Source organism: Streptomyces sp. NPDC005811 (assembly GCF_040630405.1).
Lineage (GTDB): Bacteria > Actinomycetota > Actinomycetes > Streptomycetales > Streptomycetaceae > Streptomyces.
Window position 1 is genome coordinate 1 of the sequence record NZ_JBEXXK010000051.1, and the last position, 55,100, is coordinate 55,100.

General features: G+C 73.4%; 52 protein-coding genes and 1 pseudogene (1 of these 53 running past the window's edge). 27 read left to right on the forward strand and 26 right to left on the reverse strand.

What is annotated here, in order from left to right; all coding sequences use genetic code 11:
• Together ABZ490_RS39760 and ABZ490_RS39765 are read left to right on the forward strand one after the other, a co-directional pair.
• Nucleotides 1–379: formyltetrahydrofolate deformylase (locus ABZ490_RS39760; RefSeq protein ID WP_359002009.1), on the forward strand; the 379-nt coding region annotated here is incomplete at its 5' end.
• Nucleotides 380–396: 17 nt separating this feature from the next.
• Nucleotides 397–1,260 carry a bifunctional methylenetetrahydrofolate dehydrogenase/methenyltetrahydrofolate cyclohydrolase gene (locus ABZ490_RS39765; RefSeq protein ID WP_359002011.1) on the forward strand — a complete coding sequence of 288 codons (864 nt, stop codon included), beginning with the start codon at nt 397–399 and terminating at the stop codon, nt 1,258–1,260.
• 347 nt (nt 1,261–1,607) lie between these two features.
• On the opposite strand, the gene ABZ490_RS39770 is transcribed toward ABZ490_RS39765, so the two are convergent.
• Nucleotides 1,608–2,246, reverse strand: coding sequence for a helix-turn-helix domain-containing protein (locus tag ABZ490_RS39770; RefSeq protein WP_359002013.1), 639 nt, complete (start codon nt 2,244–2,246; stop codon nt 1,608–1,610).
• A gap of 103 nt (nt 2,247–2,349) precedes the next feature.
• Here ABZ490_RS39770 and ABZ490_RS39775 point away from each other — a divergent pair, with 103 nt between their 5' ends.
• On the forward strand, nt 2,350–4,677 hold the full coding sequence (locus tag ABZ490_RS39775; protein ID WP_359002015.1) for an MMPL family transporter: 2,328 nt from the start codon (nt 2,350–2,352) through the stop codon (nt 4,675–4,677).
• A gap of 45 nt (nt 4,678–4,722) precedes the next feature.
• On the opposite strand, the gene ABZ490_RS39780 is transcribed toward ABZ490_RS39775, so the two are convergent.
• Nucleotides 4,723–5,586 carry a pirin family protein gene (locus ABZ490_RS39780; RefSeq protein WP_359002180.1) on the reverse strand — a complete coding sequence of 288 codons (864 nt, stop codon included), beginning with the start codon at nt 5,584–5,586 and terminating at the stop codon, nt 4,723–4,725.
• Between the two features lie 103 nt (nt 5,587–5,689).
• On the opposite strand from ABZ490_RS39780, the gene ABZ490_RS39785 reads away from it, so the two are divergent.
• Nucleotides 5,690–6,139 carry a carboxymuconolactone decarboxylase family protein gene (locus ABZ490_RS39785; RefSeq protein WP_359002017.1) on the forward strand — a complete coding sequence of 150 codons (450 nt, stop codon included), beginning with the start codon at nt 5,690–5,692 and terminating at the stop codon, nt 6,137–6,139.
• Between the two features lie 24 nt (nt 6,140–6,163).
• Here the strand turns inward: ABZ490_RS39785 and ABZ490_RS39790 are convergent, their stop codons facing one another.
• Nucleotides 6,164–7,519: an NAD(P)/FAD-dependent oxidoreductase gene (locus ABZ490_RS39790; protein ID WP_359002019.1), complete on the reverse strand. Its 1,356-nt coding sequence runs from the start codon at nt 7,517–7,519 to the stop codon at nt 6,164–6,166.
• Between the two features lie 208 nt (nt 7,520–7,727).
• Between ABZ490_RS39790 and ABZ490_RS39795 the strand changes: the two genes are divergently transcribed.
• Nucleotides 7,728–8,930, forward strand: a complete 1,203-nt coding sequence (locus ABZ490_RS39795) for an NUDIX domain-containing protein (protein ID WP_359002021.1) — start codon at nt 7,728–7,730, stop codon at nt 8,928–8,930.
• Here the strand turns inward: ABZ490_RS39795 and ABZ490_RS39800 are convergent.
• Nucleotides 8,905–9,594: a response regulator transcription factor gene (locus tag ABZ490_RS39800; protein WP_359002023.1), complete on the reverse strand. Its 690-nt coding sequence runs from the start codon at nt 9,592–9,594 to the stop codon at nt 8,905–8,907. The two genes, ABZ490_RS39795 and ABZ490_RS39800, sit on opposite strands and share 26 nt — an antisense overlap.
• Entirely contained in the window at nt 9,591–10,874 is a 1,284-nt protein-coding gene (locus ABZ490_RS39805) for a histidine kinase (RefSeq protein WP_359002182.1), read from the reverse strand. The genes ABZ490_RS39800 and ABZ490_RS39805 overlap by 4 nt, the downstream gene beginning before the upstream one ends.
• Nucleotides 10,875–11,177: 303 nt before the next feature.
• Here ABZ490_RS39805 and ABZ490_RS39810 point away from each other — a divergent pair, with 303 nt between their 5' ends.
• The 3 genes from ABZ490_RS39810 to ABZ490_RS39820 all read left to right on the forward strand — a co-directional run bounded on the left by ABZ490_RS39810 (nt 11,178) and on the right by ABZ490_RS39820 (nt 15,614).
• Nucleotides 11,178–11,894, forward strand: a complete 717-nt coding sequence (locus tag ABZ490_RS39810) for an ABC transporter ATP-binding protein (RefSeq protein WP_359002025.1) — start codon at nt 11,178–11,180, stop codon at nt 11,892–11,894.
• Complete coding sequence (locus tag ABZ490_RS39815) at nt 11,891–14,233, forward strand: FtsX-like permease family protein (RefSeq protein WP_359002027.1); 2,343 nt, start codon at nt 11,891–11,893, stop codon at nt 14,231–14,233. Before ABZ490_RS39810 ends, ABZ490_RS39815 begins: the two co-directional genes overlap by 4 nt.
• Before the next feature lie 151 nt (nt 14,234–14,384).
• Entirely contained in the window at nt 14,385–15,614 is a 1,230-nt protein-coding gene (locus ABZ490_RS39820; RefSeq protein WP_359002029.1) for a phosphodiester glycosidase family protein, read from the forward strand.
• Nucleotides 15,615–15,644: 30 nt separating this feature from the next.
• On the opposite strand, the gene ABZ490_RS39825 is transcribed toward ABZ490_RS39820, so the two are convergent.
• From ABZ490_RS39825 to ABZ490_RS39850, 6 genes are all read right to left on the reverse strand, one after another.
• A complete protein-coding gene (locus ABZ490_RS39825; protein ID WP_055632977.1) occupies nt 15,645–15,839 on the reverse strand; it encodes a hypothetical protein in 195 nt (64 codons plus the stop codon).
• Nucleotides 15,840–15,955: 116 nt separating this feature from the next.
• Nucleotides 15,956–16,810 carry a phosphatidylinositol-specific phospholipase C/glycerophosphodiester phosphodiesterase family protein gene (locus ABZ490_RS39830; RefSeq protein WP_359002032.1) on the reverse strand — a complete coding sequence of 285 codons (855 nt, stop codon included), beginning with the start codon at nt 16,808–16,810 and terminating at the stop codon, nt 15,956–15,958.
• Nucleotides 16,811–16,991: 181 nt separating this feature from the next.
• Nucleotides 16,992–18,083 carry an acyl-CoA dehydrogenase family protein gene (locus ABZ490_RS39835; protein WP_359002034.1) on the reverse strand — a complete coding sequence of 364 codons (1,092 nt, stop codon included), beginning with the start codon at nt 18,081–18,083 and terminating at the stop codon, nt 16,992–16,994.
• Nucleotides 18,080–19,264 (reverse strand): acyl-CoA dehydrogenase family protein, encoded by a 1,185-nt coding sequence (locus ABZ490_RS39840; protein ID WP_359002036.1) that lies wholly within the window; start codon nt 19,262–19,264, stop codon nt 18,080–18,082. The genes ABZ490_RS39835 and ABZ490_RS39840 overlap by 4 nt, the downstream gene beginning before the upstream one ends.
• On the reverse strand, nt 19,261–20,238 hold the full coding sequence (locus ABZ490_RS39845) for an NADPH:quinone oxidoreductase family protein (RefSeq protein ID WP_359002038.1): 978 nt from the start codon (nt 20,236–20,238) through the stop codon (nt 19,261–19,263). Before ABZ490_RS39845 ends, ABZ490_RS39840 begins: the two co-directional genes overlap by 4 nt.
• A gap of 94 nt (nt 20,239–20,332) precedes the next feature.
• Nucleotides 20,333–20,908, reverse strand: coding sequence for an XRE family transcriptional regulator (locus ABZ490_RS39850; RefSeq protein ID WP_359002040.1), 576 nt, complete (start codon nt 20,906–20,908; stop codon nt 20,333–20,335).
• A 78-nt stretch (nt 20,909–20,986) separates the two neighbouring features.
• On the opposite strand from ABZ490_RS39850, the gene ABZ490_RS39855 reads away from it, so the two are divergent.
• From ABZ490_RS39855 to ABZ490_RS39875, 5 genes are all read left to right on the forward strand, one after another.
• Entirely contained in the window at nt 20,987–21,937 is a 951-nt protein-coding gene (locus tag ABZ490_RS39855) for an NAD(P)/FAD-dependent oxidoreductase (protein WP_359002042.1), read from the forward strand.
• A gap of 29 nt (nt 21,938–21,966) precedes the next feature.
• The gene (locus ABZ490_RS39860; RefSeq protein ID WP_359002044.1) at nt 21,967–23,505 is read left to right on the forward strand and encodes an ATP-dependent DNA ligase; all 1,539 of its coding nucleotides are present in this window, start codon (nt 21,967–21,969) and stop codon (nt 23,503–23,505) included.
• A complete protein-coding gene (locus tag ABZ490_RS39865; protein WP_359002046.1) occupies nt 23,502–23,966 on the forward strand; it encodes an NUDIX domain-containing protein in 465 nt (154 codons plus the stop codon). Before ABZ490_RS39860 ends, ABZ490_RS39865 begins: the two co-directional genes overlap by 4 nt.
• A gap of 69 nt (nt 23,967–24,035) precedes the next feature.
• Nucleotides 24,036–25,421, forward strand: a complete 1,386-nt coding sequence (locus ABZ490_RS39870) for an NADP-dependent succinic semialdehyde dehydrogenase (RefSeq protein ID WP_359002048.1) — start codon at nt 24,036–24,038, stop codon at nt 25,419–25,421.
• A gap of 25 nt (nt 25,422–25,446) precedes the next feature.
• Nucleotides 25,447–25,683: a DUF6213 family protein gene (locus ABZ490_RS39875; protein WP_359002050.1), complete on the forward strand. Its 237-nt coding sequence runs from the start codon at nt 25,447–25,449 to the stop codon at nt 25,681–25,683.
• 144 nt (nt 25,684–25,827) lie between these two features.
• Here the strand turns inward: ABZ490_RS39875 and ABZ490_RS39880 are convergent, their stop codons facing one another.
• A complete protein-coding gene (locus ABZ490_RS39880) occupies nt 25,828–27,054 on the reverse strand; it encodes an acyl-CoA dehydrogenase family protein (protein WP_359002052.1) in 1,227 nt (408 codons plus the stop codon).
• Nucleotides 27,055–27,232: 178 nt separating this feature from the next.
• On the opposite strand from ABZ490_RS39880, the gene ABZ490_RS39885 reads away from it, so the two are divergent.
• Nucleotides 27,233–27,877 (forward strand): TetR family transcriptional regulator, encoded by a 645-nt coding sequence (locus tag ABZ490_RS39885; RefSeq protein ID WP_359002054.1) that lies wholly within the window; start codon nt 27,233–27,235, stop codon nt 27,875–27,877.
• Between the two features lie 69 nt (nt 27,878–27,946).
• Here ABZ490_RS39885 and def read toward each other — a convergent pair whose 3' ends face one another.
• On the reverse strand, nt 27,947–28,486 hold the full coding sequence (gene def / locus ABZ490_RS39890; protein WP_359002056.1) for a peptide deformylase: 540 nt from the start codon (nt 28,484–28,486) through the stop codon (nt 27,947–27,949).
• Between the two features lie 156 nt (nt 28,487–28,642).
• Here def and ABZ490_RS39895 point away from each other — a divergent pair, with 156 nt between their 5' ends.
• The 5 genes from ABZ490_RS39895 to ABZ490_RS39915 all read left to right on the forward strand — a co-directional run bounded on the left by ABZ490_RS39895 (nt 28,643) and on the right by ABZ490_RS39915 (nt 33,233).
• The gene (locus tag ABZ490_RS39895) at nt 28,643–29,881 is read left to right on the forward strand and encodes a MurT ligase domain-containing protein (protein ID WP_067255988.1); all 1,239 of its coding nucleotides are present in this window, start codon (nt 28,643–28,645) and stop codon (nt 29,879–29,881) included.
• Between the two features lie 20 nt (nt 29,882–29,901).
• The gene (locus ABZ490_RS39900) at nt 29,902–30,630 is read left to right on the forward strand and encodes a glutamine amidotransferase (RefSeq protein WP_359002058.1); all 729 of its coding nucleotides are present in this window, start codon (nt 29,902–29,904) and stop codon (nt 30,628–30,630) included.
• A 189-nt stretch (nt 30,631–30,819) separates the two neighbouring features.
• Complete coding sequence (locus tag ABZ490_RS39905; RefSeq protein WP_359002060.1) at nt 30,820–31,845, forward strand: 6-phosphofructokinase; 1,026 nt, start codon at nt 30,820–30,822, stop codon at nt 31,843–31,845.
• 184 nt (nt 31,846–32,029) lie between these two features.
• A complete protein-coding gene (locus ABZ490_RS39910; RefSeq protein WP_359002062.1) occupies nt 32,030–32,980 on the forward strand; it encodes a cytochrome c oxidase assembly protein in 951 nt (316 codons plus the stop codon).
• Nucleotides 32,981–33,062: 82 nt separating this feature from the next.
• Nucleotides 33,063–33,233 (forward strand): hypothetical protein, encoded by a 171-nt coding sequence (locus ABZ490_RS39915; RefSeq protein WP_359002064.1) that lies wholly within the window; start codon nt 33,063–33,065, stop codon nt 33,231–33,233.
• Here the strand turns inward: ABZ490_RS39915 and ABZ490_RS39920 are convergent, their stop codons facing one another.
• The 4 genes and pseudogenes from ABZ490_RS39920 to ABZ490_RS39935 form a co-directional block, all read right to left on the reverse strand.
• Nucleotides 33,234–34,439: a histidine kinase gene (locus ABZ490_RS39920; protein WP_359002066.1), complete on the reverse strand. Its 1,206-nt coding sequence runs from the start codon at nt 34,437–34,439 to the stop codon at nt 33,234–33,236.
• Between the two features lie 1,145 nt (nt 34,440–35,584).
• Nucleotides 35,585–37,276 (reverse strand): annotated as a pseudogene (locus ABZ490_RS39925) (cation acetate symporter); the annotation flags it as partial.
• Between the two features lie 11 nt (nt 37,277–37,287).
• The gene (locus tag ABZ490_RS39930) at nt 37,288–37,683 is read right to left on the reverse strand and encodes a hypothetical protein (RefSeq protein WP_359002068.1); all 396 of its coding nucleotides are present in this window, start codon (nt 37,681–37,683) and stop codon (nt 37,288–37,290) included.
• 2 nt (nt 37,684–37,685) lie between these two features.
• Nucleotides 37,686–38,435: a LytTR family DNA-binding domain-containing protein gene (locus ABZ490_RS39935; protein ID WP_359002070.1), complete on the reverse strand. Its 750-nt coding sequence runs from the start codon at nt 38,433–38,435 to the stop codon at nt 37,686–37,688.
• 78 nt (nt 38,436–38,513) lie between these two features.
• Between ABZ490_RS39935 and ABZ490_RS39940 the strand changes: the two genes are divergently transcribed.
• The 6 genes from ABZ490_RS39940 (at nt 38,514) to ABZ490_RS39965 (ending at nt 45,902) form a co-directional block, all read left to right on the forward strand.
• Nucleotides 38,514–39,026, forward strand: coding sequence for an Lrp/AsnC family transcriptional regulator (locus ABZ490_RS39940; RefSeq protein WP_359002072.1), 513 nt, complete (start codon nt 38,514–38,516; stop codon nt 39,024–39,026).
• A 75-nt stretch (nt 39,027–39,101) separates the two neighbouring features.
• On the forward strand, nt 39,102–39,926 hold the full coding sequence (ddaH, locus tag ABZ490_RS39945; protein ID WP_359002074.1) for a dimethylargininase: 825 nt from the start codon (nt 39,102–39,104) through the stop codon (nt 39,924–39,926).
• On the forward strand, nt 39,923–41,200 hold the full coding sequence (rocD, locus tag ABZ490_RS39950; RefSeq protein ID WP_359002076.1) for an ornithine--oxo-acid transaminase: 1,278 nt from the start codon (nt 39,923–39,925) through the stop codon (nt 41,198–41,200). Before ddaH ends, rocD begins: the two co-directional genes overlap by 4 nt.
• Before the next feature lie 99 nt (nt 41,201–41,299).
• Nucleotides 41,300–43,750 carry a SpoIIE family protein phosphatase gene (locus tag ABZ490_RS39955; protein WP_359002079.1) on the forward strand — a complete coding sequence of 817 codons (2,451 nt, stop codon included), beginning with the start codon at nt 41,300–41,302 and terminating at the stop codon, nt 43,748–43,750.
• Between the two features lie 66 nt (nt 43,751–43,816).
• Nucleotides 43,817–45,076, forward strand: coding sequence for a SpoIIE family protein phosphatase (locus ABZ490_RS39960; protein WP_359002080.1), 1,260 nt, complete (start codon nt 43,817–43,819; stop codon nt 45,074–45,076).
• Nucleotides 45,077–45,182: 106 nt separating this feature from the next.
• The gene (locus ABZ490_RS39965) at nt 45,183–45,902 is read left to right on the forward strand and encodes a lysophospholipid acyltransferase family protein (RefSeq protein ID WP_359002082.1); all 720 of its coding nucleotides are present in this window, start codon (nt 45,183–45,185) and stop codon (nt 45,900–45,902) included.
• 78 nt (nt 45,903–45,980) lie between these two features.
• On the opposite strand, the gene ABZ490_RS39970 is transcribed toward ABZ490_RS39965, so the two are convergent.
• The 8 genes from ABZ490_RS39970 to ABZ490_RS40005 form a co-directional block, all read right to left on the reverse strand.
• Complete coding sequence (locus ABZ490_RS39970; RefSeq protein WP_359002084.1) at nt 45,981–47,579, reverse strand: alpha/beta hydrolase; 1,599 nt, start codon at nt 47,577–47,579, stop codon at nt 45,981–45,983.
• Between the two features lie 134 nt (nt 47,580–47,713).
• Nucleotides 47,714–48,472, reverse strand: coding sequence for an urease accessory protein UreD (locus ABZ490_RS39975; RefSeq protein WP_359002086.1), 759 nt, complete (start codon nt 48,470–48,472; stop codon nt 47,714–47,716).
• Nucleotide 48,473: 1 nt separating this feature from the next.
• Entirely contained in the window at nt 48,474–49,151 is a 678-nt protein-coding gene (gene ureG / locus ABZ490_RS39980; RefSeq protein ID WP_359002088.1) for an urease accessory protein UreG, read from the reverse strand.
• Between the two features lie 51 nt (nt 49,152–49,202).
• A complete protein-coding gene (locus ABZ490_RS39985; RefSeq protein WP_359002090.1) occupies nt 49,203–49,877 on the reverse strand; it encodes an urease accessory UreF family protein in 675 nt (224 codons plus the stop codon).
• A 27-nt stretch (nt 49,878–49,904) separates the two neighbouring features.
• Nucleotides 49,905–51,626: an urease subunit alpha gene (locus tag ABZ490_RS39990; RefSeq protein ID WP_359002091.1), complete on the reverse strand. Its 1,722-nt coding sequence runs from the start codon at nt 51,624–51,626 to the stop codon at nt 49,905–49,907.
• Nucleotides 51,619–51,930: an urease subunit beta gene (locus tag ABZ490_RS39995; protein ID WP_067256017.1), complete on the reverse strand. Its 312-nt coding sequence runs from the start codon at nt 51,928–51,930 to the stop codon at nt 51,619–51,621. The genes ABZ490_RS39990 and ABZ490_RS39995 overlap by 8 nt, the downstream gene beginning before the upstream one ends.
• Before the next feature lie 14 nt (nt 51,931–51,944).
• Entirely contained in the window at nt 51,945–52,247 is a 303-nt protein-coding gene (locus ABZ490_RS40000) for an urease subunit gamma (RefSeq protein WP_037727756.1), read from the reverse strand.
• A gap of 131 nt (nt 52,248–52,378) precedes the next feature.
• On the reverse strand, nt 52,379–53,011 hold the full coding sequence (locus ABZ490_RS40005) for a TetR/AcrR family transcriptional regulator (protein ID WP_359002093.1): 633 nt from the start codon (nt 53,009–53,011) through the stop codon (nt 52,379–52,381).
• 125 nt (nt 53,012–53,136) lie between these two features.
• On the opposite strand from ABZ490_RS40005, the gene ABZ490_RS40010 reads away from it, so the two are divergent.
• Nucleotides 53,137–54,126, forward strand: a complete 990-nt coding sequence (locus ABZ490_RS40010; protein ID WP_359002095.1) for an ABC transporter permease — start codon at nt 53,137–53,139, stop codon at nt 54,124–54,126.
• A 178-nt stretch (nt 54,127–54,304) separates the two neighbouring features.
• Here the strand turns inward: ABZ490_RS40010 and ABZ490_RS40015 are convergent, their stop codons facing one another.
• Nucleotides 54,305–54,628 (reverse strand): type II toxin-antitoxin system Phd/YefM family antitoxin, encoded by a 324-nt coding sequence (locus tag ABZ490_RS40015; RefSeq protein WP_359002097.1) that lies wholly within the window; start codon nt 54,626–54,628, stop codon nt 54,305–54,307.
• A gap of 73 nt (nt 54,629–54,701) precedes the next feature.
• On the opposite strand from ABZ490_RS40015, the gene ABZ490_RS40020 reads away from it, so the two are divergent.
• Nucleotides 54,702–55,100: the 5' portion of an ATP-dependent Clp protease proteolytic subunit gene (locus ABZ490_RS40020; protein ID WP_359002099.1), read on the forward strand. 228 nt of this gene lie beyond the right edge of the window; only the first 399 of its 627 coding nucleotides appear in the window; it begins with the start codon at nt 54,702–54,704; the stop codon falls past the right edge of the window.

Genomic DNA, 55,100 nt, shown 5'->3' on the forward strand with positions numbered 1-55,100 from the left:
GGACACCCACGCCATCGACCTGGTGGTGCTGGCCCGCTACATGCAGATCCTCTCGGACGACCTGTGCAAGGCCCTCGAAGGCCGGGCGATCAACATCCACCACTCGTTCCTGCCGAGCTTCGTGGGCGCCAAGCCCTACCACCAGGCATACCGGCGCGGTGTGAAGCACGTCGGCGCCACGGCCCACTACGTCACGGCCGACCTGGACGAAGGACCCATCATCGAACAGGAGGTGATCCGGGTCGACCACCGGCTCTCCGCGGACCAGCTCGTCCTCGTCGGCCGGGACGCCGAACGCACCGCCCTCGCCCGGGCGGTCAACTGGCACTGCCAGAACCGCATCCTGCTGCACGGCAACCGCACGGTCATCTTCAGCTGACACGGAAGGCGTCGACCATGTCCACCGCGACCGTACTCTCCGGCTCCGCAGCCGCCGCGGACATCAAGCGTGAACTCGCCGGCCGCGTCGCCGCCCTGCGGGACCGCGGCATCGTCCCCGGACTCGGCACGATCCTCGTCGGCGACGACCCCGCCAGCCACTCCTACGTGGGCGGCAAGCACCGGGACTGCTCCGAGGTCGGCATCGCCTCGCTGCGGGTCGACCTGCCGGCCTCCGCCACGCAGGCCGACGTCGAGGCCGCCGTCCTGCGGCTCAACGCCGATCCGGCGTGCACGGGTTTCATCGTGCAGCTGCCCCTGCCCGGCGCGCTCGACATGCACGCCGTGCTGGAGCTGGTCGACCCCGACAAGGACGCCGACGGTCTCCACCCCACGAACCTCGGCCGCCTCGTCCTGGGCGTCCCCGCGCCCCTGCCGTGCACGCCCCGGGGCATCCTGGACCTGCTGCGGCGGCATCAGGTCCCCATCACCGGTGCCCAGTTCTGTGTGATCGGCTGTGGCGTGACGGTGGGCCGGCCGCTCGGGCTGATGCTCACCCGGCGTACGGAACACGCCACCGTGACCCTCTGCCACGAGGCGACCCGTGACGTGGCCGCGCACACCCGTGAGGCGGACGTGGTCGTCGCCGCGGCGGGGGTGGCGCATCTGGTCCGGCCGGACTGGATCAAGCCCGGCGCGACGGTGCTCTCCGTCGGGCTCACCCGGACCGTGGAGGGCATCCTCGGCGATGTGCACCCCGACGTCGACCGGGTGGCCGGCACCCTCACCCGCCCGGTCGGCGGCGTGGGCCCGATGACCCGCGCCATGCTGCTCACCAACATCGTGGAGGCGGCGGAACGCGGGGCCGCGTCCGGCATCTGAGCCGACGCCCGGCGCCACGGGCCACACGCGGACCGCTCGCGACGGCGCCGCCGATGATCCGGGGTGGACATCCGGCCCGCCCCCGATGCCCGGGCCGGATGTCCACCCCGGATGCGCCAGGAGTCCACGGCACCCGCCCCGGTCGCCCGCGCGGGCGACCGGTCGTCCGGAGGACCACCGACGCCGCGGGAACCCGGGCCCCAGACCCCGGGCCTCGGGCCCCAGACCCCGTGCCCCAGGACCCGGCCGTGACCGCGACCGCGGCCGTCGCCGCTCGGTCCGGCGCCGCGCGCCGCGCGTCGACGTGCGCACGGGACCCACGCGTCGAGCGGCCCGCGGCCCCCGCGTCAGGCGCGGGTGACGTTGCCGATCGCGGTGCGCAGGTCGCCCTCCTCCGAGCTCAGCGGCGGCAGGGCGGTCGCGTCGGCCGGGTTGAGCGAGTCGAAGAGCAGGGCGATGTACCGGGCGCGCAGCGACGGGGTGGTGCCGGGGAGCGCGAGCCCGGCGACCGCCATGACGAGAAAGTGGGGGATGTCCTCGGCGGTGAGGTCGGAGCGGATCTCACCGGCCTCCTGGGCGCGCGCCAGGAGCGGTCGGAGGGAGGCGCTGAACCGCTGGAGGACGTCCACGGCGACGTCGGCGAAGTTGCCGGCGAAGGTGACCAGCCCCCGTTCCTCGGTGATGAGGTCGAGCAGCCGGGTGGCGATGTCCTGGAGCGCCTGCCGCGTGTGGTCGGCTTCGGCGGCCCGCTCGACGAGCGGGAGCAGATCGGTCTCCAGGATGTCCTCCAGGACGGCCCGGACGACGGCCTCCCGGTTGGGGAAGTGCCGGTAGAGCGTGGCGATGCCCACCCCGGCCTCCGCCGCGATCCGCTCCAGGGACGCCTCGCCCTCGCCCAGCACGGTCCGTCCCGCGACGATGATCCGCTCCACGCTCGACCGGGCGTCGACCCTGCGCCGGGCGGCGCGGTCCCTCGTGCTCGCCATCCGTGACTCTCCTCTGCCCTCTTCGTCGATAGCACCCTACCGCATTGATAGTGTCCTATCGTTTTGATAGAACACCCTCACTTAGTGCACCGGGGAGAGCTCTGTGTCCGTTCTGCTGTACCGGCTGGGAAGGTTCGCCTACGGCAAACCCTGGTACGTCGTCGGAGGCTGGCTGGCGGTGGTGGCGTCCGTCGTGGCGCTGCTGGTCGTCCAGCCCGTCCGGCTCAGCAACGAGGTGCGGATCGACGGCACCCCGTCCCAGAAGGTGATCGACGATCTGGCCCGGTCCCTCCCCGAGGCGTCCGGAGGCCAGGGCATGCTGCTCTTCCGGGCCCCTGACGGCACCCGGATCGGCGACGAGAAGGTCCGCTCCGCCCTGCTCGCGGCCGTGGACGCCGTCTACCGCCACGACCACGTCGTCGACGCGCGCGAGGTCCTGGCCCGGGAGGTGGCCAAGGGCGAGCACAGTGCGCTGCTGCGCGCCCAGGCGGCGGTGGCGGGCGCCGCGGGCCGCCCCGAGTCCGGCCGGGCACCCGTGCCGTTGCAGGCGGACGGCCTGCCGGTGCCGGGAGTGATCGTCTCCGCCGACGGCTCGACCGCGCTGATGCAGTTCCAGTTCGACGAGCAGACCTTCGAGCTTCCCTCCGGGACGATCGACAGCACCGTCCGGGCGGCCGAGCGGCGAGCCGCGCACGGTGGCCTGGAGGTCCTGCCGTCGGCGGCGATGATGGAGGTCCCCGAGATCGTCGGCGTCGGGGAGATCGTCGGCGTGTCCGTGGCGGCCGTGGTCCTGCTGATCACGCTGGGGTCGGCCGTGGCGGCCGGCCTGCCGCTGGTCATCGCCCTGACCGGGGTGACGGTCGGGGTCGGCGGTGCCTTCACCCTGTCCACCGTCTTCGAGATCCACTCCCTCGCCGCGGTGCTGGCGCTGATGCTGGGACTGGCCGTCGGCATCGACTACGCGCTGTTCATCGTCAACCGGGAGCGCCGGATGATCCTGGACGACGGACTGGACGCGCACGAGGCGACCGGCCGCGCCGTCGGCACCGCCGGCAGCGCGGTGTTCTTCGCCGGCGGCACCGTCGTCATCGCCCTGGCCGGCCTGCTGGTCATCAGGATCACCCTGCTCTCCACCATGGCGCTGGTCGCCGCCGCCACGATCGTGGTCGCCGTCCTGCTCTCCCTGACCCTGCTGCCGGCCCTGCTGGGTCTGGTCGGGGAACGCATCTGTCCCGCCCGGACCCGGAGCCGGGCACAGCGGCGGGAATCCGCCCCCACCCCTGCCCGCGCCGTCCGCTGGGGGACCCGCCTGGTCCGCCACCGGTACGCCGCCCTCGCCGCCTCGGTCCTGGTCCCGGTGATCCTCGCCGTGCCCGCCGCCGACATGCGACTGGGCCTGCCCTCGGGCGCCAGCTACAACCCCGACACCGGGCAACGCCGTGGCTATGAGCTGGTCGGCGACGCGTACGGCCCCGGCTACAACGGTCCCCTCCTGGTCGCCGTCGACTCCGCCACGAGCGGTGCGCCCCTCGCCCCCGCCACCCTCGCCGCGGTGACCTCGGACCTCCGGGAGATCGACGGCGTCACCTCGGTCTCGCTGGCCGGGACGAACGGCGCGGGCACCACGGCGGTCCTGAGTCTCGTCCCCGCGGGCGGCCCGAACGACGACGTGACCAAGGACCTGGTCACGGCCGTACGGGAGCGGAGCGCGCGGATCGGCGAGGCCCGGGGCGCGGTCATCGGCGTCACCGGCTTCACCGCGCTCGCGATCGACGTCTCGGACCGGCTCGCCGACGCCCTGCCCGTCTACCTGGCGACCGTGCTCGGGCTGTCGCTGATCATCCTGCTCCTGGTCTTCCGTTCCCTGCTGGTCCCCGTGACGGCCACCCTCGGCTTCCTGCTCAGCATCGCCGCCACCTTCGGCCTGACCACCGCCGTCTTCCAGTGGGGCTGGCTCCAGGGCCTGATCGGGCTCGACGCCACCGCGCCGGTGGTGAGCCTCCTGCCCGTCATCATCACCGGCGTCCTGTACGGGCTCGCCATGGACTACCAGATGTTCCTGGTCAGCTCGATGCGCGAGGCCCATGTCCACGGCGCGGGCGCCCGCGACGCCACGGTCACCGGCTTCGCCCGGGCGAGCTCGGTCGTCCTGGCGGCCGCGACCATCATGGTCTCCGTGTTCGCCGGGTTCGTCTTCAACGCCCAGCCCATGATCAAGCAGGCCGGTTTCGCCCTGGCCGCGGGAATCCTGCTGGACGCCTTCGTCATCCGTATGACGTTCATCCCGGCCACCATGGCCCTCGCCCGGGAGAAGGCCTGGTGGCTCCCTTCCTGGCTGGACCGCCTCCTGCCCGACCTGGACGTGGAGGGCGACCGGCTCACCCGCCGGATCCCCCGCCCGGAGTCCTCCCCCGAGCCGTCCCTGCGCTGACCGACCCCGTCGGGCCCGGCCACGGCGGTCGGGCTCGGCGGCGGATCAGCCGGCCCTGCGCCGCGGCTTCAGCGCGACCGTGGGCAGTTCGGGCGCGGGCAGCGGTGCCCCGTCGTAGCCCTGCACCTCACCGAAGCGGGGCCCGCCCAGCTCGGCCATCCAGTCGGCGCGGGCCCGGACGACCTCGTCGTGGGTGCGGCAGACGAAGTTCCACCACATGATGATCTCCTCGTCGAACGGCGGGCCGCCCAGGAGGACCACGCGGGCCGGGGCCGTGTCCGAGTCGTTGGTGAGGGTGAGGTGGTCGGGGCCGGGGTCGGCGCAGCCCAGTTCGGCGGGCTTCAGGGGGGTGCCGTGGAAGCGGACCGCGCCCGTGTCGACGAGGAGGCCGTGTTCGAAGGCGGGGTCGACGGGGAGGGTGAGGTCCGCTCCCGGGTCGAGGAGGAGCTCGGCGCCGAGGAGGGGCGTGAAGGTGCGGACCGGTGAGGTCGCGCCGGCGAGGGTGCCGAGGAAGACCCGCAGGGTGGCGCCGGGGAGGTGGACCGGCTCCGGTTCGTGGTGCTGGAAGTCGCGCGGGGCGTCACGGTGGGCGTCGGGGAGGGCCACCCAGAGCTGGACGCCGTGCAGGACCGTGGTGCGCGGGGTGGAGACCTCGGTGTGGGCGATGCCGTGCCCGCCGGTCATGAGGTTGAGCTCGCCGGGGCGGACGAAGGCATGGCTGCCGAGGCTGTCGCGGTGTTCGATCTCGCCGCTGAACAGCCAGCTGACGGTCTGGAGTCCGGTGTGCGGATGCGGGGCGACGTCCATGCCGCCGGTCGCGGTGACGTCGTCGGGGCCGTAGTGGTCGGCGAAGCACCAGGCGCCGATCAGGCTGCGCTGCCGCTGCGGGAGCGTACGGCGGACGGTCATGGCCCGGGGTCCGCCCAGGGGCACGTCCCGCGGCGTGAGAACCTCCACCTTGCTCGGCTCGCTCACCACTGGGCCCCCTTCATGAATGGTTAGATATTCAACTATGACCGGTCGGATCTTCATAGACAAGCAGAGCCCCAAGGCCTATCACGCGCTGGTGCAGACCTCCGAGGCCGTACGGGCGACCGCCGCCGAGGCGGGCCTGGAACGGGCCCTCGTGGAGCTCGTCAACCTGCGGGTCTCGCAGCTCAACGGCTGCGCGTTCTGCCTGGACGTGCACACCAGGGCGGCGGAGCGGGCCGGCGTCGAGACCCGGCGGCTCGGTGTGCTCGCCGCCTGGCGGGACACCGAGCTGTTCTCCCCGCCGGAGCGCGCGGCCCTGGCGCTCGCCGAGGCGACCACCCACCCCGCCGACGCCGGCGCCCAGGAGGCCGCGTACGCCGAGGCCCGGGAGGTGCTCACCGACGACCAGATCTCCGCGGTCGTCTGGGTCGCCGTCACCATCAACGCCTTCAACCGGGTGTCCATCCTCAGCAAGCACCCCGTGCGCTGACCCCGTGCGCCGGCCCCCGTCCGGTCAGCGCAGCGCCGCGAGCGCCGGTTCCACCGCGCGGTGGAACGTCGGATACGTGTAGATCATGTGCCGCAGCCGCTCCACCGGGACCTCCGCGTGCACGGCGACGTTCAGGCCGTACAGCAGCTCACCGCCCGCGGGGCCGGCCGAGGTCGCGCCGACCAGGACGCCCCGGTCGGCGTCCTCGACCAGCTTGAGGAAGCCCTCGCCGCCCGGTCCGTGGATCCAGCCGCGGGTCGAGGCGGAGAGCGGGACCGACGACGTCCGCACCCGCAGACCCCGCTCACGGGCCTGCCGCTCGGTGAGGCCCACGGCCGCGATCTCGGGGTCGGTGAAGGTGACCCGGGGCAGGGCGCGGTAGTCGGCCTCGGGGCCCGGCTCGCCGAGGATGTCACGGACGGCGATCTGCGCCTGGTACATGGAGACATGGGTGAAGGACCCGCGTCCGGTGAGGTCGCCGACCGCCCAGAGGCCGTCCGCCGCCCGCATCCGTCCGTCCGTAGGGACCGCCGCGGCCGCGGGGTCGAGCCCGACCGTCTCCACGCCGAGGCCGGCGAGATCGCTGTACCGGCCGGCCGCCACCAGCAGGCGCTCGGCGGACAGCGCCTCGTCCGCGGCCTGTACGCCGAAACCGGCCTCGCCGTACGTGATCTGACGGGCCCTCACCCTGGTCAGGACCGTCACGCCGTCCGCCCGCAGCGCCTTCGCCGCCAGCTCTCCCGCCTCCGGCTCCTCGTGCGCGAGCAGCCGCTCCTGCCCCTCCAGCACCGTGACCCGGCAGCCGAACCGGGCGAAGACCTGGGCCACTTCGACACCCACCGCGCCCCCGCCGAGCACGATCAGCGAGGCGGGCAGCTCCTTGGCGGCCATCGCGTCCCGGTTGGTCCAGTACGGGGTCCCGGCCAGCCCCGGCACCGAGGGGATCCGGGGGCGGCCGCCGGTGGCGAGCACGACCCCCCGGCGGGCCTCGAAGGCGCGGTCCCCGACGGTCACCCGGCGCTCCCCGGCGAGGCGTCCGGTGCCCCGGACCAATCGTCCGCCCTTGCCCTCCAGCCGCTCGGCCGCCACCTGGTCGTTCCAGTCGTCGGTGGCCTCGCGCCGGATGCGGTCGGCGACCCTCGACCACTCGGGCGTCACGCTCGCCGGGCCCGCCGCCGCGGGCGTCCGGCACACCTCGGCGACCAGGTTCGCGGCCCGGATCATCATCTTGCTGGGCACACAGCCCCAGTACGGGCACTCCCCGCCCACCAGCTCCGCCTCGACGCCCACGACGTCCAGACCCGCCTCGGCCAGGGTGCCCGCGACATGCTCGCCGCCCGGCCCCAGGCCCACGACGACCACGTCCACCTGCTCGTCCATGCCCCTGCCCTTCCTGTGCCCACGCCTTCGCGCGTACGGCCGCACGTCCGACCGCCCGGCCCGCCGCACCCCGACGCTAGAGCCGCCGGGGGCGGCGCGCGTGTCCCTGCGTGCACGGGCACCGACCCCACAGCGCACGTGATTGCCGGTCCGCCGGCCCGGTAAGAATCGCCAGGTCCGCCGACCGTCACCCCCTGGAGGCCCGCCGATGCCCGAGCCCGTCCCGCCCACCGGACCCGAGTCCGTCAACGCCGCGGCCTGGCAGGCGTACGCGGTCCACCATCTGCGGCGCGGCACCGTCCTGCCGGAGGCGGAGCGGATCGACTGGGGGTTCCCCGGCGCCGGACCGGACGAGACGTTCCTCGGGGAGCTGACCGGGCGGCGCGTGCTGGATCTCGGCTGCGGCACGGGCCGGCACGCCGCCCGGCTGGTGCGCGCGTACGGCACGCAGGTGGACGCGGTGGACTCGGCGCCGGGCCAGATCGAACGGGCCCGCGCCCGGTACGGCTCCCTGCCCGGTCTGCGCCTGGTCCACGCGGACGCCGTCGCCCATCTGCGGGACTGCGAGCCGTACGACGTGATCTACGCCGTCAACGCCGTGCCGTACGTCGATCCCCGCCGGCTGCTGCCCCCGCTGGCGACCGCCCTGAAGCCCGGCGGGACGCTGTGTTTCAGCGTGCTGCACACCGACTCCGCCGGGGAGAAGCCCGGTTCGGAGTTCGCCCCCCGTCCCGAGGTGCTGCGGTTCGCGGGCGGCGGCGAGGCGACGGTCCGGATGTGGGTGCTCGGCACCGACGTCTGGGAGGACCTGCTCACCGGTCACGGTCTGCGCGTCGAACGGGTGGAGACGGTCACCGCGCCCGACCCGGCCGTCAACCGGGCCTCCTACCGCGTCCTCCGGGCCCGCCGCCCGTCGCGGATCGCCGCCCGCCCCCGCACCGCGCACCCGCCCGTCGCCCACGCGGCCCTCGGCGTGGGCGCCATCCTGTACGGCCCCCAAGGACTGCTCCTCGGCCGCCACCGCCGGGGCACCTGGGAGCTGCCCGGCGGCACGGTGGAGCCCGGGGAGTCCCTGGAGGAGACGGTCGTGCGGGAGCTGCGCGAGGAGACCGGGCTGCGCGCGGACCCGGCGGACGTAAGGCTCCTCGGCACCAGCCTGGACCGGGTCGGCGGCGTGGTGCGGATGACGGTCGGCGCCGTCGTCGAGCGGTGGACGGGTGACGCGGCCGACCAGCCGGGCGAGAGCGTCGGCGACTGGCGCTGGTATCCGCTGGACCGGCTGCCGCCGTCCCTGTTCGAGTGCAGCGCCCAGTCCCTGACGGCCTGGCGCCCCGACCTGCCGATCGACCACGCCCCGGCCCGCTTCACGCCCTACGCGGCCCCCGTCACCCCTCCCCCGTCCGCGGGCTGACCAGCCCCGTCTCGTACGCCACCACCACCGCCTGGGCCCGGTCGCGCAGCCCCAGCTTGGTGAGGACCCGGGAGACATGCGTCTTGACGGTCGCCTCGGAGAGATGGAGCCGCTCGGCGAGTTCCGCGTTGCTCAGGCCCCGGGCGAGGAGCCGCAGGACGTCGAGCTCACGGGGCGTCAGCGCGGCCAGGTCGCGGTGGAGGGCGGCGGTCTCGGCGCCGGTGCGGGCGAAGCGTTCGACGAGCCGGCGGGTGATGGCGGGGGCGAGCAGCGCGTCGCCCGCGCGGACCGTGCGGACGGCGGCGGTGAGGTGTTCGGGCGTGACGTCCTTCAGCAGGAAGCCGCTGGCTCCGGCGGACAGGGCCGCGTAGACGTAGTGGTCGAGGTCGAAGGTGGTGAGCATGACCACGCGGGGCGCGTCGGGCGCGAGCGCGTCCGGGGCGCCGGCGAGGATCCGGCGGGTGGCCTCCAGGCCGTCCGTGCCCGGCATCCGGATGTCCATCAGCACCACGTCGGGCCGGGTGCGCCGGACCGCGTCCACGGCCTCGGCGCCGTCGGCGGCCTCGGCGACCACGTCGATGCCGTCGGCGCCGAGGATGAGCCGGAAGCCGGTGCGCACCAGGGCCTGGTCGTCGACGACCACGACCCGCGGCGATGGGTTCACGGCTGCTCCAGGGGGATCGGGGGCCCGGCCGGCGGCAGGGCGGGCATCGGGGGAAAGGCGGGCTCCAGGGGGATGAGGGCCCGGACGCGGTAGCCGCCGAGGGGACGGGTGCCGGTGTGCAGGGTGCCGCCGTAGACGGCGAGGCGTTCGCGCAGGCCGAGGAGGCCCCGGCCGTTGCCCGTACCGGCGGCCGGGCCCGGTGTGCCGCCGGTGTCGGTGACCTCGATGCATAGGGTGCCGGGCTCCTGGGTCACCGTCACGGCGGCCCGGGCACCGCTCGCGTGCTTCACCGTGTTGGTGAGCGCCTCCTGCACCACGCGGTACGCGGCGAGCTCCACCCCGGGGCCGAGGGACCGTCCGGCCTCACCGTGGAAGGCCAGCTCGACCGGTGTCCCGGCCGCCCGCATCCGGTCGACCAGGCCCGCCAACTGGCCGAGCCCCGGCTGCGGTTCGAGACTCTCCGCGCCCTCGGCCGAAGCGGTGTCCGGGGTCAGCAGGCCCATCACATGGCGGAGTTCGCCCATCGCCGCCCGGCCGCCCGCCTCCACCGCGAGCAGCGCCTCGCGCGCCCGGTCCGGCGAGGACTCCATGATCGTGCGGGCGGCCCCGGCCTGGATGACCATCACGCTGACGTTGTGGGTGACGACGTCGTGCAACTCCCGTGCGATACGGGCCCGTTCGTGGTCGACGGCCCGGCGCAGCGCCTCGGCCTGCTCCCGCTCCACCGCGGCGAGCCGCGCGGCGCTCTCGGCGGCCCGCAGCTTCCAGCTCCGCAGCCCCACGGCGGCGATCACGACCGGCACCGCCACCAGCACCGGCGCCCACTTGAGCGGCACGGTGGGGTCCGCGCCGGAGAAGCTCCCCATCGGGACGTCGCCGACGCCCCGCCCGAGCAGCGGCAGGGCGAGCGGCAGGCTCGCGAGGGTCGCCACCCGGTAGGGGCTGTAGGCGGCGGCGGAGTACGCCGCGATGACACAGCCGTAGAAGGTGGCCCGGGTGGCACCGTCCGGGGTGAGCGCGGTCGCGGCCAGCACGATCCACAGCACCGCCAGCGGGAACCGGCGGCGCAGCGCCAGCGGCAGCGAGGCCAGGGCGGCCAGCACCACCACCGGTGCCCGCGCGGGCGTCGGCACCGGCACGGGTCCCGGCCCCGCGCCCGGCACGAGATAGGGGGGCGGATCGCCTCCGAGGTCCTGGACGACGTACGACACAAGGCTCGCGCACACCACCAGGGCCAGCAGGGCGTCGAAGAGCAGGTTCGCGCGTCCGGGCCGCGGCACCGGTCCGGTGGGACGGACGAAGGCGGCGGCGATCCGGCGCAGGCCCTCAGCGATCCCCGGGCTCTCCCCCACGAGCGGCTTCGTCACCCGGCCCATTCTTCCGGCCCCGCGGGCCGCCCTGCATCCCTCCCGCGGACAACCCGTGCGGTCCGGGTACATCCGTCGACTACATCCGGAGGATGACCCGGCGGGCCATGGGCCGTGCGCGGTACGGGGTTTACCCCGCCAGGCCGTCGTGGGACGCGGTGCCCCGTCCCTAGCGTCGGGGCGTCCGTTCCGGAACCCCGAAGGAGAGAGCCGCCCATGGACCGACCACCTGCCCCCGCCGCCCCGTTGATCGAACTGCGGGACGTCGTCCGCCGTTACGACAGCGGGCCGCCGGCGCTGTCCGACGCCACGCTGACCGTGCGGCCGGGCGAGGCCGTCGCCGTGCTCGGCCCCTCGGGCAGCGGGAAGTCGACGCTGCTGAACCTGATCGCCGGACTGGACCGGCCCGACGCGGGCGGCGTCACCGTGGCGGGGGTGCGGGTGGACCGGCTGGGCGAGGCGGGCGCGGCCCGCTACCGGCGGGCGACGATCGGCATGGTCTTCCAGTTCTTCCATCTGCTGGACGATCTGACGGTCGCCGAGAACGTGGTGCTGCCCGCCCGGCTGGCCGGCCTGGGCCGGCGCGAGGCCCAGCGCCGGGCCGGGACCCTGCTGGAGTCGCTGGGCATCGCCCGGCACGCCGGGACGCATCCGGCGCTGCTGTCGGGCGGCGAGCGGCAGCGGGTGGCGGTGGCGCGGGCGCTGATGAACCGTCCGCCGCTGCTCCTGGCCGACGAGCCGACCGGTGCGCTGGACTCGGCGGCCGGGGACGAGGTCGGCCGGCTGCTGAAGGAGCTGAACGACGAGGGCCAGACCCTCCTGGTCGTGACCCACGACGAGGCCCTGGCCCGCGCCTGCACCCGTCGCACGATCCGCCTCGCGGACGGCCGGATCACCTCGGACGTCGACTCCCGTTCGGAGTCCGTCCGATGAGCGCGCTCGGTCGTTTCGTGCGGGCCGGTGCGGCGCGGCGGCGCGTGCAGTCGCTGGTGGTCGGCCTGGCGACGCTGCTGGCGGTGACCTCGTCGGTGCTGGGCGGGGCGCTGCTCGTCGCGTCGGACGCACCCTTCGACCAGGCGTTCGCGCGGCAGCACGGGGCCCATCTCATTGCGCAGTTCGCGGCGGGCAGGGTCACGGAGGCCCGACTGCTGGACACCGCGCGGGCGGACGGGGTCGCGGCGGCGGCCGGCCCGTTCCCGGTGGTGTCCGCCGCCCCGAGCCTGGAGGGCATGACCCTGCCCCCGCTGACGGTCGTCGGGCGGGCGGACCCGGACGGTCCGGTCGACGCGCTCGCCCTCACCGGGGGCCGCTGGGTGCGCGCGCCGGGCGAGATCGTCCTGGCGGCCGGCGACGGTCCTCCCGTACGGCTCGGTCTGGAGCTGGAGTTCCCGGAGCTGCCCGGCAGCCCGACGCTGACGGTGGTGGGCACGGCCCGTTCGGTGGGCCGCAGCGCCGACGCGTGGGTGGTTCCGTCCCAGGTGGCGGCGCTGACCGCGACGGGCCGGGCGGCCGACGAGCAGATGCTGTACCGGTTCGCCGGGGCAGGGGGCGCGGCCGAGGTGGCGCGCGGCCGGGCGGCGGTCACGGCCGGGCTGCCCTCCGGGTCCCTGGCGGGCGTCCGCTCCTGGCTCGCCGTCAAGAAGGAGGCGACGCGGGACACCGCGCTGTTCGTGCCGTTCCTGGTGGCGTTCGGTGTGCTGGGCCTGTTCATGTCGGTGCTGGTCGTCGGCAGTGTGGTGGCGGGCGCGGTCGGTACGGGGCTGCGGCGGATCGGTGTGCTGAAGGCGGTCGGCTGCACCCCCGCGCAGGTGGTGCGGGCGTACGCGGCCCAGGCGCTGCTGCCCGCGGCGGCGGCCACCGTCGTGGGTCTGGTGGCCGGTCATCTGCTGGCCGTGCCGCTGCTGGCCGACACGGCGCAGGTGTACGGCAGCGCGGGCCTCGGGGTCACCGTGTGGACGGACGTGGTGGTGGCCGGGGGGATGCTGGGCCTCGTCGCGCTGACGGCGGCGGCCGCCGCCTGGCGGGCCGGGCGGCTGCGGTCGGTGGACGCGCTCGCGGTGGGGCGGGCCCCAACGGCGGGCCGGGGGCGGCGGGCGGCCGCCCTGGCGGCCCGGCTGCCGCTGCCGCGGCCCGTGGGGCTCGGTCTGGCACGGCCGTTCGCCCGTCCGGCCCGTACGGCGGCGACGGCCGCGGCGGTGGTGTTCGGCACCGCCGCCGTCACTTTCGGGGTCGGGCTGAGCACGACCCTCGGCGAGGTGGTGGCCGCCAGGAACCACAACGCGGCCGATGTCACCGTGGGGGCGCAGGGACCGGCGGCGCGCGGCCCCGGGGCGCCGGCCGTGAGCGCGGAGACGGCCGCGGCGGTCACCCGGGCGGTCGCCGCACAGCCCGGCACCCGCAGGCAGTACGGCACCGCCCTCACCGAGGCCGCCGTCGCCGGGGCGAGCGGCGGGGTCCCGGTGCTGGCCTACGACGGGGACGCGTCCTGGGGCGGCTTCCGGATGGTGGCGGGCCGCTGGCTGCGCGCCGAGGGCGAGGCGGTGGCCGCCACCCCCTTCCTGACCGCGGCGGGCGCCGGGGTCGGCGACACCGTCACGCTGACCGTGCGGGGCACGGCGGTGCGCGTACGGATCGTCGGGGAGGTCCTGGACACCACGGAGGACGGCATGCGCGTCTTCACGGACGTGTCGACCCTGAGGGCCGCCGACCCGGGCCTCACGGTGAGCAGTTGGGCCGTCGAGCTGAAGCCCGGCACGGACGCGGACGCCTATGCCAGCGCCCTCGACGGCGAGCTGGAGCCGCTCGGTCTCGACGCGACGAGCGCCACGTACGTCAACGGCAGCGACATGGCCCGGGTGATGGACGCGATGACGGCGCTGCTGACGCTGATGCTGGTCTGCGTCGCCGGTCTCGGGGTGCTGGGCGCGGTCGTCCTGGACACCCATGAACGGATCCGCGAGCTGGGCGTCCACAAGGCGCTCGGCATGACACCCCGGCAGACCGTCGTCCTGGTCCTGGCGTCGGTGGTGCCGGCCGGGCTCGTGGGCGCGGCCGTCGGGGTGCCGCTCGGGATGTCCGTGCACGGGGTGGTCACCCGCGCCATGGGACGCTCCGCCGGACTGCGGCTGCCGGAGTCGGTGCTCTCCGTCTACGGCGCGCCGCTGCTCGCCCTCCTCGCCCTCGCCGGGACGGCCGTCGCCGTGCTGGGCGCGCTGCTGCCGGCCGGCTGGGCCGCACGGGTCCGGACGGCGACCGCGCTGCGGACCGAGTAGCACGGACCGCGCGGCGGCACGCCCGAATGCCACGGGAAGCCACCCGGATTCGTGGTTCTGTCACCCGTTCTCGTGGTGTTGCCCGCTTGCCTTCTGGCGGACGGTCCCCCGGCCCGTGAGAAAGTGCAGCCCCATCCAGTCAGGGGATTTCATGACAAGACGTCATAACTGGTCCAGGGCGCGCAGAACGGCGGCGACGCTGCTCACCGCCCTCGGCACACTGGCCGGCGCGGCCCTCGCGGGGGCCGCGCCGGCCGGTGCCGCGAGCTGGACCCCCGTGGCGCCGGGCGTGACCTACCGTCAGTACGACGTGTCGGCCGCCGCCGGGGTCGCCCGCGTCCATGTGCTCGACGTGGACCTCGCCGACAGCCGGGTGCGGCTGGGGCTGCTGTACCCGGGGAGGGTCGCCTCCCGTGCCGCCGTCTCCTCGATGGCCGACGCCCAGCGGGCCGTGGCCGGGGTCAACGGTGACTTCTTCAACGTCTCCGAGACCCAGCACCCGGGCGTGCCGGTGACGGGAGCGAGCGTGGGTCCGGCGATCGCGGACGGCAGGGAGCTGAAGTCGGCGGTGCCGAACGGCCAGCGGTTCGGGCCCGCGCTGCCCCGGGGCACCAGCACCCGGGCGGTCCTCGGGGTCGGCGCGGACGGCCGGGCCCGGCTGGACACGCTGACGCTCGACGGCACCGTGACCGCGGCGCCGGGGCAGCTCAGACTGGCCGGGCTCAACCAGTACGCGCTGCCGGAGAACTCCGTCGGCGCGTTCACACCGGACTGGGGCAGCGCCTCGCGCAGGCGGGCCACCTGCGGCTCCGACACCAGCCGGGGCGCGCCGTGCAGTACGCGCACCTACGAGGTGACGGTCCGGGACGACCGGGTGGTGGCGGTCTCCACGGCGCCCGGCAGCGGTGCCGTCGCGCCGGGCACCACGGTCCTCGTCGGCCGGGAGGCGGGCGCGCAGCAGCTGAAGGCGCTCAAGGTGGGCGACCGGGTGACGGTGCGATACGGGCTCACGTCCGGCTCCAGGACGGCGTACCGCTTCGCCATCGGCGGGCAGCCGCTGCTGACGGGCGGACAGCCGCTGGCGGGGCTGGACACGCGCACCTCGGCCGTGCGGACGGCGGTGGGCATCGGCGACGGCGGCCGGCGGGTGTTCCTGCTCGCCCTGGACGGCGGGAGCTCCTCCCGCGGGGGGCTGACGATCGCCGAGGTCGCCGCCGCCCTGAGGAACCTCGGGGCCACCGAGGGCTTCGGTCTGGACGGCGGCGGCTCCTCGACCCTGGTGTCCCGCCCTACGGGCTCGACCAGGGTCGGCGTCCGCAACCATCCGTCGGACGGGGTGGAGCGGTCGGTGGCCAACGGCATCGGGGTGTTCACCCGGTAGGGCCGGTCCGCCACCGGGTCCCCAGCGGTCTCACGGGCGAAGGCTGCCGACGAGGTCGGCGGTCGCCGTGAGGCCGCTGTGGATGGTGGGGGCCATGCTGGTGCCGGCCAGGAAGAAGCCGAGCAGCAGACAGGTCAGGGCGTGCGAGATCTTCAGTCCGCTGTTGCGCATGAAGACCACTGCGAGGATCAACAGCAACAGCACCACGGAAATGGAAATGGCCATCGTCACCCTCCTCCATCACGTCCGCTTTCGCGGCGTTCGGCCGCAAGTGTGGCGTAACGGAGGGTTCGTCCGGGCGGCTGACCTGTCGTCCGAACGGGTGGTGTCCGGGCCGCGGGCTACCGGTGGGCGTCGAGGAAGGCCTCCAGGCCGGCCAGGTCGTCGGTGTTGAGGTAGTCGACGCCGGCCGCGAGGAGCTCCGTCCACAGGGCGTCGCGCTCGGGTCCGGCCACGTCGGGGGTGGCCCAGAAGCGGACCTGCTGTCCGCGCGCGTGGGCCGTGTCCACGATCGTGCGCAGCCTGGTCCGCTCGGCCTCGGGGAAGGCGCCGGCGCCGAGCCAGGTGAAGTTGAGGGTCCAGTTGTCGCTGATCAGGGACGCGAAGGAGGCCTCGCTGGTGCCGAGGTCGATGAGGCGGCCGTCGTAGAAGGCACGGCGGACGGTCTGCGCCGCCATGGGGATACGCGCGGCCCGGTCGCCGGAGATGACCGCCGTGACGGGGCCGCGCCGGACCTTGCCGTGGGCGTACGTGGTGAACAGGTGCCGGTAGCGCTTGAGCAGTTCGTCGAGCGCGAGGTAGGTGGAGGATCCCTCGGTCTTGATGTCGATGAGGAGTTGCAGCGGCTGCCGGTAACCCCGGTACACGGAACCGTGGTTGGCCTTGACGCGGGCGGCGAGCGGGGCGAGGTAGAGGCCTTCGAGGGTGCGGGTGGGGTCGAGCTCGTCCGCCGAGTGGGCGATGAGGAGGTCTCCGTCGACGAGGAAGATGTCGGCCTCGACGCTGCCGAAGCGGTGGTCGAGCGCGTCGAGGAGGGGGCGGGGGTGCTCGTAGTCGTTGTGGGCGTGGGCGCGCCACAGCGGGCGGGGTCCGTGGTGCCGGCCGGCGGCGAACGCGCTGCCGGCGGGCGGTGCGAGGATCGCGGCGGTGGTCGCGGCGAGACCGGTGAGCACTCTGCGGCGGGTGACGTGAGCCATGGTGTTCCTCCCTGTGGGGCGGGTCCGGACCACAGGGAGTATGGGGCCGTACGGCCCCCAAGGAACCTGTACATGGCAGGAGTTGGCCGGACCGCCGCGGTCCGTTCACTCCTTCCGCCCAGCCGCACGGAAAAGCCCGCCCCAGGTGGGGCGGGCTTCACCGTGGGGACGGCGGCGGGGGTCAGGGGGCCTGGAGATCGACCAGTTCGGCCACGGCGGTCCGGTGGGCGCCGGCCGTGCCGTAGGCGATCGCGTCGGACTTGGCCCGCTTGAGGTACAGATGGACGGGGTGTTCCCAGGTCATACCGATCCCGGCGTGCAGTTGCAGCGCCTCCTCGGCGGTGTGGACGGCCACCCCCGCCGCGTAGGCCTGGGCGACGGCCACCGTGAGATCGACGTCCTCGCCGGTGGTGAGGGCGTCGGCGGCACCGCGGGCGGCGGCGCGGAGGTTGACGACCTCCAGCCACAGCTGGGCGAGCCGGTGCTTGAGCGCCTGGAAGCCGCCGACGGGCCGGTTGAACTGCTTGCGCTCCTTGAGGTAGCGCACGGTCTCGGTCAGCAGCCAGTCCGCCACGCCCAGTTGCTCGGAGGCGAGCAGTCCGGCACCGGCGCGCAGGGCCCGGCGTACGGCGGGTCCGGCGTCGCCGATGCGGCGGCCGGGGGCACCGGTGAGGGTGACGGTGGCGAGGGGGCGGGTGAGGTCGAAGGCGATCTGCGGGGTGACGGTCACCGCGTCGGTGTCCGCGGCGGAGACGGCGTAGAGGCCGCCGTCCTCGGCGGGCACCAGCAGCACATCGGCGGCCACGGCGTCCGCGATGCCGGTCAGCTCCCCGTGCAGGGAACCCTCTTCGACGCGTACGGCGGTGAAGGCGGCGCCGGGGGCGAGGTGCAGCCCGACCGCCAGCGCGCCGATCGTCCGGCCGGACGCCAGCCGGCCGAGCAGCTCCTCGTCACCGCAGGCCAGTACGGCCTCCGTGGCGACCACGGCACTGGTCAGATAGGGCACGGGGGCGACCGCGCGGCCCAACTCCTCCAGGACGACGGCGACTTCGCGGTGGGTGGCGCCCTGGCCGCCCAGTTCCTCGGGGATCAGCAGGCCCGCGAGGCCCATCCCGTCGGTGAGCGCCTTCCAGGCCGCCAGGTCGTGCGGGGAGTCCGACTCCGTGCGGGCGATGACCCCGGGAGCGTCGCAGTGGTCCGCCAGCAGGTCGCGTACCGCCGACCGCAGCGCCTCCTCCTCCTCGGAGTAGAGAAGATCCGACTGTGTGCTCATCGGGCGAGGTCCTTCCACGCGACGTCCTTGTCGGTGCGCGGCTCGGCGGGGAGGCCCAGGACGCGCTCGGCGACGATGTTCAGCAGGACCTCGCTGGTCCCGCCCTCGATGCTGTTGCCCTTGGAGCGCAGATAGCGGTATCCGGCGTCCCGTCCGGTGAAGTCCACCAGCTCCGGGCGGCGCATGGTCCAGTCGTCGTACAACAGGCCTTCCTCGCCGCGGAGTTCGACCTCCAGGCCGCTGATCTCCTGGTTGAGGCGGGCGAAGGCGAGCTTCATGCCGGCGCCCTCGGGGCCGGGCTGGCCGGCGACGAGCTGCTGGCGCAGCCGCTCCGCGGTGAGGCGGGCGACCTCGGACTCCACCCAGAGCGTGAGCAGCCGCTGGTGGAGGTCGTGGGTGCGCAGCTCGGGGCGCTCGCGCCAGGTCTTCGCGACCGGGCCGATCATGCCGCCCTCGCGGGGCAGCCGCATGCCGCCGATGGCGACGCGCTCGTTGTTGAGGGTGGTCTGCGCGACGCGCCAGCCGTCGCCGATCTCGCCGAGGCGGCGGGAGTCGGGGATGCGGACGTCGGTGAGGAAGACCTCGTTGAACTCGGCCTCGCCGGTGATCTGCCGCAGCGGGCGGATGTCGACACCGGGGTCGGTCATGTCACAGATGAAGTAGGTGATGCCGGCGTGCTTGGGCACGTCCGGGTCGGTGCGGGCGATGAGGATGGCCCAGCGCGAGTTGTGCGCCCCGGACGTCCACACCTTCTGCCCGTTGACGACCCAGTCCCCGTCGTCCTGGCGGACGGCCCGGGTGCCGAGGGCCGCGAGGTCGGAGCCGGCTCCGGGCTCGCTGAAGAGCTGGCACCAGACCTCCTCGCCGATCCACAGCGGCCGCAGATAGCGCTGCTTCTGCTCCTCGGTGCCGTACCGGAGGACGGTCGGGGCGGCCATGCCGAGGCCGATGCCGTTGCGGCGCGCGTCGTTGTCGGGGGCGCCGGCCGCCTCCAGTGCGGCGTCCACGACGCTCTGGAGGGAGCGCGGGACACCGAGGCCGCCGAGGCCCTCCGGGTAGTGCACCCAGGCCAGCCCGGCGTCGAAGCGGGCCTTGAGGAAGTCCAGCCGGTCGGTCTCGGCGGGCGGGTGTGCGGCCAGCAACTCGGCTGTGCGGCGCGTGAGTTCGGCTGCGTCGGTCATGCCGCGGCTCCGTTCTCCAGGGCCGGGACGACGGCGACCCGGCCGGTGGTGACCCCGTCGCCGACCCGCTGCACGGCGGCCGCCGCCCCGGCCAGCGGCACCCGCTCGCTGACCAGCGGCTTGATCGCGCCCCGGGCGGCGAGGTCGGTGAGCTGCTCGTGGCAGTGCCGGACCAGCTTCGGGTTCTTGGTGTTGTACAGGCCCCAGTGCAGACCGAGGATCGAGTAGTTCTTGACCAGGGCGTGGTTGAGGCCCGGGCTGGGGATCGTGCCGCTCGCGAAGCCGACGACCACGATCCGGCCCTCGAAGGCGACGACCTTGGTGGACTGGGTGTAGGCGTCGCCGCCGACGGGGTCGTAGATCACGTCGGCGCCCCGGCCGCCGGTGGCCTCCTTCACGGCGGCGACGACGTCCTCGGCGCGCCGGTCGACGACCACGTCGCAGCCCAGCTCACGGGCGACCGCGGCCTTGTCGGCGCCGCCCACGACACCGATGACCCTCGCGCCGGCCGCCTTGCCGAGCTGCACGGCCGCGCTGCCGACCCCTCCTGCGGCAGCGTGGACGAGCAGGGTCTCGCCGGCTTCGAGCCCGGCCCGGCGGTGCAGTCCGAACCAGCCCGTCTGGTAGCCGATGTGCAGGGCCGCGGCCTCGGCGTCGTCGAGCGCGTCCGGGGCGGGCAGCAGGGCGGCGGCGTCCGCGACGGCGTACTCGGCGAAACCGCCGTACGGCAGGGCGGGGTTGGCGATCACCCGGCGGCCGTCCTCGGTCTCGCCGCAGATCTCCACGCCCGGGGTGAACGGCAGCGGCGGGCGCACCTGGTACTGGCCCCGGCACATCAGCACATCGGGGAAGTTGATGTTGGCGGCGCGCACCGTGAGCAGCACCTGGCCGTCGCCGGGCGTGGGCCGCTCCACCTCGCGGAGCCGCATCACCTCGCTCGGCTCACCGTTCTCGTGCACTTGCCATGCCTGCATGCGGTGCCTCCACAGACTGCTTCGTCGGGGTCCACCGCATACTAAGCGGTCGCTTGCCACCGAGGGAACCGTGTCCGGGGTAACAGCGTGAGCGTCACGCCTTCCCGCGCGGCCTCGCCCGTACGTGCATCCGCTCGCCCTGCGGACCGAACAGGCTGAGGAACTCCACCGGCCCCTCCCCCGTCGACCCGAACCAGTGCGGCACGCGCGTGTCGAACTCGGCGGCCTCCCCCGCCGCCAGCACCACGTCGTGCTCCCCGATCACCATCCGCAGCCGCCCGGACAGCACGTACAGCCACTCGTAGCCCTCGTGGGTGCGCGGCTCCGGCTCCTCGACGCCCACCGGCACCAGCACCTTGAACGCCTGGAGGCCGCCGGGCTGCCGGGTCAGCGGCCAGAAGGTGCGCCCGTGCCGGACCACCGGCTTGGCCCGCACCCGGGGGTCGGTCACCGCGGGAGCGCCCACCAGCTCGTCCAGCGGCACCTGATGGGCCTGGGCGATCGGCAGCAGCAGCTCCAGACTGGGCTTGCGCAGGCCCGACTCCAGCCGGGACAGGGTGCTGACCGAGATGCCGGTCGCCTCGGACAGCGCCGCCAGGGTCACCTCCCGCTCCTTCCGGATCCGGCGCAGCCGGGGGCCCACTTCCGCGAGAACGTCTTCGGCACTCATATCCCGTATTGCAGAATCGGCAAAGCCGTTTGTCAATCCGGTGGGGTCCGGGTCACCTTCTCGGTGGAGGTGGTCACCATGACCGATGTGACGGACGATGTGACGGACACGTACGAAGTGATCGTCGTCGGCGGCGGTGCCGCGGGGCTGTCCGCGGCGCTCGTCCTGGGCCGGGCCCGGCGCCGCACGCTGGTCGTCGACGCGGGCGAGCCCCGCAACGCGCCCGCCGCCCATATGCAGGGCTATCTGACCCGGGACGGCATGCCGCCCGCCGAGTTCCTCGCGCGGGGGCGGGAGGAGATCGCCCGGTACGGCGTGGCGCTGGTCCGGGACCGGGCGGCGGCGGCCGCCCGGACGGAGGGCGGCTTCGCCGTGCGGCTGGCGTCCGGCCGCACGGTGCGCGCCCGGCAGCTGGTGCTCGCGACCGGGCTGAAGGACGAGCTGCCCCCGGTGGAGGGGCTCGCGGAGCGCTTCGGCCGGGATGTGCTGCACTGCCCGTACTGCCACGGCTGGGAGGTCCGCGACCAGGCGTTCGGCGTGCTCGCCGGCAGGCCGATGAGCGCCCACCAGGCGCTGATGGTCACCCAGTGGTCCACGGACGTGACGCTCTTCCTGCACCGGGTCGCCGAGGAGGAGCTGACCGACGACGACCGACGCCAGCTGGCCGCTGCCAAGGTCCGGGTGGTGCCGGGCGAGGTGGCGGGGCTGCGGATCGAGGACGACCGGCTGACCGGCGTACGGCTCGCGGACGGCAGCACGCACGAGCGGGAGACCCTGTTCGTCGCCCCGCGCCCGGTCCCGCGGAACGACCTGCTGATCCAGCTCGGCGCCGAGCTGAGGGAGACGCCCTTCGGTGCCTACCCGGTGATCGACGAGCGGGGCCTGACGACCGTGCCGGGCCTGTGGGCCGCGGGCAACGCGAGCGGGTTCGCCGAACAGGTCGTGAACGCGGCGAGCCGCGGCTACCGGGCCGGGGCTGCGATCAACGGCGAGCTGCTCTTCGCGGACCTGGACGCGGCCGGGGTGTAGTCCCGGGGCCGCCGTTGCACGATGGCTGCATGCTGCTGACCCGGCTCGCCGCTGTGTCCCGGGAGGTCGCGGCCACCTCGGCGCGCTCCCGCAAGATCGCCCTGCTCGCCGGGCTGTTCCGGGAGGCGGAGCCGGCCGACGTCCCGGTCGTCATCCCCTATCTGGCCGGACGGCTGCCGCAGGGCCGGCTCGGCGTCGGCTGGAAGGTGCTGAGCCGTCCGGTCGCCCCGGCCGCCGCCCCGGCGCTCACGGTGCGCGAGGTCGACGCGCTGCTCACCGCTCTAGGCGAGGTGTCCGGGCCCGGCTCCCAGGCCGAACGGCTGCGGCTGGTGGGCGAGTTGATGGGCGCGGCCACGGCGGACGAGCAGCGGTTCCTGCTCGGGCTGATCACCGGCGAGGTGCGCCAGGGCGCCCTGGACGCGGTGGCGGTGGAGGGCCTGGCGCAGGCGACCGGGGCGCCCCCGGCGGGCGTACGGCGGGCCGTGATGCTCGCGGGGTCCCTCCGGACGGTCGCCGAGTCCCTCCTGCGGGACGGCCCCGCGGCGCTGGAGGCGTTCCGGCTGACCGTCGGCCGCCCGGTCCTGCCGATGCTGGCGCACTCCGCGTCCTCGGTCGCCGAGGCGGTGGAGAAGCTGGGCGGCTGCGCGGTGGAGGAGAAGCTGGACGGCATCCGGGTCCAGGTGCACCGGGACGGCGCGGAGGTCCGCCTCTACACCCGCACGCTCGACGACATCACCGACCGGCTGCCCGAAGTGACGGCGGCTGCACGGGAGTTGGCGGGCGAGCGGTTCGTCCTGGACGGCGAGGTCATCGCCCTCGACGAGGACGGCCGGCCCCGTTCCTTCCAGGAGACCGCCGGACGGGTCGGTTCCCGGGTGGACGTGGCGGCGGCCGCCGAGGCCGTCCCCGTCTCCCCGGTCTTCTTCGACGCGCTGTCCGTGGCGGACCGGGACCTGCTGGACCTGCCCTTCGCCGAACGGCACGCGGAGCTGGCCCGGCTGGTGCCGGAGGAGATGCGGGTACGGCGGACGGTGGTGGCCGGTGCGCAGGACCTCCCGGCCGCCGAGGAGTTCCTGGCGCGGACCCTCGGGCGCGGTCACGAGGGCGTGGTCGTGAAGTCCCTCGACGCCCCCTACAGCGCGGGCCGACGCGGGGCGTCCTGGCTGAAGGTCAAGCCCGTGCACACCCTCGACCTGGTGGTCCTGGCCGCCGAGTGGGGCCACGGCCGCCGCACCGGCAGGCTCTCCAACCTCCACCTCGGCGCCCGCACCGCCGACGGCGGCTTCGCCATGCTCGGCAAGACCTTCAAGGGCATGACCGACGCGATGCTCGACTGGCAGACGGAGCACCTCCGGCGGCTCGCCGTGCGCGACGACGGCCGGGTGGTGGCCGTACGCCCCGAACTCGTCGTCGAGATCGCCTACGACGGCCTCCAGCGCTCCACCCGCTACCCGGCCGGGGTCACCCTGCGCTTCGCCCGCGTGGTCCGCTACCGCGAGGACAAACGGCCCGCGGAGGCCGATACCGTGGAGACCCTGCTCGCCGCCCACCCGGAGGTGCACCCGTGACGCAGAAGCGCAGCGCGGGCCTGCTGCTGTTCCGGCACACCGCGGACGGCACCGAGGTGCTGCTCGGCCACATGGGCGGCCCCTACTTCGCGACGAAGGACGCCGGGGCCTGGTCCGTCCCCAAGGGCGAGTACGAGCCCGACGAGCCCGCCTGGGACGCGGCGCGCCGCGAGTTCCGCGAGGAGCTGGGGCTGGAGCCGCCCGACGGCGAGGCGATCCCCCTCGGGGAGGTCCGGCAGACCAACGGCAAGATCGTCACCGTGTGGGCGATCGAGGCGGACCTGGATCCGGCGACGGCCGTGCCGGGCACCTTCCGCATGGAGTGGCCGCCGCGCTCCGGGCGGATCCAGGAGTTCCCGGAGCTGGACCGGGTGGCCTGGTACACCCTGGCGCGCGCCCGCGACGTGATCGTCCCGGCCCAGGCCGCGTTCCTCGACCGGCTGCCGGGGCACTCGCCCTGACGTGCACGCGTTGCGCGGTCCGGTGCGGCGCGGGAAGGTCGAAGCAGGCAGCTCTCCAGGAGGTCGGCCATGCCCATCGCGACGGTGAACCCGGCGGACGGCGAGACGCTCAAGACGTACGAGCCCATGGGCGAGGAGGAGCTGGAACGCCGGCTCCAGCTCGCCGAGGCCACGTTCCGCACGTACCGGCTGAGCAGCTTCACCGACCGCTCACGTCTGCTGCTCCAGGCGGCCGGCCTGCTGGAGGAGGACCAGCGGGACATCGCGCGGGTGATGACCACCGAGATGGGCAAGCCGATCCGGCAGGCGCGCGCCGAGGCCGCGAAGTGCGCCAGGGCGATGCGCTGGTACGCCGAGCGCGCGGAGGGGCTGCTCGCCGACGAGCGGCCGGACGACGCCGACGTGGCGGACTCCGGCGGCACCCGGGCCCTGGTCCGCTACCGGCCGCTGGGCCCGGTGCTGGCCGTGATGCCGTGGAACTTCCCCCTGTGGCAGGTGATCCGGTTCGCCGCGCCCGCGCTGATGGCGGGCAACGTCGGCCTGCTCAAGCACGCCTCCAACGTCCCCCAGACCGCGCTGTACCTGGAGGACCTCTTCCACCGCGCGGGCTTCACCGAGGGCTGCTTCCAGACCCTGCTGATCGGGTCCGGCGCGGTGGACGAGATCCTGCGCGACGAACGGGTGCGGGCCGCGACCCTCACGGGCAGCGAACCGGCGGGCCGGGCGGTCGCCGCCACCTCCGGGGCGATGGTCAAGAAGACGGTCCTGGAGCTGGGCGGCAGCGACCCGTTCGTCGTCATGCCCTCCGCCGACCTCGACCGGGCCGCGCGGGTCGCGGTGACGGCCCGGGTGCAGAACAACGGTCAGTCCTGCATCGCCGCCAAGCGGTTCATCGTCCACTCGGACGTGTACGACGCGTTCGCGGAGCGCTTCACCGAAGGGATGAAGGCGCTGAAGGTCGGCGACCCGCTGGAGGAGGACACCGACGTCGGCCCGCTGGCGAGCGAACAGGGCCGGGCCGACCTGGAGGAACTGGTCGACGACGCGCGCCGCGCCGGCGCCGTGGTGCTGTGCGGTGGCGAACGCCCCGAAGGGCCCGGCTGGTACTACCCGCCGACCGTCCTGACGGGCCTCACCCGCGCGATGCGCATCCATCGCGAGGAGGCGTTCGGCCCGGTCGCGACGCTGTACCGGGTGGCCGACCTGGACGAGGCGGTGCTCCTCGCCAACGACTCCCCGTTCGGTCTGAGTTCGAACGTCTGGACGCAGGACGAGACCGAGGTGGACCGTTTCGCGCGGGACCTGGAGGCCGGCGGGGTGTTCGTGAACGGGATGACCGCGTCCCATCCGGCGTTCCCGTTCGGCGGGGTGAAACGGTCCGGGTACGGGCGTGAGCTGTCCGGGCACGGAATCCGCGAGTTCTGCAACATCACCACGGTTTGGCACGGTGCCTGAGCGCCGCGCGGTTACGATCCCGGGTGTGAACCGCGAAGTGACCCTGCCCCTGATCGTCGACGACCGCGGGACCCTTCAGGTGGCTGCCGCCGATGTGAGCAAGCTGCTCCGCACGCTGGGCGGGAGGTGGCTGCACCTCGTCGAGGCGGGGGCGGAGGATCTCGACGAGGACACGGTGGCGGCGCTGACGATCGAACTGGCGAAGCTGGCCGACCGGATCGATGTGGCGTGCATTGCGCACAGCAGCGGGGGGACTTCGTAGGGGGCGTGTTGTTGCGTTGCCGGGTGCGGGTGCGTCGTGGCTTGTCGCGCAGTTCCCCGCGCCCCTTGAGCGAGTGCAGTGGACGTGCCTGTCAGGGGCGCGGGGAACTGCGCGATCAGCCCCCACGCACCCGCAGTCGCCGTACTACCGGATGGACATCCCGGAGAGCGTCCTGGCGATCACCAGGCGCTGGATCTCGCTCGTCCCTTCGAAGATGGTGTAGATCGCCGCGTCTCGGTGCATCCGCTCCACCGGGTACTCCCGCGTGTACCCGTTGCCCCCGAGGATCTGCACGGCCTGCGCCGTGACCTTCTTCGCCGTCTCACTCGCGAACAGCTTCGACATCGAGCCCTCGGCCGCGGTGAACGGCTTCCCGCTGATCGCCATCCACGAGGCCCGCCACACCAGCAGCCGCGCCGCGTCGATCTGCGTCCGCATGTCGGCGAGCTGGAAGGCCACGCCCTGGTTGTCGATGATCGGCCGCCCGAACTGTTCCCGGGTCATGGCGTAGTCGAGGGCCACCTCGTACGCGGCACGGGCGGTGCCGACCGCCATCGCCCCGACCGCCGGACGCGAGGCCTCGAACGTGGCCATCGCCGCGTTCTTCACGCGCTCGCCGCCCGCCTTGGCCCGCTCCCGGGCCCGCGCGAGCCGCTCGTCCAGCTTCTCCTTGCCGCCGAGCAGGCAGGAGCCGGGCACGCGCACGTGGTCGAGGACGACCTCGGCGGTGTGCGAGGCGCGGATGCCGTGCTTCTTGAACTTCTGGCCCTGGGCCAGACCGGGCGTGCCCGCCGGGACGATGAAGGAGGCGTGGCCCTTGGAGCCCAGCTCCGGGTCGACGACGGCGACCACGACATGGACGTTGGCGATGCCGCCGTTGGTCGCCCAGGTCTTCGTGCCGTTGATCACCCACTCGTCCTTGGCCTCGTCGTACACGGCACGCGTGCGCATCGAGGCGACGTCGGAGCCGGCGTCGGGCTCGGAGGAGCAGAACGCCGCGACCTTGACGTCGTTGGCGTCGCCGTACATCTGGGGGATCCAGGTGCCGATCTGTTCCTCGGTTCCGTTGGCGAGGACTCCCACGGCGGCCAGACCCGTGCCTACGATCGACAGGGCGATACCCGCGTCGCCCCAGAACAGCTCCTCCATCGCCATCGGGATACCGAGCCCGGTGGGGTCGAAGTACTGCTGCGCGTAGAAGTCGAGGGAGTAGATGCCGACCTTCGCGGCCTCCTGGATGACCGGCCAGGGAGTCTCCTCACGCTCGTCCCATTCGGCGGCCGCGGGACGGATCACGTCTGCGGCGAAACCGTGCAGCCAGTCCCGGACCTCCTTCTGTTCGTCGTTGAGCTCCATGGTGAACTCGGCCATGTCCCCTCCAGCGGCGGGCGTGCGTGTTACTAGCGGTAACCCCGAGTCTGTTACTCGCGGGTAGGAAAAGTCAACTCCTGACGACGGCCAGGGAGCCCTCAGGCCCGTTCGCTGTCAGGCTGCTGTCAGGTGTTAGTTTGCGCAGGCGTCGCCGAAACATCACGGGTGGGGAGAGCACATGGACACCACGCAGCGGACCGAGCAGCAGAGGTCGGCCGACCGCCGACGGCGCGAATTGCTGGAGGCCGCGGACCGGGTGGTGCTCCGGGACGGCCCCCAGGCGTCGATGAACGCGATCGCCGCGGAGGCCGGCATCACCAAGCCGATCCTCTACCGGCACTTCGGCGACAAGGGCGGACTGTACGCGGCGCTGGCCAAGCGGCACACGGACGCGCTGCTGGACTCCCTGCGGGCCGCGCTGGACGCGCCCGCGGAGCGGCGGGAGCGGGTGGAGGCCACCCTCGACACCTACCTCGCCGCCATCGAGGCGCGGCCCCAGGTGTACCGGTTCCTGATGCACCCTTCCGAGGGCGGGCAGGGCGCGGAGGCGGGGTTCGACGTGGGCAAGCACAGCGCGCCGCTGCTCCGCAGGATGGGCGAGGAGCTGGCCCAGGTGATCGAGGACCGGCTGGATCTCGGGCCGGAGAGCCAGCGGCTGGCCCGGGTGTGGGGGCACGGGATCGTCGGGATGATGCACGCGGCCGGGGACTGGTGGCTGGGTGAGCGGCCGTGTTCCCGGGCCGAGCTGGTGCGGAGTCTGGCGGATCTTCTGTGGGGGCGTCTCGCTGCCGCGGGGGACAAGATCGGGGGGCCCGGGTTCTGAGGGTCGGGTCCGGTCTACGGGCCGGTGGGGGCTGCTCGCGCAGTTCCCCGCGCCCCTGAAAGCATCCACTCACCGGTGCCAAGAGGCTCGCTTCACCTGACGCAGCAGCCTGCGCCTGCGCCAGCCCTCCACCCGGTCCGCGTACACCGTGCCCTCCAGGTGGTCGCACTCGTGCTGCAGGCATCGGGCGAAGAACCCCGTGCCGTGGACCGTGATCGGCTCGCCGGTCACGGTGAAGCCCTCGACGACCGCGTGGTCGTGGCGCTCCGTTCCCGCCTCCAGGCCCGGGAGGGACAGACAGCCCTCCGGGCCGCGCAGGACGATCCCGTCCGCCTCCACCAGCCTCGGGTTCACGACATGGCCCAGATGGCGGACGTCGTCGTCGTCCGGGCAGTCGTAGACGAAGACCCGCAGGGGTTCGCCGACCTGGTTCGCGGCGAGGCCGACGCCCTGGGCCGCGTACATCGTGGCGAACATGTCCTCGACGAGCCGGGCGAGTTCGGGGCCGAACCCGGTGACCTCCCGGCACGGCTGTGCCAGGACGGGATCACCGAGGAGTGTGAGGGGCCGGACGCGTCCGTGCGCGCCCTGGATGGAGCCGTGTCGCATGGCGGCAAGGGTACGGTCCCTTCTGACACGCGCATGCCGTGCGGGTGTGAGGTGGTGCCGCGATTCGGGCCTGCGAATGGATCTCGATAGGCTGACCCCCTACCACGTTGCCGTACGGCAGAGGCGCGGCGCGTACGCAAGGAGGATCGAGAACTGATGGCAGGCAACTCGGACCCGCTCACGCCGCGGGCCAAGATCGCCGTGACCGCGGGCAAGGCGGTCGCTGCGGCATCGCGCGCGGCCGGACGCGGCAGCGGATCGGTGATCGGTGGCCGGGTGGCACTCAAACTCGACCCCGATCTCCTCGCCAGGCTCGCCCAGAACCTGGACGTCATCCTGGTGTCGGCGACCAACGGCAAGACCACCACGACCCGGCTCATCGCCGAGGCCCTGCGGGCCGCGGGACCGGTCGTGTCCAACGCGCTCGGCGCCAACATGCCGGCCGGCATCACCTCGGCGCTCGCGGGCGGCTCGGACTCCAAGTACGGCGTCATCGAGGTCGACGAGAAGTACCTCGCCGGCGTCGCCCGGGACACCGCGCCGAAGTGCATCGCGCTGCTGAACCTCTCCCGCGACCAGCTGGACCGCGCGGCCGAGACCCGGATGCTCGCGGAGAACTGGCGTGAGGGGCTCGCCGGTTCCAAGGCCGTCGTCGTCGCCAACGCCGACGACCCGCTGGTGGTGTGGGCCGCGTCCTCCTCGCCCAACGTGGTGTGGGTCGCGGCCGGGCAGATGTGGAAGGACGACGCCTGGTCGTGCCCGTCCTGCGGCGGTGTCATGCAGCGCCCCGGCGACGACTGGTTCTGCGGCGAGTGCGGGTTCCGCCGGCCGCAGCCGAGCTGGGCGCTGTCCGGGGACCACGTCCTCGACCCGCACGGCTCCGCGTGGCCCATCCACCTCCAGCTCCCCGGACGGGCCAACAAGGCCAACGCCGCCTCCTCGGCGGCCGTCGCCGCCGTGTTCGGCGTGCCGCCGCAGGTCGCGCTGGAGCGCATGTACCAGGTGCAGGCCGTCGCCGGACGCTACGACGTCGTCCAGTTCCAGGGGCGTGATCTGCGGCTCCTGCTGGCCAAGAACCCGGCCGGCTGGCTCGAGACGTTCAGCCTGATCGATCCTGCACCCGCCCCGGTGATCCTCTCGGTGAACGCGCGCGGCGCGGACGGCACCGACACCTCCTGGCTGTGGGACGTCGACTACACACGGCTGACCGGCCACCCGATCTTCGTCATCGGTGACCGCAAGCTGGACCTCGCGGTGCGCCTCGAGGTGGCGAACCAGCACTTCCAGGTGTGCGACAGCGTCGACCAGGCCGTGCAGCAGTGCCCGCCGGGCCGGATCGAGGTCATCGCGAACTACACCGCGTTCCAGGACCTGCGCCGCCGCGTCGGCAACTGACCACGAAGGACGACCAGTTCATGAGCGACAATCAACTGCGGATCGTCTGGGTCTACCCGGACCTGCTGAGCACCTACGGCGACCAGGGCAACGTCCTGGTCGTGGAGCGCCGGGCCCGCCAGCGCGGCCTCGACGTGGCCCGCCTCGACGTGCGCAGCGACCAGCCGATCCCCACCTCCGGCGACATCTACCTCATCGGCGGCGGCGAGGACCGGCCCCAGCGGCTCGCCGCGGAGCGCCTGCTGCGCGACGGGCACCTGTTCCAGGCGGTGAACAACGGCGCGATCGTGTTCGCGGTCTGCGCCGGCTACCAGATCCTCGGCCACGAGTTCGTCAACGACGTCGGCCAGCGTCAGCCGGGCCTCGGCCTCCTCGACGTCACCACGGTGCGCGGCGAGGGCGAGCGGTGCGTCGGTGACGTCCTCGCCGACATCGACCCCCGGCTCGGGCTGCCGTCCCTGACGGGCTTCGAGAACCACCAGGGCGTCACCCATCTCGGCCCGACCGCCCGCCCGTTCGCCCGCGTCCAGCTCGGCAAGGGCAACGGCACCGGCGACGGGACCGAGGGGGCGTACAACGACACCGTGTTCGGCACGTACATGCACGGGCCGGTGCTCGCGCGCAACCCGCTCATCGCGGACCTGCTGCTGAAGCTGGCACTCGATGTGAACGCGCTGCCGCCGACGGACGACCGCTGGTACGAGGCGCTGCGCAACGAGCGCATCGCGTCGGCACAGCAGCCTGCGTGAGTTGTCTGTTCACCTGCTTTTCAGGGCACCGTCAGCAGCCCGTCTGACGGTGCATCCGCACAGGTGAGCAGGCACGTCCAGCAGGCGGACGCATGCTTCGGCCCCGCCCCCTCCTGCCGCTAGGGTGGCGGGGATCGAGCCGGACGACGGGGTCCGGATCCGGCCCTCGTGGAGAAGGTTTTTCGGGCTATGCGCATTGGTGTCCTCACCTCCGGCGGCGACTGCCCCGGCCTGAACGCCGTCATCCGGTCCGTCGTGCACCGTGCCGTCGCCGACCACGGCGACGAGGTCATCGGCTTCCGGGACGGCTGGAAGGGCCTCCTGGAGTGCGACTACCTCAAGCTCGACCTCGACGCGGTGGCCGGCATCCTGGCCCGCGGCGGCACCATCCTCGGCTCCTCCCGGGTCCAGCCCTCGCATCTGCGGGACGGCGTGGAGCGGGCGAAGGGCCACGTCCAGGAGCTCGGGCTGGACGCGATCATCCCCATCGGCGGTGAGGGCACCCTCAAGGCGGCCCGGCTGATGTCGGACGCCGGACTGCCGGTCGTCGGCGTGCCGAAGACCATCGACAACGACATCGCCGTCACCGACGTCACCTTCGGCTTCGACACGGCCGTCGGGGTGGCGACCGAGGCGCTCGACCGGCTGAAGACCACCGCCGAGTCGCACCAGCGGGTGCTGGTCGTCGAGGTCATGGGACGGCACACCGGCTGGATAGCGCTTCAGTCGGGCATGGCGGCGGGCGCCCACGCCATCGTCGTCCCCGAGCGGCCCTTCGACATCGAGGAGCTGGCGCGGCGGGTCGGCGAGCGGTTCGAGGCGGGGAAGCGGTTCGCGATCGTCGTCGCCGCGGAGGGCGCGAAGCCCCGCGCCGGGACCATGGACTTCGACGAAGGCGGCAAGGACATCTACGGGCACGAGCGGTTCGCCGGGATCGCCCGTCAGCTGTCCATCGAGCTGGAGCACCGGCTCGGCAAGGAGGCCCGTCCGGTGATCCTCGGACATGTGCAGCGGGGTGGCACGCCGACCGCGTACGACCGGGTGCTGGCGACCCGGTTCGGGTGGCACGCGGTGGAGGCGGCGCACCGGGGGGAGTTCGGGAAGATGACGGCCCTGCGCGGGACGGACATCGTGATGGTCTCCCTCGCGGAGGCCGTGGAGACGCTGAAGACCGTGCCGGCCGAGCGGTACGCGGAAGCGGAGTGCGTGCTCTAGCCGTCCGGCGGGTGCGGGTGCGCCGTGGTCGCTCGCGCCCGCGCGGCGGAGCCGCATATCGATACAGCCCCGCGCCCCTTCAGGCGGGACCAGACGCCCCCGGTCACAACAGTGACCGGGGGCGGTTCTACTCTTGTGGGCGGCAGGAAACGTACAACCCCCCACGAATCAGGAGCCGCCCACCATGGATCACAGCGGGCACGGCATGCATATGGATCTACTGCCGTTCACGCTGGGGCGGGGACTTCAGTGGTCGGCGGATCCGTTCTTCCTGGTGGCGTGTCTGGCCGGGCTGGGGCTGTACGGGTGGGGTGTGGTGCGGCTGCGGCGGCGGGGGGACGCCTGGTCGGCCGCGCGGACCGTGTCGTTCGTCCTCGGGGTGCTCACGATCATGCTGGTGATGTGCACCCGGCTGAACGACTACGGGATGGTCATGTTCAGCGTGCACATGGTGCAGCACATGGTCATCAGCATGCTGTCGCCGATCCTGATCCTGCTGGGGGCTCCCATGACGCTGGCGCTGCGGGCGCTGCCGGCGGCCGGCGGGGGGCGCAAGGGGCCGCGCGAGCTGCTGCTGATGCTGCTGCACAGCCGGTACATGCGGATCATCACGCATCCGGCGTTCACCATCCCGATGTTCATCGCCTCGCTGTACGCCCTGTACTTCAGTCCCCTCTTCGACTTCCTGATGGGCTCGAAGGTCGGGCACATCGCGATGATGCTGCACTTCCTCGCGGTGGGCGTGGTGTTCTTCTGGCCGATCATCGGGGTGGACCCGGGGCCGCGGCGGCCGGGGCATCTGATGCGGATGCTGGAGCTGTTCGCCGGGATGCCGTTCCACGCGTTCTTCGGGATCGCGCTGATGATGGCGTCCGAGCCGATGGTCGACACGTTCCGCAACCCGCCCGCCTCGCTCGGGATCGACGCGCTGTCCGACCAGAGCGCCGCGGGCGGCATCGCGTGGGCGTTCAGCGAGATCCCGTCCGTGCTGGTGCTGATCGCGCTGCTGTTCCAGTGGTACGGCTCCGAGCAGCGGCAGGCCAAGCGCAAGGACCGCGCCGCCGACCGGGACGGCGACAAGGAGCTGGAGGCGTACAACGCCTATCTCGCCTCGCTGAACACCCGGGGACGCTGAAGGGGGACGCGGTCGCGGGTGCGGCGGGGCACCATGGAGGTGGACGCGCCCGGTGGCGGGCGGCCCTGAGGAGGGTGTCGCGATGGCAGGTTCCACGGACAGTTCCACGAGGACCATGGGGGTGCTCACCATCGGCGCGCTGGTGGCGGTGACCGCCTACACGGTGGCGCTCGGCAGCAACGGCTGGCTGTGGTTCGGCTGGGTCGTGCTCGGACTGATCACGCTGGCGATGATCGTGCTGAAGAACGGCTGATCAGCCGGGGCCGAGGCGGGCCGCCGAGTGGACGCCCGGCTGGTACTTCGGCAGCCGGGCGGTGATCTTCATGCCCGCCCCGACGGCCGTCTCGATGACGAGGCCGTAGTCGTCGCCGTACACCTGGCGCAGCCGGTCGTCGACGTTGGACAGGCCGATGCCGCCGGAGGGGCTGACCTCGCCGGCCAGGATGCGGCGCAGCAGGACCGGGTCCATGCCGGCGCCATCGTCCTCGATGACGACCAGCGCCTCGGCGCCGGCGTCCTGGGCGGTGATCTGGATGTGGCACTTCTCCGTCTTGCCCTCCAGGCCGTGCTTGACGGCGTTCTCCACCAGGGGCTGGAGGCAGAGGAAGGGCAGGGCGACGGGGAGGACCTCCGGGGCGATCTGGAGGGTGACGGCGAGGCGGTCGCCGAAGCGCGCGCGGACCAGGGCCAGGTAGTGGTCGATGGCGTGGAGCTCGTCGGCGAGGGTGGTGAAGTCGCCGTGCCGGCGGAACGAGTAGCGGGTGAAGTCGGCGAACTCCAGGAGCAGCTCGCGGGCGCGTTCGGGGTCGGTGCGGACGAAGGACGCGATCACGGCGAGCGAGTTGAAGACGAAGTGCGGGGAGATCTGGGCGCGCAGGGCCTTGATCTCCGCCTCGATCAGCCGGGTGCGGGACTGGTCGAGATCGGCGAGCTCCAGCTGGACGCTGACCCAGCGGGCCACCTCGCCCGCGGCGCGGACCAGGACGGCCGACTCGCGGGGTGCGCAGGCGACTAGGGCGCCGTGCACCCGGTCGTCGACGGTGAGGGGGGCGACCACGGCCCAGCGGACCGGGCAGTCGGCGTGGTCGCAGGTGAGGCGGAAGGCCTCGCCCCGGCCGCTGTCCAGGGGGGCGGCGAGGCGTTCCATGATCTCGGTGCGGTGGTGGGAGCCCACGCCGTCCCAGGCGAGGACCTGCTCGCGGTCCGTGAGGCACAGGGCGTCCGTGCCGAGCAGGGTGCGCAGTCTGCGGGCGGACTTGCGGGCCGTCTCCTCGGTGAGGCCCGCCCGCAGCGGGGGTGCGGCGAGCGAGGCGGTGTGCAGGGTCTGGAAGGTGGCGTGCTCGACGGGGGTGCCGAGGCCGGCCTGGCGGTCGGGGCGGGCGGTACGGCGACCGAGCCAGAACCCGAGGGCGAGGAAGGGGAGGATGGCGATGCACACACCGGCCAGAAACCCACTCACGCCGCGCCCTCCGACGCCGCGCGCCCATCGAACGCCGCACGCCCATCGGACGCCGCACGCTGATCGGACGCCGCGCGCCCATCGGACGCCGCGTGCCCATCGGACGCCGCGTGCTGATCGAGCGCCGTGTGCTCATCGGACGCCATCCGCGACTGGGGCGCCGTGCGTTCCCCGGACGCCGTGCGTTCCCCGGACGCCGTGTGTCCCTCGGGCGCCATGTGTCCCTCGGGCGCCGTGTGTACCTCGGGCGCCGTGTGTACCTCGGGCGCCGTCCGCTCCTCCGGGGCCTCGCGCTGCTCGGGCACCCGGCGTTCCTCCGACGCCTGCCACGGCGCCCCGCCCCCTGTTTCCTCCAACACCCGGGGCTCCTCCGACGCGGGGGCGAGGGCGCGAGCGAGCTCGGCTTCGAGCCGCACCTCCCCAACCCCCGAACCCTCCGGCACCCCGCGCCCCTCCGACGCGGCGGCCAGGGCGCGAGCAGCCTCGACTTCAAGCCGCACCTCCCCAACCCCCGAACCCTCCGGCACCCCGCGCCCCTCCGACGCGGCGGCCAGGGCGCAAGCGGCCTCGGCTTCGAGCCGCACCTCCCCAACCCCCGAACCCTCCGGCACCCCGCGCCCCTCCGACGCGGCGGCCAGGGCGCAAGCGGCCTCGGCTTCAAGCCGCACCTCCCCAACCCCCGAACCCTCCCGCACCCCGCGCCCCTCCGACCTCTCGCGCTCCTCTGGCCTCCCCCGTTGTTCCGGCACCGGGCGCTCCTCCAGTACCCGACGCCCTTCCGGCAGCACGCGCTCCTCCGGTCTCCCCCGTTCCTCCCCGACCCCCGACTCCTCCGGCACCCGACGCCCCTCCGACCTCTCGCGCTTCTCCAGCAGCCGCCGCCTCTCTGGCCTCCCACGCTCCTCCAGCACCCGGCGCCCCTTCAGCACCCCACGCCCCTCCGACAGCCCGTGTCCGTCCAGCCTCTCGCGCTCCTCCGGCCTCCCACGCTCTTCCGGCACCGGGCGCTCCTCCAGCAGCCGACGCCCTTCCGGCCACCCACTCTCCTTCAGCACCCCGCGCTCCTCCGGCCTCCCTCGCTCCTCCAGCACCCCGCGCCCTTCCGGTATCCCGCGCTCCTCCGGTTTCCCCCGTTCCTCCGTGCGTAGTTCCTCCGGGAGGTGGAAGCGGGCCAGGATCGCTGGCGTGCCGGGTGGGACGCGGCTCGGGGTGGTCAGGGAGACCAGGATCATCGTGAGGAAGCCCAGCGGCACCGACCACAGCGCCGGCCAGGCGAGCAGCGCGTGCAGCCCGCCCGTGGCCGGCAGGCCCGCCATGGTGACGGCGACCGCGAGGAACGCCGATCCGCCGCCGACCACCATCCCGGCGACCGCCCCGGGCGGGGTCAGCCGGCGCCACCAGATGCCGAGGACGAGCAGGGGGCAGAAGGAGGACGCCGACACCGCGAACGCGAGACCCACCGCGTCGGCCACCGGCAGCCCGCCCACCAGCAGGCTCCCCGCGAGCGGTACGGCCATGGCGAGCACGGTGCCCAGCCGGAAGTGCCGTACGCCCCGGGCCGGCAGCACGTCCTGGGTGAGGACGCCCGCGACGGCCATGGTCAGCCCGGACGCCGTGGACAGGAACGCGGCGAAGGCGCCCCCGGCGACCAGCGCGCCGAGCAGGTCGCCGCCGACGCCGCCGATCATCCGGTCCGGCAGCAGGAGCACGGCCGCGTCGGCGTCGCCGGTGAGGGCCAGCTCGGGGGCGTACAGGCGGCCGAGGGCGCCGTAGAGGGGCGGGAGCAGGTAGAAGACTCCGATCAGGGCCAGGACGGCGACCGTGGTGCGGCGGGCGGCGACCCCGTGCGGGCTGGTGTAGAAGCGCACGACGACGTGCGGCAGGCCCATCGTGCCGAGGAAGGTGGCGAGGATCAGGCCGTACGTGGCGTACAGCGGGCGTTCCTGGCGGCCCGCGGCGAGGGAGGTGGACATGCCGCCGGTGCTGCCGCGCTCGGCGGTGGGGACGGGGCTGCCCTCGGCGAAGGTGAGGCGGGTGCCGCGTTCGATGCGGTGCACGCCGGCGGTCAGACGCAGGGCGGTGTCCGCGTGCCGGCGGCCGTCGACCGTGCCGTCGACCGTCACGGTCAGGGGGCGGTCGAGCCGCAGGTCGAGGGTGTCGTCCACGCGGACCGTGCGCTGCTCACGGAAGGCGGCCGGTTCCGCGAAGGCGTGCCGGGGGGTGCCGTCGCCCTGCCAGGCGAGGACCAGGAAGAGGGCGGGCACCAGCAGGGCGGTGAGCTTGAGCCAGTACTGGAACGCCTGCACGAAGGTGATGCTGCGCATCCCGCCCGCGGCGACGGTCGCGGCGACGACGACCGCGACGATCAGCCCGCCGAGGGAGTCCGGCGCCCCGGTGAGGACCGTCAGTGTCAGTCCGGCGCCCTGGAGCTGGGGCAGGAGGTACAGCCAGCCGACGCCGACGACGAGGGTGCCCGCGACCCGGCGGACGGTGTGGGAGGCGAGCCGGGCCTCGGCGAAGTCGGGCAGCGTGTAGGCGCCGGAGCGGCGCAGCGGGGCGGCGACGAAGAGCAGCAGGACGAGGTAGCCGGCGGTGTAGCCGACCGGGTACCAGAGCATGTCCGGGCCCTGGACCAGGACCAGCCCGGCGATGCCGAGGAAGGAGGCGGCGGAGAGGTACTCGCCGCTGATGGCGGCCGCGTTGAGGCGGGGGCCGACGGTGCGCGAGGCGACGTAGAAGTCGGAGGTGGTGCGGGAGATCCGGAGGCCGAACGCGCCGACGAGGACGGTCGCGACCACCACCAGGGCGACGGCGGGCACGGCGTACGCCGAGTTCATGTGTCGGGCCCCTATCGGTCTTCGACCAGCCGGACGAAGTCCCGTTCGTTGCGTTCGGCGCGGCGGACGTACCAGCGGGCCAGCAGGACGAGCGGGAGGTAGAGGCAGAAGCCGAGCACCGCCCACTGGAGGCGGTGGGCGTCGGGCATCGCCGCGAAGAGCAGCGGCAGCGGGCCGACGAGGAGGGCGAGGACGGCGAACACCAGGAGGGCGGCGCGCAGTTGGGAGCGCATGAGGGAGCGGACGTAGGTGTGGCCGAGGGTGGTCTGCTCGTCGATCTCGGTGCGGGGGCGGTAGTAGCCGGAGGCATGGGGGTACCGCCCGCGCGAGCGGAGCCGAGCGTGGGGGACGGTGCGGCGGGGCGGGCCGCTGACGACGACGCGCCGCTCGACGGGATCCTGCGGCATGCTCACGGCCTCCTCATCAGCAGGTCCCGCAGTTCGCGGGCGTGGCGGCGGCTGACCTGGAGTTCCTCGCCGCCGACCAGGACACTGACCGTGCCGGCGTCCAGGCGGAGTTCGCCTATGTGGCGCAGGGCGACGAGATGGCGGCGGTGGATGCGGACGAATCCGCGGGCGCGCCAGCGTTCCTCCAGGGTGGACAGGGGGATCCGGACGAGGTGGTTGCCGCGGTCGGTGTGCAGCCGGGCGTAGTCGCCGTGGGCCTCTGCGTGGGTGATGTCGTCCACGGACACGAACCGGGTCACCCCGCCGAGCTCGACGGGTATCTGGTCGGGGTCGGGCTCGTGGACCGGGATGCGGGGCGCGGTGCCGCGCAGTTCGACGGCCCGGCGGACGGCCTCGGCGAGGCGTTCCTTGCGGACGGGCTTGAGGACGTAGTCGACGGCCTTGAGGTCGAAGGCCTGGACGGCGAAGTCCTCGTGGGCGGTGACGAACACGACCAGCGGCGGGCGGGCGAAGCCGGTCAGCAGGCGGGCCAGGTCGAGGCCGTCGAGGCCGGGCATCTGGATGTCGAGGAAGACGACGTCGATGGCCTCGGGGCCGTGCGGGCCGGACTCCAGGGCGCGGTTGATGCGGCGCAGTGCCTCGGTCGCGTCGCCGGCGCCCTCCACGCTGCCGATGCGGGGGTCGGCGCTCAGCAGGTACAGCAGTTCCTCGAGCGAGGGGCGTTCGTCGTCGACGGCGAGGGCGCGCAGCATGAACGTGGAGTGTAGGGGCGATCGGCACGGCTGGACATGTGCCGGGGTGTGGACGTATCCGCTGGATACAGTGCCCGCATGAACAGCGGCACTGCCCCTTTCGACGATCTCGACCGGAAGATCGTCACCGCTCTGATGGCGAACGCACGGACGAGTTTCGCGGAGATCGGCTCGGCGGTCGGACTGTCGGCGACGGCCGTCAAACGCCGGGTGGACCGGATGCGGGACACCGGGGTGATCACGGGGTTCACGGCCACGGTGAAGCCCGCGGCGCTGGGCTGGCGCACGGAGGCGTACGTGGAGGTGTACTGCGAGGGCGCGGCCCCGCCGCGGCGGCTCGCGGAGGTGGTGCGCAACCATCCGGAGATCACGGCGGCGATGACGGTGACGGGCGGGGCGGACGCGTTGCTGCACGTGCGGGCGCGGGACGTGGAGCACTTCGAGGAGGTGCTGGAGCGGATCCGGGTGGAGCCGTTCATCCGCAAGACGATCAGTGTGATGGTGCTGTCGCACCTGCTGCCGGACAGTCCGGAGGCGGGAGCCACACAAGTGGCCCCGGATGACGCAGGGAACGTGCGCCCGCCGGACTGAAGACGCAGCAATCGTGCGTGAGCACGCAGCGTTCGTTTCTTGTAGCGCTCCGCTGTCGGTTCTTACCTTGGGGACATGCCCGAGAGTGTGACCACCGGCCGCAGGCCGAGCGCCCGGCGTTTTCTCGTCTGTGAACCCAGACACTTCGCCGTGCAGTACGCGATCAATCCCTGGATGCGTCCCGACACTCCCGTGGACGTGGACCTGGCCCAGGAGCAGTGGCAGACGCTGATCCGCGCCTACCGCTCCCACGGGCACACCGTCGACACCGTGGATCCGGCGCCCGGACTGCCGGACATGGTGTTCGCGGCGAACTCCGCGGTCGTCGTGGCCGGCCGGGTGTTCGGCTCGCTGTTCCACGCGCCGGAGCGGCGTCCCGAGTCCGCGCTCTACGACACCTGGTTCAAGACCGCCGGCTACGACGTGCACCGCCCCGTGCACGTGTGCGAGGGCGAGGGCGATCTGGTGTGGACCGGCCGGTACGTGCTGGCCGGCACGGGGTTCCGTACGACGCGTGAGGCGCACCGCGAGGTGCAGGAGTTCTTCGGTCATCCGGTGATCAGCCTGACGCTGGTGGACCCGCACTTCTACCACCTGGACACGGCGCTGTTCGTGCTCGACGACGACAACATCTCCTACTACCCGGAGGCGTTCTCGCCGGGCAGTCGTGAGGTGCTGGCCCGGCTGTACCCGGACGCGGTGCTCGCCACCCGCGACGACGCGATGGCGTTCGGTCTGAACTCGGTGTCCGACGGCCGCCATGTGTTCATCGCGCCCCGGGCCGAGGCCCTCGCCGCCCGGCTGACCGAGCGCGGTTATGTCCCCGTCCCCGTCGACCTGTCGGAGTTCCAGAAGGCCGGCGGTGGCATCAAGTGCTGCACTCAGGAGATCCGTTCATGACCGCACCCGTCGTTCCCGCGCGCTCGCCCGAGACCGTCGCCGCCGGCCTGTCCGAGACCGCTCCCGCGCGGTCCTCCGCCGAGCTGATCCGCGCCGAGGAGCCCGTCCTCGCGCACAACTACCATCCGCTGCCCGTGGTCGTCGCGCGTGCGGAGGGCACCTGGGTGGAGGACGTCGAGGGCCGCCGCTACCTCGACATGCTGGCCGGCTACTCGGCCCTCAACTTCGGCCACCGGCATCCGCGGTTGATCGACGCGGCGCACCGCCAGCTCGACCGGCTCACCCTCACCTCCCGTGCCTTCCACAACGACCGGCTCGCCGGATTCGCCGAGCGGCTCGCGAGGTTGACCGGCCTGGACATGGTGCTGCCGATGAACACCGGCGCGGAGGCGGTGGAGAGCGGCATCAAGGTGGCCCGCAAGTGGGCGTACGAGGTGAAGGGCGTCCCCGCCGACCGGGCGACGATCGTGGTCGCGGCGGAGAACTTCCACGGCCGGACGACGACGATCGTGAGCTTCTCGACGGACGAGACGGCCCGGGCGGGCTTCGGCCCGTTCACGCCGGGGTTCCGGATCGTGCCGTACAACGATCTGGCGGCGCTGGAGGCGGCGGTCGACGAGACCACGGCCGCGGTGCTGATCGAGCCGATCCAGGGCGAGGCGGGGGTGATCATCCCGGACGACGGCTATCTGGCCGGGGTGCGGGAGCTGACCCGGCGGGCGAACTGTCTGTTCATCGCGGACGAGATCCAGTCCGGGCTGGGGCGCACCGGGCGGACGCTGGCCGTGGAGCACGAGGGGGTCGTCCCGGACGTCGTGCTGCTCGGCAAGGCGCTCGGCGGCGGGATCGTACCGGTGTCGGCGGTGGTGGGGCGGCGCGAGGTGCTGTCGGTGCTGCGGCCCGGCGAGCACGGGTCGACGTTCGGCGGCAATCCGCTGGCGGCGGCCGTCGGCACGGCGGTGGTGGAACTGCTGGAGACCGGCGAGTTCCAGCAGCGGGCGACGGAGCTGGGGACCGTGCTGCGGGACGGTCTGACCGGTCTGGTCGGCAAGGGCGTCGTCGGCTTCCGGGCCCGGGGCCTGTGGGCGGGCGTCGACATCGACCCGGCCCTCGGCACCGGCCGTGAGGTCAGCGAGCGGCTGATGCGGGAGGGGGTGCTGGTCAAGGACACCCATGGCTCCACCGTCCGGCTGGCACCGCCGCTGACGATCACCGGCGAGGAACTGGGGTCGGCGCTGGCGGCGTTGGAGGGGGTGCTGACCCGGGGGGCCTGAGGCCGCCCGGCTCCCGGGTGGCCCTGCCGGTGCCGTGCGGGCAGGGTGAAGATTGGGTCAGGAGGTGGTAGACCACTCTCAGCGACAGAGAGGTCGACCGTGGGCACACACGACGAGGACGGCGTTGCCCGCCGGCGGTTCGACGTGGCGGACGCCGCGCCCCTGCTGCTCGACGGGCGGGGCGTGGTGACCAGTTGGACCAGGGACGCCGAACGGCTGCTGGGCTACCCGGCGGCGGACGCGGTGGGCCGCGACCTGGCCGGGCTGCTGACCCACGGGGACGCGGGCCGGGTGACGGAGATCCTCGAACGGTGCCGGCGGGACGGCGGCTGGAGCGGGCTGCTGTCCGCCCGGCGCGGGGACGGCCGGCCGGTTCCGGTGATGGCCCGGATCACCTGTGCGGACGAGCCGGGCGGCGCCGACCGCAGGCTCGTCCTGCTGAGCGAGATGGGGGACGCCCCGGGCTGGACGATGAGCCGCTCGGTCCTGGAGCGGATGGTGTCCGACTCGCCGATCGGCATCGCCATCGTGGACACCGATCTGCGGTTCGTGTGGTCCAACGACGCGCTCGCCCGGTTCGGCGGGGGCCGGCCCGAGGAGCGGCTGGGGCTGCGGCTCGGGGATGTGCAGCCGGGGCTGGACGCCGAGGCGGCGGAGGCGCAGATGCGGCGGGTGCTGGCCGACGGCGCGACCGTGGTCGGCTACGAGCACGTCGGGCATCTGCGGACCGCGCCGCACCGGGAGACGGCGCAGGTGCTGTCGTTCACCCGGTTGGAGGACGACCACGGGAATCCGGTGGGTGTCTACTACACGGTCGTCGACATCACCGACCGGCACCGCGCCCGGCAGCGGCTCGCCCTGCTGGACCGTGCGGGCCGGTGCATCGGCAGCAGCCTGGACATCGCCCGCACCGCCCAGGAACTGGCCGACGTGGCCGTCCCCGGCTTCGCGGACGCGGTGGCGGTGGACCTGCCGGCCCCGGTCCTGCACGGCGCGGAACCCACCCCGGACCCCACGGGCTCGGTCCCGTTGCACCGCGCGGGCGTCCGGGTCGCCGAAACGGCCCCACCCCCCGACGCCGTACCACCGCCCCCCACGCCCGCCCCCGCCCCCGCCCCCGCCGTCACCGTCGTCCACCCCGCCGACTCACCGCCCGTCCGCTGTCTGCTCACCGGACGGCCCTGGCACGGGGAGCGGCTCGACGCGGTGGCGGAGCCGTGGTTGCGGAACCTGCCCGTGGTCCCGGCGCCGGACGAGCCGGTCAGCGTGCTGATCGTCCCGGTGCGGGCGCGGGGCGCCACGCTCGGGGTGACGACGTTCCTCCGGCGCGGGCCGCGGGAGCCCTTCGACGCCGATGATCTGGCGCTCGCGGAGGACCTGGTCTCGCGGGCGGCGGTCTGCGTGGACAACGCCCGCCGGTACACACGCGAGCGCGACGCGGCCCTGGTGCTGCAGCGCAATCTGCTCCCCCACCGGCTGCCCGAGCAGGACGCGGTCGAGGTGGCCGCCTGCTACCGGCCCGCCGACGAGCTGACCGGCCTCGGCGGCGACTGGTACGACCTGATCCCGCTGTCGGCGGCACGGGTGGCGCTGGTGGTCGGCGAGGTGCCCGGGCACGGCATCGACGCCGCCGCGGCCATGGGACGCGTACGGACCGCCGTACGCACCCTCGCCGCCCTGGATCTGCCGCCGGACGAGGTCCTCGCCCATCTGGACGACCTGGTGGCCCGCATGGCCCGCGAGGAGGGCCTGGACGCGGGCACCCAGGCGCAGGGGGCGGGCTGCGTGTACGTCGTGTACGACCCCGTCGACGGCCGGTGCACGATGGCCGCCGCCGGACACCCCGCGCCGGCGGTCGTGCTGCCCGACGGCGAGGTCACCTTCGTGGACCTGCCCCAGGGGTCCGCGCTGGGCCTGGGCGGGCCGCCGTTCGAGTCCGCGCAGCTGACCCTGCCGGAGGGCAGCACGCTCGCGCTGCACACCGACGGCCTGCTCGCGCAGGGCGCCGCATGGGCGCTGGACACCGGCCGCGCCCGGCTGCGCCGGGCCCTGCAGCAGCGGGCGCCCGGCCTGGACCTGACCTGCCGGAACGTGGTCGACGCGCTCGTCCCGGCGCGTCCGTACGACGACGTGGCCCTGCTGATGGCCCGTACCCGCCGGCTGTCCCCGGACCGGGTCGCCGACTGGGAGCTGCCCGCCGATCCGGCCGCGGTCGCCGAGGCGCGCAGGACCGCGAGCCGGCGGCTGGCGGAGTGGGAGCTTCCGGAGCTGTCGTTCACCACCGAGCTGGTCGTCAGCGAGCTGGTCACCAACGCCATCCGGTACGCCGCCGGCCCGATCCGGCTGCGGCTGATCCGGGAGCGCTCGCTGGTCTGCGAGGTCTTCGACGGCGGCGCGACCGCCCCGCATCTGCGCCATCCGCGCACCACCGACGAGGGCGGCCGCGGGCTGCTGCTGGTCTCCCAGGTCACCGAGCGCTGGGGCACCCGCTTCCTCGGCGAGGGGAAGATTATCTGGGCCGAGCAGTCGCTCACCGACCGGGGCGTGTGACGCGCGGACCCCCTCCGTCACACCGCGTGCGAAAATTACCCAAAACCGGCGGATGGGGCGCGAGCCATGAACGACACGGCGATCGACCGGGTGGCAGCGATCGACTACGCGGCGGTGTTCCAGTCCCTGCCCGGCGTGGTGGCGCTGCTGACGCCCGACCTGGTGTACGCGGACGTCAACGAGGAGTACCTGCGCGTGGCGGGCCGAAGACGCGAGCAGATGGTCGGCCGCCATCTCTTCGAGGTGTTCCCGGACAACCCCAACGACCCGGGCGCGAGCGGGGTGCGCAACCTGGAGGCCTCGCTGCGCCGGGTGCTGGCCACCGGCGAGCGCGACGCGATGGCCCTCCAGCGCTACGACGTGCAGGACCCCGAGCGGCCCGGGGAGTGGGACGAGCGGTACTGGAGCCCGGTCAACGCGCCCGTGCTCGGCCCCGACGGTTCGGTGGTGCTCGTCGTGCACCGCGTCGAGGAGGTCACCGAGCTGATCCGGGCCCGCGGGGCGCGGGGCGCGGGAGGGCCCGGCAGCCGGACGCGGGTCCTGGAGGCCGAGCTGTACACCCGCGCCCGTGAGCTCCAGGAGGTCAACGAGCGGCTGCGGCAGTCGCACGCCCGGGAGCGCCAGGTGGCCCTCGCGCTCCAGGAGGCGATGCTGCCCGCCCGCCGTCAGGTCGGCCACCATCACGCGGCGGTGCGCTACCGCCCGGCGGTCGGCTCGCTGAACGTGTGCGGGGACTGGTACGACCTGGTCGACCTGGTCGGCGGCGACCGGATCGGCGTGTCGGTCGGGGACGTCGTGGGGCACGGTCTGGAGGCCGCGGGGGTGATGGGCCAGCTGCGCAGCGCGCTCAGCGCCGCCTCCCGGGTCGCGGAGGGTCCCGCCGAGGCCCTCAATGTGCTGGGGCGGTACGCGCATGTCGTGGACGGCGCCGAATCGGCCACCGCGGTCACCACGTTCATCGACTTCGACCGGCACACCATCACCTACAGCAGCGCCGGCCACCCCCCGCCGGCGCTGGTCCATCCCGGCGGCCGGGTGGAGTTCCTCGACCGGGCCACCGACCCGCCGCTGGACGCCCGTCCGTCCCCGGTGCCCCGGCCGCAGGAGTGCGCCGCCTACGACCACGGCGCCACCCTGGTGCTGTACACGGACGGGCTGGTGGAGCGACGGCAGGAGGACATCGACACCGGTCTGCAGCGGCTCGCCGAGGCCCTGGCCCGGCACCGGGACGCGGACCCGGAGGCCCTCGCCGACTCCGTCCTGCTGGAACTGCTGCCGCCGGGCGGGGCGACCGACGACACGGCCCTGGTCGTCGTACGGCTGTGAGGGACCGGCGACAACGCCCGCCGCGGACTTGCTGAGCGGCCACCGGCGGCAGGAACCTGGTGCCGCGGCCGATCGTCGCGGATCCACCGGAGTGAGGAGCTACCCCTTGTTCTACTACGTGCTCAAGTACGTTTTGCTGGGCCCGTTGTTGAAGCTGGCCTTCCGCCCGCGCATCGAGGGCCTGGAGCACGTACCGGAGTCGGGGGCTGCGATCGTCGCCGGCAACCACCTGTCGTTCTCGGACCACTTCCTGATGCCCGCGGTGCTCAAGCGGCGCATCACCTTCCTCGCGAAGGCGGAGTACTTCACCGGGCCGGGCCTCAAGGGCAGACTCACGGCCTTCTTCTTCCGCAGCGCGGGACAGATCCCGGTGGACCGTTCGGGCAAGGAGGCGGGCCAGGCGGCGATCCGCGAGGGCCTCGGGGTGCTGGGCAAGGACGAGTTGCTGGGCATCTACCCGGAGGGCACCCGTTCGCACGACGGACGGCTGTACAAGGGCAAGGTGGGGGTCGCGGTGATGGCGCTCAGGGCCGGGGTGCCGGTGATCCCGTGCGCGATGATCGGCACCTTCGAGGCGCAGCCGCCCGGCAAGCTGATCCCCAACCTCCACCCGGTGGTGATCCGCTTCGGCAAGCCGCTGGACTTCTCCCGCTATGCCGGGATGGAGAACGAGAAGGCGATCCTGCGCGCGATCACCGACGAGATCATGTACGCGATCCTGAAGCTGTCCGACCAGGAGTACGTCGACGAGTACGCGGCGGTGGTGAAGGCGCAGCAGGCCGCGGCGGCGGAGAAGCGCAAGTTCCCCCGGATACCACGGCACTGACGTCGGGTCACCGCGAGACGTCTCAGCGCGAAGGGGCGGCCGGAGTCGATCCGGCCGCCCCTCGCTGTCAGCCGGTGGTCACGGCTTCGGCGTGGCGTGCGGGGCGCAGGTCACGTCCTTGGCGTCCAGCTTCCCGGTGAGCAGGTAGCTGTCCACCCGGGGGTTGATGCAGGGGTTGACGAGACCCGTCACACCGTGGGAGCCGGCGTCCTTCTCCGTGATCAGACGGGAGCCCTTGAACCGCTTGTGCAGGGAGACGGCACCGTCGTACGGGGTGGCCGCGTCCCGCTCGGACTGCACGATCAGCACGCCCGGCAGGCCCTTGTGGGTCTTGACCTCGACCGGGGTCTGCTGCTTGGCCGACCAGTAGGCGCACGGCAGGTTCATCCAGGCGTTGGCCCAGGTCAGGAACGGGTAGTCCTTGTTCAGCCGGGTGTTGTCGGCGTTCCACTTGCGCCAGCTGGTGGGCCACTTGGCGTCGGTGCACTCGACGGCCGTGTAGACCGCGTTGCCGTTCTCCGCGGTGATGTTGCCGGCCGTGTCCGTCAGGTCCGGGGCGGCCGCGTCGACGAGCGCCTGGGTGTCCCCGGCGAAGTACTTGCTGAAGACCGTCGCCACCGGGATCCACGAGGAGTCGTAGTACGGGGCGCCCTGGAAGAACGAGATCAGCTCGGCCGGGCCGACCAGTCCGCCGATGGGGTGCTTCTTGGCGGTGGCGCGCAGCTCCAGCCACTTGGCCTGGACGGCGGCGCGGGTGGTGCCGAGGTGGAAGGTCGCGTCGTTGGCGGCGACCCAGTCCTGCCAGTCCTTCCAGCGGCCCTCGAACGCGACGTCCTGGTCGAGGTTGGCCTCGTACCAGATCTTCTCGCGGGAGGGGTTGACCACGCTGTCGACCACCATGCGGCGGACGTGGCCCGGGAAGAGGGTGCCGTACACGGCGCCGATGTAGGTGCCGTAGGAGACGCCCAGGTAGTTGAGCTTCTTCTCGCCGAGGGCGGCGCGGATGACGTCCAGGTCGCGCACGGTGTTCGGCGTGGTCATGTACGGCAGCATCTCGCCGCTGCGCTCGTTGCAGCCGTCGGCGTACGCACGGGCGAGCTTGATCTGGGCGAGCTTGTCGGCCTCGTTGTCCGGGACCGGGTCCGCCTTGGGCGCCTTGACGAACTCCTGCGGGTCGGCGCAGGAGATGGGCGCGGAGTGGCCGACGCCGCGGGGGTCGAAGCCGACGAAGTCGTAGGCCTTGGCGACGTTCGCCCAGATCGCGTTCTTGGTGGTGACGCGGCGCGGGAAGCGCATACCGGAGCCGCCGGGGCCGCCCGGGTTGTAGACGAGCGCGCCCTGGCGCTCCTTCTGGGTGCCCGTGTTGCCGATGCGGTCGACGGCGAGCTTGATCTTCTTGCCGTTGGGGCGGGCGTAGTCGAGCGGCACGGTGACCCAGCCGCACTGGATCGGCTTCTCCAGGCCCCAGTCGGCCGGGCAGTCCTGCCAGTCGATGCCGGCCTTGGCGGCGCGCTCCGCGGCGATCGCCGCACCCCGCTGTTCCCTGTCCTGTCCCGAACGGCCGCCGGCCGCGCTCGCGGTCGGCGCCGCGACCGCGGAGGCCATCAGCGTGGCGACGACGAGCGCGCCGGCCGAACCGAGCGCTGCGGTCCGTCTGTTCGGTCGTATGTCCCTCAAGTGGGCTTCTCCCCTACCTTGTTATGGCGGTACAGCGATACGGCGGTAGGGGGATCCTCGCGGCTGTGAGGTGCCTGAGAAAAGGTGTGATTGACCTTCTTTGCCAATCCGATAACCGGAGAGGAAAGATCCGCTCAGCGGAGGCCGAGGCCGGTCAACGCCTCGTCCAGCACCCGCCGCAACCGTAGCCCGTCCGGTGCGACGGCGCTCACCAGCGCGGCGGGTCCGGCGAGCGGCACCAGGGCGGCGTGCTCGCCGAGGACCTGCGCGGCCACCGGATGTTTCGCGAACTCCGGTCTCACGATGACGAGTTGGCCGACGGCGCGCTGTCCGTCGAGCACGGCGGGGCCGTCCCAGCCGCCGGGGGCGCCGGGTCCGCAGGCCAGTTCCTGGTCGAGGACGGCCCGGCCGCCCACCCGGACCACGAGCCGGCTGGTGAGCCGCCCCGGCTCCTCCCCCACCCGGCCGAGAACCTGCTCCTCGCGCAGCACCAGACGGGCCCCGGGCGCGAGGTCGGCGCGGGTGGTGACGTACAGGTCGCTGCCGCGCGCGGAGATCAACGGCTCGGGCAGCCAGTGCAGTTCGCCCTCGTCGGCGACATCGAGCCGGACGTCGTAGTGGGCGGCGTCCTTGATCTGCCCGGGCAGGGCGATCGTGGCCGCGGCAGAGCCCACCCTCAGCCGGGCCCCGCCGCCGACCCGCGCCTCGACCGCGAAGCGGTCCCCGCCGAGGGGGCCGCTCATCGCGCCCACGAGCACGACCCGGGCCTCGTCACCGGCGCCGCGGGTGCGGCGCAGCGCGAGCGGGCCGTCGCTCTCCAGGACGGGCAGGGCGGTTCCGCCGCGTCCGTCGGCCGTCGCCCCGATGCGCGCGACGGCACGCACTCCGCTCATCTCACGCCGTCCAGGCGCCGAGCTGTGCCCGCACCCAGGCGGCGACGTCCGCCACCCCGCTCCCGGCGCGGAGCGACTGGAACACCACGGGCAGTTCGGCGCGCTGCGCCTTGGCGTCGGCGGCCATCCGGGCGAGGTCGGAGCCGACGTACGGGGCGAGGTCGGTCTTGTTGACGACGAGCAGGTCGGCGGTGGTCACGCCCGGTCCGCCCTTCCTCGGGATGTCGTCGCCGCCCGCGACGTCGATGACGAAGATCTGCGCGTCGACGAGCCCCTTGGAGAAGGTGGCGGTGAGGTTGTCGCCACCGGACTCGACGAGTACGAGGTCCAGCGGGCCGACGGCGTCCTCCAGGTCCTCCACGGCCTCGAGGTTGGCGGAGATGTCGTCGCGGATCGCGGTGTGCGGGCAGGCGCCCGTCTCCACGGCCGTGATCCGCTCGGGCGGCAGCACGGCCTCCCGCAGCAGGAACTCGGCGTCCTCGCGGGTGTAGATGTCGTTGGTGACGACGGCCAGGGACAGCTCGTCGCGCAGTGCCCGGCAGAGCGCGGCGACCGTGGCGGTCTTGCCCGACCCGACGGGCCCGCCGAGCCCGATCCTGAGGGCCCGCCGGGCCCCGTCGGGCCGACGGGCGTCGGCACCGACGGCGGCGGGTCCGGGGTGGGAGTGGTCGAGGTGCATGGGACAACTCTCCTTCAGTAGAGATCTTTCAGCGCGTCCGGCGTGGGAGACCTAGGAGGCGAACAAACGCACCGGCCACGCCGCGTGGGCCTGCGCGCCGATCTCCAGCAGGGGCGCGGACGCCGCCGGCAGCGCGTCGACCCCGGTGGTCCGTACGGCGGCGCCCGCCGTCACCGCCCGGTCGACGACGAGGTCCAGCTCCGGTGCCAGCCGGGCCAGGACGGCCGTCGCCTCGAACGGGTCCAGGCTGAGCAGCCGTACGACCGCCGTCGCCGGGCCGCTCACGCTCTCGTACGCCGCGCAGTACGCCGCGTCCTCGGGCCCGAGTCCGGCCGCGCGTGCCGTCAGTCCCAGCACCACCGGCTGGTGGGCGCCCTTGGGGAACTTCCCGGCCAGGGCGTCCAGTTCGGGACCGGGCCAGGTCGCGCGGGCGGCCCGCATCAGCTGGCGGCCCAGCCTGCGCGCGGCGAGCCGCAGCGCCGGGGACGGGGTGCGGGCGTCCGCCGCCGCGTCCAGTGCGGCCGGGTCGGCCCCGGCCGCCGCCGCGGCGGCGAGGGCGGCCGCGACGAGTCCGGCCGTGTGCAGCCGGCCCCGGCAGAAGGCCTCCAGGTCCGCCGCGCCGGTGATCCGGCCCGCCTTGACCGCCTCCTCCGCCCCGCCGGAGTGCGCGTGCCCTCCGGCGGGGAAGCGGCCGTCGGCCAGGACGAGCAGCGCTGCCCTGCCCATCAGATGCCCCCCATCAGATGCCGCCCATCAGAACAGGAAGTAACGCTGGGCCATGGGCAGCTCGGCCGCCGGGGTCGCCTCGACCAGTTCGCCGTCGATGTGCACGGCGAAGCTGTCGGGGTCGACCTGGACGCGCGGCCGGGCGTCGTTCTCCCGCATGTCCGCCTTGGTGACCCCACGGGTGGACTCGATGGCGACGAACCTCTTGCCGAGCTGGAGGCGCTCCGGCAGCCCGTCCTCGATCGCGAGCGGTGCCACGAAGTTGAAGGAGTTCGAGGCCGGGGCGCGGCCGATCGCCCCGTACATCGGGCGCGGCAGGATCGGCTGCGGGGTCGGGATGGACGCGTTCGCATCACCCATCTGGGCGTAGGCGATCTGGCCCCCCTTGAGGACGAGGTGCGGTTTGACACCGAAGAACGCCGGCTCCCACAGGACGAGGTCGGCGAGCTTGCCCGTCTCGACGGACCCGATCTCCTTGGCCAGCCCCTGCGCGAGCGCCGGGTTGATCGTGTACTTGGCGACATAGCGCCGTACGCGGTGGTTGTCGGCGCGCCCGTCGCCGGGCAGGGCGCCCCGGCGGCGCTTCATCACGTGGGCCGTCTGCCAGGTCCGCAGGATCACCTCGCCGACCCGGCCCATGGCCTGGGCGTCGGAGGAGATGATCGAGATGGCCCCGAGGTCGTGCAGTATGTCCTCGGCCCCGATGGTGGACGGCCGGATCCGGGACTCGGCGAAGGCGAGGTCCTCGGGGACCGCCGGGTTGAGGTGGTGGCACACCATGAGCATGTCGAGGTGTTCCTCGGCGGTGTTCACCGTGTACGGGCGGGTCGGGTTGGTGGAGCTGGGCAGGACGTGCGGCTCGGAGACCACCGTCATGATGTCCGGCGCGTGTCCGCCGCCCGCTCCCTCGGTGTGGTAGGCGTGGATGCCCCGCCCGGCGATCGCGGCGAGCGTGTCGCCCACGAACCCGGCCTCGTTCAGGGTGTCCGTGTGGATGGCGACCTGGATGCCGGTGCGCTCCGCGACGGTCAGGGAGGCGTCGATGACGGCCGGGGTCGAGCCCCAGTCCTCGTGCAGCTTCAGGCCCAGCGCGCCGCCCCGGATCTGGGAGAGCATCGCCTCCTGCGAGACGGTGTTGCCCTTGCCGAGGAAGCCGATGTTGAGCGGGTACTGCTCCATCGCCTCCAGCATCCGGGCGAGGTGCCAGGGACCCGGGGTCACCGTGGTGGCCTTGGAGCCCTCGGCGGGTCCGGTGCCGCCGCCGACCAGGGTGGTCACGCCGGCCGACAGCGCCTCGTCGGCGATCTGCGGGCAGATGAAGTGGACGTGCGCGTCGACCGCGCCGGCCGTGAGGATGCGTCCGTTGCCCGCGATGACCTCGGTCTCGGGACCGAGCACCAGATCGGGGTGGACACCGTCCATGGTGTCGGGGTTGCCCGCCTTGCCGAGCGCGGTGATGCGCCCGTCGCGGATGCCGACGTCGGCCTTGACGATCCCCCAGTGGTCGACGACGACGGCGCCGGTGATGACGGTGTCGGGGGTGCCGTCTGCGCGCGTAGCGCGTGACTGGCCCATGGACTCCCGGATGACCTTGCCCCCGCCGAAGACGGCCTCGTCACCGGCGAGCCCCGGGCCGCCGGAGCGGTCCTCCTCGATCTCGATCAGCAGATCGGTGTCGGCGAGGCGGATCCGGTCGCCGGTGGTCGGGCCGAACAGGTCGGCGTACGCGGCCCGTGAGATCTCAGGCATCGAGGGCTCCTCCGGTCTCCCCGCGCAGTCCGGGCACCACCCGGGCACCGGCCAGCGGGACGAGTTCCACCTCGACGGGGATGCCGGGCTCGAAGCGCACGGCGGTGCCGGCGGCGACGTTCAGCCGCAGGCCGCGGGCGGCCGCGCGGTCGAAGTCCAGACCGGGGTTGGCCTCGGCGAAGTGGTAGTGGGAACCGACCTGGACGGGCCGGTCGGCGGCGTTGAGGACGGTGAGCCGGGTGACCTCGCGGCCCTCGTTGCAGACGATCGGGTCCTCGGCGAAGAGGATCTCTCCGGGAATCATGGCGGCCTCCCCTCTCAGACGATCGGGTCGTGGACGGTGACGAGCTTGGTGCCGTCGGGGAAGGTGGCCTCGACCTGGACGTCGTGGATCATCTCGGGGATGCCCTCCATGACGTCGTCCCGGGTGAGCAGCTTGCGTCCGGAGGCCATCAGCTCGGCGACCGTACGGCCGTCGCGCGCGCCTTCGAGGAGGTGCGCGGTGATGAGGGCGACCGCCTCGGGGTGGTTGAGCTTCAGTCCGCGGGCCCGGCGTTTCTCGGCGACGTCGGCCGCGACATGGATCAGCAGCCTCTCCTGCTCGTGCGGGGTCAGTTGCACGTCCCACCTCACATCCTCGCTCCGGACCGTGCGGGGCCCGGTTGCCGCAGCCACGAGGAAAAGCCCTGGTGGCGTGGAGGGGCAGGCTAGTTGGGGCGCATTTCGAGCACGTTAACCGAGCTGTGACCCACTCAGGGGGTGCCCGGTCCCGGCTCCGGCACGCTCATGAGGGCGCGCAGTCCGTCGCCGAGCACCTCCACGGGCGCCGGTCCGAACAGTGACTGCTGGGCGATGAAGCCCAGCACGGACGCGATCATCGTGCGGGCCACGTGGTCGGGGTCCACGTCCGCGCGCATCGTCCCGGCGGCCTGGTAGGCCTCGACGATCCGCACCCAGGCCGCGCGCACCGAGCCGTAGCCCTCGCTCAGGACGGCCGAGAGCTCCTCGTTGCGCAGGGTCTCCGTCCAGACCTGGACGACGAGCCGGGGGAAGGCCGGCTTTCCGTCGACGGTCAGGGAGGCCCTGGCGGCGAGCGTGTGGCCCAGCACCTCGCCGACCAGGACGTCCGGGGGCGGCGGCGGGCCGGTGCGGGACGCCTCCTCGAAGGCGGCGCGGACCTGCTCGAGCACCTCGGAGACGATCGCGGCGATCAGCTCCTCCTTGCCGCTGAAGTAGCGGTACACCGCCCCGGCCGACAGGTCGACCTCCTTCAGTACGTCCTGCATGGAGGTGGCGTGGAAGCCGTTGCGGGCGAAGCAGACGGCGGCGCCGTCGAGGATCTGCCGGCGGCGGGCGTCTAGGTGGGCCTGGGATACGCGTGCCATGCCGCAAACGTAAAACGAACATTCCTTCTTGACAAGCGACGACCGGAGGCGCACGGTGGGTCCACAAGTAAAACGAACGATCCTTCTTTTTTAGTCCCGCACCCGCCAGCCCCCAGGGGGAAGACATGTCCGCCACCCGGCGCCTGATCGCCGTCGTCCTGCTCGTCCCGACCCTCGCCGCCGTCGCGCTGTGGGCCTTCGCCTGGCCCGCCGCCCGCACGGCGCCCCGTGACCTGCCGCTCGGCGTGGCGGGCCCGGCCGCCGCGACGGCCCAGGTGGAGAAGCAGCTCGCCCGGCACGAGGGCGCCTTCGAGATCCACCGCTACCGCGACGAGGCCGCCGCCCGCGACGCCATCGAGGACCGGACCGTATACGGCGCGGTGGTCGTCACCGACCGGGGTCCGGAGCTGCTGACCGCCTCGGCCGCGAGCCCGGTGGTGGCCCAGCTGCTCCAGCAGGCGGTGGGCCGGCAGGCCGCCGCCGAGGGCACGGCGGTGAAGACCGTGGACGTCGTCCCGGCCCCGGCGGCCGACCCGCGCGGCGCCGCCCTGAGCGCGAGCGTGCTGCCGCTGGCCCTGGCCGGGATCGTCGCGGGCGCGGTGGTGACGGTCCTGGGGCTGCGCGGGGTCCGCGCGGTGCTCGCGCTGACCGGTTCGGCCGTCCTGGTCGGGCTGGTGGCGGCGGCCGTGGCGGACAGCTGGCTGGGGGTGCTCACCGGCGACTGGTGGGCGGAGGCCTCGGTGTTCGGGCTGTCGACGCTCGCGGTGGCCGCGGCGGTGGCCGGCTGCGCGGCCCTGGTCGGCCCGGCGGGCATCGGTGCCATGTCGTTCCTGGTGATGTTCCTCGGCAACCCGTTCTCCGGGGCGGCCTCGGCCCCGCGGATGCTGCCCGAGCCGGCCGGGGCGATCGGTCAGTGGCTGCCGCCGGGCGCGGGCACCACGCTGCTGCGCTCGGTGTCGTTCTTCGACGGCGCGGCGGCGACCGGCCCCGCCCTCACCCTGGTCTGGTGGGCCGCCTTCGGCCTCGGCGCGGTCCTGCTGGGCGCCCAGCTGAAGGCGCGGAAGACCCCGGCCGGACCGGCCACCGAGCGCCGCACACCCGCACTCGTCGCCTGACCGGCCCCCTCCCAGGCCGTGCACCCCGGTGCGCGGTCCCGCTGGCGCCCAGCCGAAGGCGCGGAAGACCCCGGCCGGACCGGCCACCGAGCGCCGCACACCCGCACTCGTCGCCTGACCGGCCCCCTCCGCCCCCTCCCAGGCCGTGCACCCCGGTGGTGCGCGGCCTTCGGCGTGCCTACGACGGGTTCGGCCCCCGGTGTTCCGCGGCCGCCCCGCCCCGGTGTTCCGCCACGATCCCGAACCGGTGCTGTTCGCGGCGAGCGGACGCGACCTCGCGCACGGCGGAGACCGAGCCGATCACCGGCTCCTCCACGGGATGGTCCAGCTCCTCCGGCGACCGGTCCAGTTCGTCGAGTCGCTCCAGGTCGGCGGCGGAGACAAGGGCGACGAGGGGCTTGCCGTGCCGTGTCACGACGACGCGCTCACCGCCGTACACCACCCGGTTGATCAGGTCGGCGAGTTCAGCCCTGGCTTGCGTCACCGGAATCTCGTAGGCCATGACCCCATTCTAACGTCACGTACGTCCTGTACATTTTTTACAGATGCGCCAGACGCCCGAGGAGGGGTTCCCGATGACCCGACCGTCCGCCCGACACGTCCTGCCCGAGTTCACGGAACGCACGAGCCACGGACACCGCACGATGGATCCGTACAGCAAGCTGCTGGAGGAGCGGATCGTCTTCCTCGGCACACCGATCGACGACATCGCGGCGAACGACGTGATGGCCCAGCTCATGTACCTGGAGCACAAGGACCCGGACCGGGACATCGCGCTGTACATCAACTCCCCCGGCGGCTCGTTCGGCGCGATGACCGCGATCTACGACACCGTCCGGTACGTCACCTGTGACGTGGAGACGACCTGCCTGGGCCAGGCCGGCCCCTCGGCGGCGGTGCTGCTGGCGGCTGGCACGCCCGGCAAGCGGTTCGCGCTGCCGGGCGCCCGGATGGTGATCCGGCAGCCCGCGCTG

Excerpts from the sequence above, each read along its gene's own strand:
- ABZ490_RS39765 (WP_359002011.1), top strand. The coding sequence starts at position 397 with ATGTCCACCGCGACCGTACTCTCCGGCTCCGCAGCCGCCGCGGACATC.
- ABZ490_RS39770 (WP_359002013.1), bottom strand. The coding sequence starts at position 2,246 with ATGGCGAGCACGAGGGACCGCGCCGCCCGGCGCAGGGTCGACGCCCGG.
- ABZ490_RS39780 (WP_359002180.1), bottom strand. The coding sequence starts at position 5,586 with ATGACCGTCCGCCGTACGCTCCCGCAGCGGCAGCGCAGCCTGATCGGC.
- ABZ490_RS39785 (WP_359002017.1), top strand. The coding sequence starts at position 5,690 with ATGACCGGTCGGATCTTCATAGACAAGCAGAGCCCCAAGGCCTATCAC.
- ABZ490_RS39790 (WP_359002019.1), bottom strand. The coding sequence starts at position 7,519 with ATGGACGAGCAGGTGGACGTGGTCGTCGTGGGCCTGGGGCCGGGCGGC.
- ABZ490_RS39795 (WP_359002021.1), top strand. The coding sequence starts at position 7,728 with ATGCCCGAGCCCGTCCCGCCCACCGGACCCGAGTCCGTCAACGCCGCG.
- ABZ490_RS39810 (WP_359002025.1), top strand. The coding sequence starts at position 11,178 with ATGGACCGACCACCTGCCCCCGCCGCCCCGTTGATCGAACTGCGGGAC.
- ABZ490_RS39815 (WP_359002027.1), top strand. The coding sequence starts at position 11,891 with ATGAGCGCGCTCGGTCGTTTCGTGCGGGCCGGTGCGGCGCGGCGGCGC.
- ABZ490_RS39820 (WP_359002029.1), top strand. The coding sequence starts at position 14,385 with ATGACAAGACGTCATAACTGGTCCAGGGCGCGCAGAACGGCGGCGACG.
- ABZ490_RS39825 (WP_055632977.1), bottom strand. The coding sequence starts at position 15,839 with ATGGCCATTTCCATTTCCGTGGTGCTGTTGCTGTTGATCCTCGCAGTG.
- ABZ490_RS39830 (WP_359002032.1), bottom strand. The coding sequence starts at position 16,810 with ATGGCTCACGTCACCCGCCGCAGAGTGCTCACCGGTCTCGCCGCGACC.
- ABZ490_RS39835 (WP_359002034.1), bottom strand. The coding sequence starts at position 18,083 with ATGAGCACACAGTCGGATCTTCTCTACTCCGAGGAGGAGGAGGCGCTG.
- ABZ490_RS39840 (WP_359002036.1), bottom strand. The coding sequence starts at position 19,264 with ATGACCGACGCAGCCGAACTCACGCGCCGCACAGCCGAGTTGCTGGCC.
- ABZ490_RS39845 (WP_359002038.1), bottom strand. The coding sequence starts at position 20,238 with ATGCAGGCATGGCAAGTGCACGAGAACGGTGAGCCGAGCGAGGTGATG.
- ABZ490_RS39850 (WP_359002040.1), bottom strand. The coding sequence starts at position 20,908 with ATGAGTGCCGAAGACGTTCTCGCGGAAGTGGGCCCCCGGCTGCGCCGG.
- ABZ490_RS39855 (WP_359002042.1), top strand. The coding sequence starts at position 20,987 with ATGACCGATGTGACGGACGATGTGACGGACACGTACGAAGTGATCGTC.
- ABZ490_RS39860 (WP_359002044.1), top strand. The coding sequence starts at position 21,967 with ATGCTGCTGACCCGGCTCGCCGCTGTGTCCCGGGAGGTCGCGGCCACC.
- ABZ490_RS39870 (WP_359002048.1), top strand. The coding sequence starts at position 24,036 with ATGCCCATCGCGACGGTGAACCCGGCGGACGGCGAGACGCTCAAGACG.
- ABZ490_RS39880 (WP_359002052.1), bottom strand. The coding sequence starts at position 27,054 with ATGGCCGAGTTCACCATGGAGCTCAACGACGAACAGAAGGAGGTCCGG.
- ABZ490_RS39885 (WP_359002054.1), top strand. The coding sequence starts at position 27,233 with ATGGACACCACGCAGCGGACCGAGCAGCAGAGGTCGGCCGACCGCCGA.
- def (WP_359002056.1), bottom strand. The coding sequence starts at position 28,486 with ATGCGACACGGCTCCATCCAGGGCGCGCACGGACGCGTCCGGCCCCTC.
- ABZ490_RS39895 (WP_067255988.1), top strand. The coding sequence starts at position 28,643 with ATGGCAGGCAACTCGGACCCGCTCACGCCGCGGGCCAAGATCGCCGTG.
- ABZ490_RS39900 (WP_359002058.1), top strand. The coding sequence starts at position 29,902 with ATGAGCGACAATCAACTGCGGATCGTCTGGGTCTACCCGGACCTGCTG.
- ABZ490_RS39905 (WP_359002060.1), top strand. The coding sequence starts at position 30,820 with ATGCGCATTGGTGTCCTCACCTCCGGCGGCGACTGCCCCGGCCTGAAC.
- ABZ490_RS39910 (WP_359002062.1), top strand. The coding sequence starts at position 32,030 with ATGGATCACAGCGGGCACGGCATGCATATGGATCTACTGCCGTTCACG.
- ABZ490_RS39915 (WP_359002064.1), top strand. The coding sequence starts at position 33,063 with ATGGCAGGTTCCACGGACAGTTCCACGAGGACCATGGGGGTGCTCACC.
- ABZ490_RS39930 (WP_359002068.1), bottom strand. The coding sequence starts at position 37,683 with ATGCCGCAGGATCCCGTCGAGCGGCGCGTCGTCGTCAGCGGCCCGCCC.
- ABZ490_RS39935 (WP_359002070.1), bottom strand. The coding sequence starts at position 38,435 with ATGCTGCGCGCCCTCGCCGTCGACGACGAACGCCCCTCGCTCGAGGAA.
- ABZ490_RS39940 (WP_359002072.1), top strand. The coding sequence starts at position 38,514 with ATGAACAGCGGCACTGCCCCTTTCGACGATCTCGACCGGAAGATCGTC.
- ddaH (WP_359002074.1), top strand. The coding sequence starts at position 39,102 with ATGCCCGAGAGTGTGACCACCGGCCGCAGGCCGAGCGCCCGGCGTTTT.
- rocD (WP_359002076.1), top strand. The coding sequence starts at position 39,923 with ATGACCGCACCCGTCGTTCCCGCGCGCTCGCCCGAGACCGTCGCCGCC.
- ABZ490_RS39960 (WP_359002080.1), top strand. The coding sequence starts at position 43,817 with ATGAACGACACGGCGATCGACCGGGTGGCAGCGATCGACTACGCGGCG.
- ABZ490_RS39975 (WP_359002086.1), bottom strand. The coding sequence starts at position 48,472 with ATGAGCGGAGTGCGTGCCGTCGCGCGCATCGGGGCGACGGCCGACGGA.
- ureG (WP_359002088.1), bottom strand. The coding sequence starts at position 49,151 with ATGCACCTCGACCACTCCCACCCCGGACCCGCCGCCGTCGGTGCCGAC.
- ABZ490_RS39985 (WP_359002090.1), bottom strand. The coding sequence starts at position 49,877 with ATGGGCAGGGCAGCGCTGCTCGTCCTGGCCGACGGCCGCTTCCCCGCC.
- ABZ490_RS39990 (WP_359002091.1), bottom strand. The coding sequence starts at position 51,626 with ATGCCTGAGATCTCACGGGCCGCGTACGCCGACCTGTTCGGCCCGACC.
- ABZ490_RS39995 (WP_067256017.1), bottom strand. The coding sequence starts at position 51,930 with ATGATTCCCGGAGAGATCCTCTTCGCCGAGGACCCGATCGTCTGCAAC.
- ABZ490_RS40005 (WP_359002093.1), bottom strand. The coding sequence starts at position 53,011 with ATGGCACGCGTATCCCAGGCCCACCTAGACGCCCGCCGCCGGCAGATC.
- ABZ490_RS40010 (WP_359002095.1), top strand. The coding sequence starts at position 53,137 with ATGTCCGCCACCCGGCGCCTGATCGCCGTCGTCCTGCTCGTCCCGACC.
- ABZ490_RS40015 (WP_359002097.1), bottom strand. The coding sequence starts at position 54,628 with ATGGCCTACGAGATTCCGGTGACGCAAGCCAGGGCTGAACTCGCCGAC.